This is a genomic window from Chitinimonas sp. BJB300 (assembly GCF_002735695.1).
In the GTDB taxonomy this organism is placed as follows: domain Bacteria; phylum Pseudomonadota; class Gammaproteobacteria; order Burkholderiales; family Chitinimonadaceae; genus Chitinimonas.
This window is the reverse complement of record NZ_PDZH01000031.1, coordinates 1-41150: the sequence shown is the minus strand read 5'-3', so window position 1 is coordinate 41150 and position 41150 is coordinate 1. Positions and strand designations below refer to the sequence as shown.

Below are 41150 nucleotides of genomic sequence, written 5' to 3'. Positions count from 1 at the left end.
CAAGAAAGCGCTGGAGAAATACAAACAGCGCGTTCGGGAAATGACGCGACGTAGTGGTGGCCGCAGCCTGGAGCAGGTAATCGACAAACTGAAAGCGTATATGCCTGGCTGGAAGGGTTATTTCCAAGTGGCGCAGACGCCGACGGTGTTTCGAGAGCTGGACAAATGGCTGCGTCACCGATTGCGCACCCTGCATCTGAAACACTGGAGGCGGGGCACGACGATGTATCGGGAACTGAAGAAGCTGGGTGCGAGCGAAGCAGACGCGAAGCGGATCGCCGGCAATTCTAGACGCTGGTGGCGTAACGGCTGCGGTGTTCTGAACCGGGTGTTGCCGATTGCCTACTTCGACCGCCTTGGTGTACCAAGACTCGCCTAACCTCAACTTCTCGAACCGCCCGGTGCGGACCCGCATGCCGGGTGGTGTGGCAGGGGTCGGCCAGGTAATCTAGCCGCCCCTATGCCGATTCTGTTACTTGGATGTATTGCGTGCGTGCGCTTCAAATCCGCGGTCGACTGACACTTTGACGACCTCATACAGAGGGCGGAGCATGGGTTTGAGGTTTTGCTGAATGAGAATGGGACTAAGGTGTGAGGGTACGCGAGTACCACGATGTTCTATTTCACCACCGATTTGGCGTATATCAAATCCGATCTTGGAAAAATGCTTTGCCAGCCGGGGTTCCGTCAGGACGAACAAGTGGTCTATACCAATGCGTAGCGAAATTGCCACGCAGGCAAGGTAGAGGCCGACAGGTATAAATGGGAAGCGTGATGCGCCGCCGACCTGGTCGAAGTCCTGATCGCTGATGGAAACGGGTCGATCTTGTTCTTCTTTCCGTCGTCGGAAGTCTGAGACGACGGCCAGCCTCGAAACCTCAGCGATTCGGTGCCGGTCCAGGCTGGCAGGGTCCATCAAACTGCGGTCCAGCACGGCGGCACAGTGATGCTCGAAGGGCAATTCCGCTGCAGGGTGCTTGGGGTCGGTCAGGATCATGCGACAGCAACCCACTGGTTTTGGCTGGCTGCCCCGGGTGCGTAGCAAGCATAAGACGGAGTGTGCATCATGCTCATCGCACTCTTCTCCATCGCTGCGCTCCGCTTCAAAATGCAAGTCGCTGCAGTACACAGAATGACGAACACGGAACACTTCTTTGCGTGTTGTGTCGTCCAGGGCGGGTACGATTTCAAAGTAGCTATTGAAGCTAGCGCCAAGATTGTCTACAGAGGGAGAGCCACTCATAGAAACCACCGCATCTAGTTAGTAACGAGTTAGACGGGGCAGCTGCCCCTTGCCGGATAACCAGGAGAAAAAGGCATGAGTTCAATAACCGAGGGCGCATTCCCTTACGACAACGCGTTTTCCCGCAATTTGGGGTGGGTAACCGAAGCAGAACAGCAGAAATTGCGCAAAGCAAAGGTTGCAGTCGCGGGTTTAGGTGGCGTAGGCGGTTTTCATGTCACGACACTTGCCCGCTTTGGTATCGGTGCTTTCTCTATAGCTGACTTTGATAATTTTGATGTCCCAAACTTTAATCGTCAGGCTGGGGCAATGGTCAGTACCTTGGGGCGCCCCAAGGCAGAGGTTATCGGGGCCATGGTCAAAGATATCAACCCCAGCGCCGACCTCCAGGTCTATCCCAAAGGGGTGGATGAATCCAACATCGATGAGTTTTTGAAGGGTGCCACGGTGTATGTCGATGGGCTGGATTTTTTTGCATTCAAGGCGCGCCAGTTGGCCTTTGCAGCTTGCCATCGTTTGGGGATTCCCGCAGTGACGGCGGCACCGCTGGGTATGGGGACATCAGTGTTGGTATTTTTGCCAGGGCAAATGAGCTTTGAAGAGTACTTCGGCTTTGAGGGCTGCAACGATACCGAGAAAGCGTTGCGCTTCTTGCTGGGCCTTACCCCCAAGCGTCTACACAATAGTTATCTGGTGGAACCGGACCGGATCAATCTGCAGGAAAAGCGCGGACCATCGACCGTTGCGGGTTGCATGTTATGCGCTGGGGTGGCGGCGACCGAGACGGTGAAATTGATATTGGGCCGTGGCGAGATCAGAGCTGCGCCGTGGAGTTACCACGTGGATGCTTACACCCATCATGCAGCATGGAGCTGGCGTCCAATGGGCTACCGGAACCCCTTGCAACGCTTGGGATTCAAGCTGGGTATGGCGATGCTGTCGCAGTCAGCTACCAAATAGAAAGGTCGCTTGGCGGCTGTCGGAATACTTTACGGCAGAGCGGGTTGCTAGTGTTGAATTCGAACAAAATGTGTTTAAAAACAGTGGGTTGAATTTGTGGCATGCGCGTTGCTTTATATAGCCTGCAACAGATTTTTAGGGCTCGGGGCAACGCCAAGTGCGGCATACCGACAGAACACATTGCAAGTTCAAAGGAGATTAGCGATGCAACTCAAAAAGCTTATCACGGCGCTCGCTCTAGCTGGTGTTGCAGCCATGGGTTCGGCCGCGCATGCCATGGTAGTTGAAGATGCCTGGACCATGACTGCCGGTGGCACGACCACCAGCAATATAGGCCACGTTGGCCTTAACGGTGGTGTTGCAACGGTAACGCAACAAATTGGACCTGGTGGCACCCCCTTCGTAGGCGCTCAATTCCAAGAATTCGGTAATATCTTTTCGCTCAATTATGTAACTGAAAACGTCCCAGGTTTTGGTGATTTCGGGTTTCCTCAAAGCTATGCCCAACCGCTTGATGGGCTTCGTTTTGTGTTTACCGGGTTATCAGGAGTGGTGACTGCTTACAATGCGCTCACTGGCGGCATCAATTATGCCTTTACCCCTGGCATTGGCAGCATCAAGTTGCAAGCAACTACCGATGGTGCGGCTACTTGGGTAGACATGGCGAATTTATCCATGCGCAGCCCATCTGGCGGTGATTTGGCTGACTTCAACGGCCGGAATCAAACTCTCGGCCAATCGACACTGTTACTGCAGTTTGATTCGTTTATGAATGGCTTCCAGCTTGATCTGGATGGTGCCGGATTAGGTTATGACTCGGCATCTGACTTGTTCTTGCAGGTTCAGACCACCAACAAGATTTCCAATCCCTTTACCTTTTCCGGTGTTTGTTCTTTCAACCAGGCTGCGTTCTGTGCAACTGGTAAAGTAACCAGCGATGGTAGTGGGGATCTCTTGAAGATTCCTGAACCCGGTTCGGTTGCTTTGATCGCCCTTGGTTTACTTGGGATGGGTGCAATTAGCCGTCGTCGGATTAGCCGTGCTGTTTAAGTGCTCAGTAGTGTCAAATGAAAAAGGAGGGAATTCCCTCCTTTTTCATTTGACACTACTGAGAACCTGTCTAAAGTCTCGCGAGCTAGCGCAGGATAAGGCGAAAACAGCCGAGGAAACAGAGTTTTCAGGCGGTAAATGAGCATTCCGAGGGCGTTTTCAACGCCATATTGCCGACGCGTAGCAGTCTTTAGACAGGTTCTAAGGATTAACACAATGCATTTCAAGGCGTGTACATCAGGTCTTTCAAATCCCTACGAATTGATCGTGAAGTCGGTGGGGCAGAATATCCAACCCGGCAAAAGAAACTGAAGGGTTGGCTTGCATTTACCCCAGCCAGTTTCTCAAATTCCGTTGTACCCTTGGCTGCCTCGGCATTCAATGTAGGAGGATCCTGAACGATGGATTTACCGGCATTGGTATACCAACGGAAAATGACGGGTATCATTTCCGGTTGAAGGTACAGGCCAAGCGAACTGACAGTTAACCATAACCGTTGCATTGCGATACCCGCTTCCACATAGTCCTGTAAATCGACCAGAGGATTTTTGGGTTTAATCAAAATATGGCTGGAACAGAATATTGCCGGCAGGAAATATAATTCCAGCTTCGGTACAAGTGTGCCAAACATATATCGATTGAAGAAACTGACCCGCTTCCAGCTTTTCATTACCCATGTCATCAGCACTGCCGAGAGTGGGTCCATGGCTATAGCATCCTGTGGAATACGTGTCTTACTGAATTGGGTACCCCACTCAACTGCTGCGTAATGGATCTTATAAGTTGTTTCGCAGGTCAGACAAACTTCGGCGTTGTCCCAAAGCAGCTTGGCGATATTTCGTTTATCCTGGCTGGATTCAAAGAATTGAAGGGTATATTGGTCCCCCACTGATTCAATCAAGGATTTTTTCTGCTCTTCGCTTAAGGGCTTACGGGCCATTAATTTTCGTTGGACGCAGCGTGACTCAATGAAATTAGCCAAGGGACTCGGTTTGATATTGGCATCATCGAAGAACACATCATAAATGGGCGCGTCTTCTGCACAATTATCCCGAATCTGCCATGCCATTGCGACATTAAAGCGGCTAGCCGCAATACGCATTGTTTCCAATAAAGCGCCATGTGCGATATGACTCGAATGGCCATCATAGTCATAAATTACAGGTACTTGGCTAGCCGAGTCTTTACCGCTGATATCGGTGTGCTTGCGCGTATCAAACCCATGTATTGCTACATGTATGGGAGAGATGATTTCAAGACGATAGGGTTGATGGTTATCCCCGCTGGGTGCCCAACGAGCAAGGTCTAGAATTTGCATCAGCGTTTCATGTTGCATTTTACCTACTCCAGTCTCGCTCGGACGTAAAGAAGTATAGGCGTCCTTGGTGGTCGATTCCACCGCCAAGCAATCCCTGGGAGACATTCAATAATTCATACCTCACGATTGGTGATGCTTTCTTTTTTCAGCGTGACAACGGTATAGGAAGGGGAAAGGTCAAATAGGACGCAGTAAAGTACGTTCGATTACTTTACTTTCAGCCAACGAGAAACAGTAAGGAAAGACCGAAATTCGACCATAGCGGCTTCCGCCTTGTTCGGTTATTTGGTCTTGTACTATTTTCAGGTCCAACTGCATGAGTATGGCGGGTGCATCGACACGCAGACAGTGTCGCTGCTCGCCAATAACCGTAAAGCCAAAGGCGCGTCGGTAAAAAGCGACGTGTCGCGGATTAACCTCAATTAATGCATGCGTGGCGGCATTTTTCTTGTGCGCGAACATGACCGTCAAATGAAAAAGCGGCCCCATGGCTTCAAGCGGTTTGTTGGTAGTGTTAATCGCCAGTTGGCCGAATTCGGCAAGCCGATGCCCCTGTGCGCGCTTGGCTGCAGTGATATCGGGATACAGCGCGTCACAGTTCAAGGGGGAGCCGCCATCAAGCCGGGTCGACACAGTGCCAACAACCTGGCCACGTTGCGTTGCGATGAATGTCATCTGAGCGGGCTGCGAAGACTCCAGCAATGCCTGCCCACATTCTTCACCATATCCGCGCCATTGATAGCGTTGCGAGACGAGTTCTGCTGCACGGGCTTTACTGGCAGTTTCGTGAGCGCAGAAGAATCGATAGGGGCGCTCATCAAAGGCGGCAGGTGGGATATCTAGTGCAATTTCATCCGTAAAAGTGTGGTCAGCCGAGGGCGGTAACCACGGTAGCGTAGTGGGCGCTCTTTTTGAGGGAGTGTCCCGAACCAGCCGCCCTAGTTGAAAATGTGCTGCGTGCTGTTGCCCTGCATTGTAATGTTCTGGGCAAAGATTGAGAGTTGAATCCAAGATTGAAAAGTCCCTGTAGCACTACCCCGATTAAGGACGGACTGCTGTGCTTGGTGGCACCTCTACGCAGGAACAAGGCAATCCGAACAAATGACTCGATGGTCGGTAATTCAATAAGCATGGGGCATGCCAAAGGCGACATTCTTTTGTCATTGCTGGAATTGCAAATAATTAGACATAAATAATTTAATTAAGTACGACATTTAATTGTCGTAAATTGGCGACTGAAAAACTGATTCAATAAGATCACCGCTGTAAATATTTACGTTAAGTGTGTGATTTAAAATGCTTTGTTATAAGTTTTCTTAAATGTCGTGCAAGGGCGACTTGCTGCGCGAGTTAGTAAGCAAATTTCCACGCGCGGTCATATGTCTTAGAATGTCACCCTGCGCTACGATGTTTGAATTACTCTACTAAGAACACACATCTGAGTATATTGGAGGAAACTTATGAATATCGACCAGTATCGAGTCTTCGGCATTGGCTTTCGTTGGGTTGTAACTAGTTTTCTCGCTGTGTTTCTAGTGGGGTGCGCTTCACATTATCCGCCGGCACCCGTTAAAGCTGCTTCATCTGAATATAATTATTTAATTGGACCTGGCGACACGGTAAATATCGTTGTGTGGCGAAATCCTGAGTTGTCGATGTCGGTTCCAGTGCGTCCGGATGGAAAAATTTCAGCACCGTTGGTCGAAGATTTACCAGCGCTGGGTAAGGATTCTTCGTTGCTAGCGCGTGACATTGAAAAGGCATTGGGTAAATTCATTCGCGATCCAGTCGTGACGGTGGTTGTGACTAGCTTTGTTGGCCCTTACAGTGAACAGATTCGCGTTATCGGCGAAGCTGCAAGACCACAAACCTTACCGTACAAGCAAAAAATGACCCTGCTCGATGTCATGATCGCCGTGAATGGCATTACTGACTTTGCTGATGGTAATGGCGCGACACTCATGCGTACCGCAGAAGGTTCCAAGCAGTATCGTGTGCGACTGAAGGATTTAATGAAAAATGGGGATGTTTCTGCTGATGTCGAAATGAAACCGGGCGATGTGCTGATTATTCCGCGTAGCTGGTTTTGAGCGTCTTTAATTATTTATATGGTGCCGGAATATAATTCCGGCACTTGCGGTGGAATATAAAAACTTATGGATGATTTACTTCGACAGGTAACAAGAGTATTGCGTGAAATGTGGACGCGCCGCTGGTTAGGTCTGGCCGTCGCATGGATTGCGGGAATTATCAGCGTGGGTGTGTTGCTTAAAATGCCGGATAAATATGAGGCGAGTGCCAGAATATTTGTCGATACCCAGTCTATTTTAAAGCCGTTGATGTCGGGGCTGGCTGTTGAGCCGGATGTAGACCAGCAGATATCTATTTTAAGCAGAACCCTTATCAGCCGGCCAAATGTCGAAAAGCTGGTACGTATGGCTGACTTGGATTTGAAAATAAAAACCAAGAATGCCCAAGAGGATTTGATCGATGACTTGATGAAGTCATTGGTGATTAAAAGTACCTCGCGTGACAATCTCTATACCTTGTCTTATCGGGACACCAAACCTGACCAAGCCAAGCGGGTGGTGCAATCGTTGGTGTCCATATTTGTGGAGTCCAGCCTCGGTGGCAAGCGCGAGGATTCGGATTCAGCCAAGAAGTTTATTGATGACCAGATTCGTGTCTATGAAAAGAAGCTTGAAGATGCAGAAAACCGCCTCAAAGAATTCAAGCTGCGTAATTTTGGTATGCAGTCATCCGATGGCAAGGACTATTTCGGCCGGGTGAGTGAAGTGGGGTCGGCCTTGGAGCTGGCGAGACTCGAGTTACGCGCAGCTGAAAATTCGCGTGACGCGTTGAAGCGCCAATTATTGGGCGAAGACACCGTGCTATTGCCCGATGCGCCACCCTCGACCGCGGGGGTTTCCATTCCTGAGATCGACGGACGTATCGAGGCTATGCAGCGTAACCTCGATGCTTTACTGCAACGCTTTACCGAGCAGCACCCGGATGTACTGAGTGCCCGTCGCCTGTTAAAGGATCTGGAAGAGCAAAAGCGCCAGGAAGTCGCCACGCGGCGCAAGGCGGCGCAGGCTAATCCAGTGACGTCGGTAAACAGTAACCCAGTCTACCAACAGCTAAAGATTTCCCTGGCGGAAAGCGAAGCCAATGTCGCTTCTCTGCAAGCCAAGGCGGCGGAATATCAGTCCCGCTTCAACACCTTGCAGGCTTCTGCACGGTTGATTCCACAGGTGGAGGCTGAATTCACCCAGTTGAACCGTGACTACGATATCAACAAAAAGAACTATGAAAGCCTGGTTGCACGACGTGAGTCGGCCACCATTTCCGGTGAAATGGAAGCCAGTGCGAGCGGATTGGACTTTCGGTTGATTGATCCGCCGCGGGTGTCTTCTCAACCTGTGGCCCCCAACCGGCTCTTATTGCTACCCCTTACTTTATTGGCCGCCTTGCTGGCGGGCGTGGTGGCGAGCTTTGTCGCCAGCCAGATTCGCCCTGTTATTTTGGATTCGCGTACTTTGCGAGAGCTGAGTGGGCTTCCCCTGCTGGGTACGGTGACTTTGGTCGCCAGTGACGCGGCTAAGCGGCGGGAAAAAAGAGGCTTATATCGGTTTATTGCAGGGTTTGTGTCACTAATCGGGGTATATGGCGCAGGTATCGCGCTGTTGTTTGTTATTTCCTCCCGAACGGTTTGAGGACTACTGATGAACCTCATTGAACAAGCAGCTAAACGGCTGGAAGAGTTACGGCTGGCAGGGGTGGAGGTGCCGGACTCTGCGCCTGCGCGGCATATCGAGCCAAAGCTCGCCCCCATACCCACACCTGTTCCGACCCCCGCTCCGGTACCCGTGCCGGCTGTTGCCGAAAAGGCGCCGGCCCCCCGACCTGCCGTCGTGCCTTCTCCGCCGGTGCTGAATGACGCGGTGTTGGTCAAGTCGCGTCTGGTGACGCTTCAAATGGAGCAATTGGCGGCTGCGGGTTTGATTTACCCGAATGCGCCACGTTCGCAGTTGGCGGACGAATTTCGAGTGATCAAACGTCCTTTGATTGCCAATGCAATGGGCAAGGGGGCGGCGCCTGTCAAAAACGGCAATTTGATCATGGTCACCAGCGCCCTGCCGCATGAGGGCAAGAGCTTCACTGCCGCCAATCTTGCAATCAGCATCGCCATGGAGTTGGACAAGACGGTGATGCTGGTGGATGCCGATGTTGCAAGGCCATCCTTGCTCAAGATGCTGGGCCTGCCGCCTGCACCTGGATTGCTGGATGTGCTGGTCAACGAGACGAATGATCTTTCTGGCGTTCTACTACGGACCAATATCGAGACGCTGACCATTTTGCCTAGCGGCACACCGCATGTCAGGGCTACTGAGCTGCTGGCCAGTGATGCGATGAATAACTTGTTGGAAGAGATGGCCACGCGCTATCCAGACCGGATCATTATTTTTGATTCCCCGCCTTTGTTGGTGACGACGGAATCACGGGTGCTGGCAGCGCATATGGGGCAGATCGTTATGGTGGTGCGTGCCGAAGGCACTTTGCAAAGCGAGGTCCGACATGCGCTGGGTACCATTGAAGCGTGTCCTGTGAAGATGATGCTCTTGAATCAGGTTAAATCTTCGAAGCATAGCGAATACGGCTACGGCTATGGTTATGGCTATGGTGGTTAGTAGACGTGCATTACCCCATGCTGCCGAGGTAGTGGTGCGTACGGTGTCCAAGTCGTTGGTTGCAGCCATTGCCGTGGGGTCTGTTTCAACGCAGGCGGGTAATTGGGCGCTGGAACCGAGTGTTTCAGTCACCGAGACGGTCACCAACAATGCAGAGTTGAAGCAGACCAACCAGAAGCGGGAATCCATTACCGAACTCAGTCCGGGTATACGGCTACGAGGGGAGGGCGATAGGGTGAAGCTTAATTTCGACTTCCGCTTGCAGAAATACCTGTATGCCCAGGATTCATCGCGTAATAAAGGGACCAAATCGTTGGGAACCAATGGTTTGGTCGAGTTGCTCGATAACTGGTTGTTTGTCGACTTCGACGCGATTATTGCGCAGCAGGATATTTCAGCTTTTGGTGGTTCGCCCACCAGCGATGCCAATGTCAACGCCAACCGCACCGAAACCGCGAATTACCGGGTTTCGCCGTATATGCGTGGCCAATTGGGTGGCTGGGCAGCCTATCAGCTTCGCTATCGCGAATCGCTGGCGCGGGCGGATTCGCCTCAGGTTGCCGATGTGAATACCGGTGAGTGGTCTGCGGGCCTCTCCAGCATCAGTGGCGGCAGCTTTAGTTGGTCGCTCGATGGTGGCGGGCAACAGGTCAAGTATAAAAATGGCCGTAGTACTCAGTCGGAATACATCCGGGCGCTGTTGGGTTACCAGCCGATTTCTCAATTGAAGCTTTCCGTATTCGGTGGCGTAGAGCGTAATGACTACGCCAGCCAAGAAAAGGAGCGCACCAGTACACCGGGTGTCGGGTTCGAATGGAACCCGACAGAGCGGACCCGCTTGGCGTCGAGCCGGCAGAAGCGCTTTTTCGGCAATAGCACGAATGTGAGTTTCAGCCATCGCACACCGTTGAGCGTCTGGCAGATCAGCAATAGTAAGGACATATCCGTGGTGCCCAATCAGTTCACGATTGGTAAGGTCAGCTCTACCTACGATATGTATTTCCAGCTCTTTGCGTCGATTGAGCCGGACCCCATCAAACGGGCAGTGCTGGTCAATCGCTTCCTGGTGGCAAGTGGTATTTCGCCCACCGGAGTCGTCAACGGTGGATTCCTGACGTCACGTATCACGGTGCAGCACCGGCGCGATGTCAGCGTCGGCTTGCTGGGGGCGAGCAACAGCATCACGTTTTCCGCCAGCCAGACAGAATCCCGGGGTTTGTTGGCAGGGGCGAATCTGCCGGATGACCTTTCCAACAATGAGCTGATCAAGCAGCAAAGCTACGCCATGCAGTGGTCACATCAGCTTTCGCCACTATCGTCTTTGTCCGCCATGCTCATGCATCAACAGAGCAAAGGCATTGGCGCAACCCCCATTGAGACCACTACCGACGGACTGAGCCTGCTGTTCTCCACTCAGCTTTCCCCTTTGACGCGTGCCTTGCTCAGCATGCGCCGGACTCTGGTCGATGGCGCCAGCAATTATGCCGAGAGTGCGCTTACCGGCACGCTGTCGCACCAATTCTAGTCAAATCCCATGTATGAATCCTTCTATGGCTTGTCCAGCAAGCCTTTCCAACTGAACCCCGATCCTTCCTTTTACTTTGGAAGCACCCAGCACAAGCGCGCTACTGCTTTTCTGGAGTACGGCCTGCATCAGAACGAAGGGTTTATCGTCGTCACCGGCGAGGTGGGGGCCGGCAAAACGACGATTGTGCGGGGCCTCTTGAACAAGTTGGACCCTAATAAAGTCGTGGCGGCCCAACTGGTCAGCACGCAAATGGATGCAGAAGACACCCTGCGCATGGTGGCGGCAGCCTTTGGTGTACGCACCAAGGGCCTGGGGAAGTCCGAAGTACTGCTGTCACTGGAAGCTTTTTTGGTGGATATCGCCCGTCAGGGCAAGCGTTGCCTGCTGATTGTCGACGAAGCGCAGAACCTGACGCCACGGGCAGTGGAAGAGCTGCGGATGTTGTCCAACTTCCAGTTCGAAACCCATGCCTTGTTGCAGAGCTTCCTGATCGGCCAGCCCGAGTTCCGCAGCATCATGCAAAGCCCGCACATGCAGCAGCTGCGCCAGCGTGTCATTGCTGCATGCCATATCGGGCCGATGGACCAGGAAGAAACTCAGGGCTATATCGAACACCGGCTTAAATGCGCCGGCGCACAACAGACGGCGCTATTCGATGCGGGCGCGTTGGAGGCGGTATTTGAAGCCAGTGGCGGCGTGCCACGGCGCATCAACACCCTGTGTGACCGGATATTGCTGTCGGGTTTTCTATCAGGTAAGCCGCATTTCACTCGCTTGGAGGTAGAAGAGGTGGCGTTGGAAATCAATGAGGAGTTGCTTTCACCGGCAGGTCGGGGCAAAAAACCGATGTCCGGCGAGGATATGCATGCATCGCTGATCGACAGTTATCTGCACGATCTGGATGTTTCCCGCGGGGTGCTGGATGGCACCCTGACTGAAGAAGCCAATCGCATGCTGACCGAGCTGCGCGGCGGGCAGAGCGAGCAGCGGTTGATCCGGCTGGAACGCTCGATGCTGCGCCTGGAGCGTAATACGGCGTCATTGCTATCTTTGTTGCAGCATCTGGTTGGGGCTATCCGTACGCCCGCGGACAACCTGGCGGATAAAGAAAAGCATATCGACAAGGAGAAGCAAACTTGAGCTCTCAACCCTGCCTGCAAGATATTGGGCCTGTCATCTGCGTCGTGGGTGCCCGTCCCAACTTCATGAAGATGGCACCCCTGCTGCGTGCGTTTGCCGCCCACCAGCCGAGGATTCCGACCTTGTTGGTGCATACGGGACAGCATTACGACAAGGATATGAATGACCGGCTGTTCGAGGACCTGCAACTGCCCAAGCCAGATATCAATCTCGGTGTGGGTTCGGGCTCGCATACCTTGCAGACAGCCGAAGTCATGCGTCATTTCGAGCCTGTGGTAGATGAATACAAGCCGTCCTGTGTGCTGGTGGTGGGCGATGTGAACTCCACACTGGCCTGTAGCCTGGTAGCGGCGAAAAAGGGCATACGGGTGGTGCATATCGAGGCCGGCCTGCGGAGCTACGATCGCGCGATGCCGGAGGAAATCAATCGGGTGCTGACCGACCAGATGGCGGACCGGCTCTATACCACCGAGCGCAGCGCGCTGGGCAATCTGGTGCGCGAGGGTATCGCGGCTGATCGGGTCAGTTTTGTCGGCAATGTGATGATCGACTCGCTGCTGCATAACCGCAGTATGGCGCGCCCGGTAGCCCAAACCCTGGCAGAGGCGGGATTGCCGACTGACCTGCTGGCCAACGCAGACGGCTATGCCGTTGTGACCCTGCATCGCCCGTCGAATGTCGACCAGCTGGCGACCTTGCAACCGTTGTTGAAAGTCTTGCGGGATGTGTCGGAACGCTTGCCGCTGGCCTTCGCCATGCATCCGCGCACCCGTGCCAATATCGAGCGTTTCCATCTGATGGAATTGGTGCGCAGCCCGCGTATTGCACTGTTACCACCTCAGGGTTACCTGGAAATGTTGGGCTTGATGGCGGGTGCCAAATTGGTACTGACCGATTCCGGTGGCTTGCAGGAAGAAACCACCGCGCTGGGTGTGCCGTGCCTGACGCTGCGTGAAAATACCGAGCGCCCGATTACGATCGAGCAAGGCAGCAATACCTTGGTCGGGGTGGATACGAAAGTGATAGTGCAGCATGTGGAAGAGGTGCTGCTTAGTGGTGGCAAGTCGGGCCGTGTGCCGGAGTTGTGGGATGGCAAGGCGGCGGAACGTATCGCTGACGATTTGGCGCGCTGGCTGTTGGCCCCCGCGCAGTCCTAGGATAGAGGCCGCCTATGCGCAGCAACGCGATCACCAATGCTTTGACGATTGACGTCGAGGACTATTTCCAGGTCTCGGCCTTTGCGCCGTATATCCCGCGTGAAGAATGGGACCAGCGCCCATGCCGGGTCGAGCGTAATGTTGAGTGCATCTTGCGAATGTTGGATGACGCCGGTGTCAAGGCGACCTTTTTCACGCTGGGATGGATTGCCGAGCGCTATCCACAACTGGTGCGTCAGATTGTTGCCGGCGGGCATGAACTGGCGAGCCATGGTTACGGCCATCAACGGGTCAGTGATTTGAGCGAAGCCGCGTTCTTTGCCGATATTTCGAGCGCCAAGCAAATCCTGGAGTCGATATCGGGGCAGGAAGTGAAAGGTTACCGAGCCCCGAGCTTCTCAATCGGGCAGGGAAATCTGTGGGCTTTCGATTGCCTGCGCCGGGCAGGTTATCGCTACAGCTCCAGCATCTACCCGATTGTGCACGACCATTACGGCATGCCCGATGCGCCGCGTTTTGCCCATGCTGTGCGCGAAGGCTTGCTGGAGGTGCCGGTCAGTACGGTCCGTTGGCAGGGGAAGAACTGGCCTTCCAGCGGTGGCGGGTATTTCCGTCTGATGCCTTATCCGCTGTCACGCTGGCTGTTGCAACGTATCAACCAGACAGACTGCCAAGCCGCGATTTTCTATTTCCACCCGTGGGAAATTGACCCAGATCAGCCGCGCATCAAAGGCATCAACGCCAAGACGCGCTTCCGGCACTACTTGAATCTGCACCATATGGAGGCGCGTTTGCGCCGCCTGTTGGGCGATTTTCGCTGGGGACGGATGGATGAGGTGTTCCTGAACTCCACCGCTGCAAAGGTTATTTCGCCATCCAGCCAGGATATGGCCGCCCATGCATGAATCGAATCTCTTGATGAAGCAGTCCACCTACCCCGCCGCTACCGATGTGCCCGATAGCGATGCCCAGCCATTGCAGGTGAAGTGGCTGCAACCTGAAGATGCGGCGGTGTGTGCCCGGTGGGATGCGTTTGTGCGGGCTTGCCCGCAAGCGACCTTTTTCCATCGCGCGGGCTGGCAGAGGATCATTCGCGATGTGTTCAATCACACCACACATTTTCTGTATGCCGAGCGGGCAGGTGGGATTGAAGCGGTGCTGCCACTGGCGCAGGTTAAAAGCTGGCTGTTTGGCAATTCACTGGTGTCGCTGCCGTTTGCGGTGTATGGCGGGGTGGCGGCCAGTAATGCCGCGGCGGCAGAGCGCTTGGAGATTGAAGCCCAGGTTCTGGCCCGCCGACTGGGGGTCGAGCATCTGGAACTGCGCAATGTGCAGCAGCGCCATCCCGATTGGCCCATGCAAGACCTGTACGTCAGCTTCCGTAAGGAAATCGTTCCCGAGGTGGAAGCCAATATGCTGGCGATTCCGCGCAAGCAGCGCGCCATGGTGCGTAAGGGCATCAAGAACGGCCTGAGCAGCCATATCGACAGCACGGTGGATCGTTTCTTCGCCCTCTATGCCGACAATGTGCACCGTCATGGCACGCCGGCGATGCCAAAACGCTACTTTGCCGAATTACAGAAAGTCTTCGGGGCCGACTGCGAAGTCATGAGCGTGCAGGATGAGTCTGGCCGCGTGCTCAGCAGTGTTCTCAGCTTCTATTTCCGTGACGAGGTGTTGCCGTACTACGCCGGAGACGATGTATTGGCGCGCGATATGGCGGCCAATGACTTCAAATATTGGGAATTGATGCGGCGCGCCTGCGAGCGAGGCGTGCGTGTGTTTGACTATGGCCGAAGCAAGCAAGGGACGGGCTCTTATTCCTTCAAGAAAAACTGGGGGTTCGAGCCACAACCTTTGTTCTACGAATACTGCCTTTACAAGCGGGATGCGATTCCACAGAACAATCCTTCCAACGCCAAATACCGCTTTTTCATCGAAGCATGGCGGCGGATGCCGATAGGCTTGGCGAACCGCATCGGACCCTTGTTGGTACGGAATCTGGGATGAGTGCTGTAGGGGATGTGCAGTGATTTGGGGTGGTGGGGCGTTGCGATGAATGAGGTGAATCCTCCAGCTGCATTGTCGGTTCAAGCGCGTCGCCCTTTGACGGCGTCTGGCTGGCAGCATGCCTTGTCAATGCTGTTGCTCGCCCAGCTTTGGCTCCTGTTCTGCTATCGCGATACCTTGGTCGGCATGGTGGGAATTTGGACGCGTTCTGAAACCTTTACCCATGGTTTCCTGGTGTTGCCTATCAGCTTGTGGTTGATCTGGCGCAGCCGGGATCAGCTTCGCCCCTTGACGCCCAGGCCGGGCTGGCTGGCGTTGCCACTTCTGGCGGGGGCGGGTTTTGTCTGGCTGCTGGGGGCGCTCGCCTCGACAAATGTTCTGGCGCAGTTCGGGCTGGTTTTCAGTTTGATTTTGACCGTGCCGGCGCTATTGGGCTGGCAGATTGCGCGGCAAATTACTTTTCCGTTGTTTTTCCTTTTGTTTGCGGTGCCCTTTGGAGAATTCGTCATCCCCACCTTGATGACCTGGACTGCGGATGTCGCGGTGCTGGGCATCCGTTTCAGCGGCGTGCCGGTGTACCGCGAGGGCCTGGAGTTTGTCATTCCGTCGGGTAATTGGTCGGTGGTGGAGGCCTGTAGCGGTGTGCGTTATCTGATTGCATCGCTGATGGTGGGCACGCTCTTCGCCTACCTGAACTACTACTCGCTCAAGCGGCGATTGATTTTTATTCTGGTCGCCAGCCTGGTGCCAATCGCCGCCAACTGGGTACGCGCGTATTCGATCGTGATGATCGGTCACCTGTCGGGTAACACGCTGGCAGTCGGTGTGGATCATTTGATTTATGGCTGGGTCTTTTTTGGGGTGGTGATTCTGGCGATGTTCTCGATTGGCGCACGTTGGCAGGAGCACACTGCGCCAGCCGGGTTGACGCCGCCCAACCCTGCAGCCTCAAGCCATCGTGGGCGGCCGCCGTTATGGCCGGTAGCGGTGGTGTTGTTGGGGCTCATCACTGTATGGCCTGTTTGGCAGTGGTCGATTGAACATAAGCAACCACCCCCACTAGGTGACTTGGCTGTGCTGGATGGCACCGGCCCCTGGCAGGCGTCGGGGCAGCTGTTTACCGGGTGGCAGCCGAGCATGGAAACGCCATCGGTGCAGCGCACCGTGGTGTATGAACATGGCAAGCAGATGGTCGGGCTGTATGTGGCCTATTACCGCCAGCAGGATGACAACCACAAGGCCATCAGTTCACGCAATGTGTTGGTAAGGCTGGACGAGCTGAACTGGAAGCAGCTTAACCATCGTGCGCATAGCGTTGACTTGCCTGATCAGGTTCTGTCTGTGCAGCAAGCTGAGTTGCGTAACCGGTATGGTGACCGACTGTTGGTGTGGCAGTGGTATTGGGTGAATGGCCGTTGGACAGACAGCCCACGTTGGGCCCGGGCCTACACTGCCCTGGCGCAACTTGCTGGCCAGGGCGATGACACCGCGGTCGTTATGCTTTATGGCCGTGAGGACAAAGACTATCCCGCTCCGCCAGCCATGCAGTCGTTCCTAGCGGCATCCATGCCGGCATTGGCGTCGCGTTTGCAGCAGGTGCGGGGTATGCCATGAATGCGCCAGTCGATCTGCGCCCGCTGGTCGCGCATGTGGTTTACCGCTTTGATGTGGGCGGGTTGGAAAACGGCGTGGTGAATCTCATCAACCGGATGCCTGCCGATAGCTATCGCCATGTGGTCATCGCCCTGACTGAAGTCACCGACTTCCGGCAGCGGCTTACCCGCGACGATGTGGAATGCATTGCCTTGGTCAAGCCGCCTGGGCATGCCTTGCGCATCTACCCGCAGTTGTATCGCCTTTTTCGCCGCTTGCGGCCTGCTATCGTACACAGCCGTAACCTCGCAGCGCTGGAAGCGCAGGTACCCGCGTGGCTGGCTGGCGTGAAGGTGAGAATCCATGGCGAGCACGGGCGCGATGTGGACGACCTTGATGGTAGCAGCCGTAAATACCAATGGTTACGGCGGTTGTACCGGCCATTTGTCACCCATTACATCGCCTTGTCGCGCGATTTGGCAGACTACCTCACTCAACGGGTCGGGGTGCCGACGGCGCGGGTGACGCAAATCTATAACGGCGTGGATGCCGGCAAGTTCAGGCCGGTGGCAAGTCGCCACGCGATTGCAGGCTGCCCGTTCAACGACCCGACGCAGTACCTGATCGGCACGGTCGGCCGTATGCAGACCGTGAAAGACCAAACCAATCTGGCTCAGGCGTTTATCCGCGCAGTGCAACAGGCACCCGCGCTGAAGTCTCGGCTACGATTGCTACTGGTGGGGGACGGACCTTTGCGCGAGCAGGTAATCGCTATGCTGACGGCAGCGGGCCTGGCCGAACTGGCTTGGCTACCGGGTGCGCGCAGCGATGTGGCCGATATCCTGCAGGGCTTGGATTGCTTTGTGCTGCCTTCGCTCGCCGAAGGGGTGTCCAACACGATATTGGAAGCCATGGCTTGTGGCTTACCGGTGATAGCTACCGAGGTGGGCGGCAATGCCGAACTCTTGGAACCTGGCGAAAGCGGCTATCTGGTGCCTGCCGCCAATCCACAAGCGCTTGCCAACGCAATCATGCATTACGCCCGTTCGCCCTCCGAGGGGCAAGCAGCAGGCCTGCATGGCCGCCAGCTGATTGAGCGCCGTTTCAGTCTGGACGCCATGGTGGCGCATTACCAGCAGCTCTACGACCACCTTCAGCGCACGGCCTCCGGCGCAGCCAGCGCCTTGCCGGTGCACAGCCCCCAACCCCCCATTAACGATTAGAAGCGGACAAGACCATGTGTGGCATAACCGGTATTTTTGATACCCGCAGCCAGCGCGATATTGACCGTGCCGTGCTGCACCGCATGAACGAATCGCAGCATCACCGTGGGCCGGACGAGGGTGGGGTGCATATTGAGCCGGGTGTTGGCTTGGGGCATCGGCGACTGTCCATCATCGACCTTTCTACCGGCCAGCAGCCCCTGTACAACGCCGATGGCAGCATCTGCGTGGTGTTCAATGGCGAGATCTACAACTACCATCCGTTGATTGCCGAGTTGCAGGCATTGGGTTTCCTGTTTCGTACCCGCAGCGACACGGAAGTGATTGTGCATGCCTGGGCTGCCTGGGGGACGGATTGCGTCAAACGTTTTCGCGGCATGTTTGCCTTTGCGCTATGGGATAGAAACCAGGAAACACTGTTCCTTGCGCGCGACCGGTTGGCGGTAAAGCCGCTCTATTACGCTTACTTGCCCGATGGGACGTTCCTGTTTGGTTCGGAACTCAAGTCCTTGTTGGCGCATGGCGGCTTGGCACGGGATATCGACCCCTTGGCTGTGGAAGAATACTTTGCCCTCGGTTACGTGGCCGAACCGCGCACCATTTTCAAGCAGGCGCGCAAGCTATCGCCCGCCCACACCCTCACCCTGCGCCGTGGCCAGCCGATACCGGAAGAGCAGCCCTATTGGGACGTGCGTTTCAGCACCGACCAATCATTGTCCGCTGAAGACGCGTGTGCGCAGATGACCGACAAGCTGCGCGAGTCGGTGAAGCTACGCATGATTGCCGAGGTGCCACTGGGGGCGTTCTTGTCCGGCGGGGTGGATTCAAGTGCCGTGGTGGCGATGATGGCAGGGCTGTCGCAAGAGCCGGTCAATACCTGCTCGATTGCATTTGACGACCCGGTCTTCAATGAGTCAGCCTTTGCGGACATGGTGGCCAAGCGTTATCAGACCAACCATCACGTCGAAACCGTCAAGAGCGATGACTTCGATCTGATCGACACGCTGGCACGTTTATACGACGAACCCTACGCTGACAGCTCGGCGATTCCCACCTACCGGGTGTGCGAGTTGGCGCGCAAGTATGTGACAGTGGCGTTGTCGGGTGATGGTGGTGATGAAAGTTTTGGCGGCTATCGGCGCTATCGCATGCACTTGATGGAAGAGCGTCTGCGCGCCGCCTTGCCGCAGGGGGTGCGCCGGCCCTTGTTTGGCCTGTTGGGGAGGGTGTACCCGAAAGCCGACTGGGCCCCGCGCATCTTCCGCGCCAAGACGACCTTTGAAGGCATGGCGCGCAGTTCGGTCGAGGCGTATTTCCACTCGGTTTCCATTTTGCGCGGGCCGATGCGTGACCAACTATTCAGCCCGCGTTTCAAACAGGAAATTGCGGGCTACAACGCGCGCACCGTATTCGAGCAGCATGCCGCCAAAGCGGAGACTGACGACCCATTGGCACTGATTCAATACCTTGACCTGAAAACCTATCTGGTAGGCGACATCAATACCAAAGTCGACCGTGCCAGCATGGCGCACTCGCTGGAAGTGCGTGAACCCTTGATGGACCATGAACTGGTGGAATGGCTGGCCACCTTGCCGTCCTCGCTGAAAATCCGCGGGCAAGAAGGCAAATTCCTGCTCAAGAAGGGCATGGAGCCCTATCTACCTGACGATGTGCTGTATCGGCCCAAGATGGGTTTTGCCGTGCCCCTGGCGCGGTGGTTCCGCGGGCCGTTGAAGCAGCGGGTGCGAGAGGCGGTACTAGGCCCGCGCCTGGCCGCCACTGGTTGGTTCAATGCCGACTACCTGCGCCATCTGGTTGACGCGCATCAGTCGGGCGTGCGCGACTACAGTGCCCCGTTATGGACATTGCTGATGTTCGAGGCTTTCTTGCGCAATGTGTTGGATGTGAGCGTGGCCGCACCGCAGCAACAATCCGAGGCGGTGGCATTGTCATGAGTCTGCGTGTGTTGCACGTGCTCGATCATTCGGCACCCCTGCATAGCGGATATACCTTCCGTACCTTGTCCATTCTGCGTGAACAACGCGAATTGGGCTGGGAGACGGTGCACTTGACCACCCCCAAGCAAGGGCCCGGTTCGGCTGCGAGCGAAGAGGTCGATGGACTGGTGTTTTACCGCACACCCAGCGCCGAGGGCACGGGCCTTTTAGCGCAGATGCGGCTGACCGCCAAGCGCCTGGCTGAAGTAGTGCGCGCTACCAAGCCCGACCTGATCCACGCGCATTCGCCGGTGCTCAATGCGCTGCCCAGCTTGTGGGTGGGCCGCAAACTGAAGTTGCCGGTGGTCTACGAAATGCGCGCCTCGTGGGAGGACGCCGCGGTGGACCATGGCACTACTCAGGAAGGTAGCTTGCGTTATCGGGCCTCGCGCGCGCTGGAAAGCTTTGCGCTGCGCTGGGCCGATGAGGTCACCACCATTTGCGAGGGGTTACGGGGCGATATCGCTATCCGCGGCATACCTGAATCGCGCATTACGGTGATTCCCAATGCCGTGGATGTGGCGGTCTTTCGCTTTGGTGCGGAGCCGGACGCGGCATTGCGTAGCCAGTTAGGTCTCGATGGGGCGACGGTGCTTGGGTTCGCCGGCTCATTCTATGGCTATGAGGGGTTGAGTTTATTGCTGGCCGCAGCGCAACGTATGCTGCCGCGCCATCCAGACCTGCGAGTGCTGTTGGTGGGTGGCGGCCCGCAGGAGGCCGCGCTGCGCAGTCAGGTAGAGGCCGCCGGTATGCAGCAGCAAGTTATTTTCACTGGTCGCGTGCCGCATGCTGATGTGCAGCGGTATTACGAAATGATCGACGTATTGGCCTACCCGCGCCTGCCGATTCGGTTGACCGAGCTGGTTACACCACTTAAGCCGCTAGAGGCCATGGCGCAGGGGCGTATGTTCGTGGCCTCGGACGTGGGTGGGCACCGCGAGCTGATTCGCCATGGCGAGACCGGGTTTCTGTTCAAGGCCGGTGATGTGGCTTCGTTAGAGGATGCGTTGGAGTCAGTGTTGGCCCAGCGTGAACGCTGGCCGCAGATCAAGGCGCAAGCACGACAGTTTGTCGAGCAGGAACGTACGTGGCGCAGTTCTGTGGCCCGTTATCAGGAAGTCTACGGCCGTGCATTGGCAGGCCGTGGTGTTGCACAACCCCTTAGCCTCTGAGTTGACGCCATGTGTGGCATACACGGACTTTACCGGTTTGATGGCCAGCGCGTTACCCCCGACCTGCTCTCGGCCATGGGCAATATCACCCGGCACCGCGGCCCGGACGACGAAGGCATGCATATCGACGGGGCATGCGGCTTTGCGATGCGACGGTTGTCGATCATCGACCTTGCCGGTGGGCACCAGCCTTTGTCCAATCAAGACGAAACGCTTTGGTTGGTGTGCAACGGCGAGATCTACAACTATCGCGAGTTGCGCAACGAACTGTTGGCCAAGGGCCATGTCTTCAAGACGGGTTCCGATTCTGAAGTGATGCTGCATTTATATGCCGAAGAGGGCGATGCCTTTGTGCAACGCCTCAACGGCATGTTTGACTTCGCCTTGTGGGATGCACGCCGCCGCCGACTATTGATAGGCCGCGACCGCATCGGGGTGAAGCCGCTTTATGTGATGCAGGATAGCCAACGCCTGGCCTTCGCCACCGAAGCCAAGGCGCTGTTGGCGTTGCCCGGTGTAACGGCAGAGCTCGACCGCAGCGTGCTCGCATCCTACTTGCAGCTTGGTTATGTGGCCGCACCTGGCTGCATCTTCAAAGGCATGCGCAAGCTACCGCCGGCCACCTTGCTGGCCATTGAAGATGGCCAGATACGCGAATGGCGCTACTGGCAATTGCCCGACCGTATCGACACCACATTGACTGAAGCAGAGTGGGTGAGCAGCGTTCGCACCCAGCTGGAAAAGTCGGTCAGCATGCAGATGGTCAGTGATGTGCCGATTGGTGCGTTCCTGTCGGGCGGGGTGGATTCGAGTGCTGTCGTAGGCATGATGGCCAAGCATGCCGACCAGCCTATCCGCACCTATGCCATTGGTTTTGAAGGTGGCGAGGCTGAGGCGCTGTACAACGAACTGCCCTATGCACGCCAGGTGTCCGAGCTGTTTGGCACGCAGCATCGTGAAATTATGGTCAAGCCCGATGTGGTGGGTTTGTTGCCCAAGCTGATCTGGCATATGGATGAGCCGATTGCCGATACCGCTTTTATCACGACCTTCCTGGTATCGGAATTTGCCCGTCAGGATGTGAAGGTGATTCTCTCCGGCGCGGGTGGGGATGAAATCGCCGCGGGTTACCGGCGTTATCTAGGCGGCCACTATGCCGAGCGCTTTCAGGCATTGCCGGTTTGGGTGCGCCGCTCGGCCAGCTATGCAGCCAAGCATTTGCCGGCAGATCGTCATTCCGGTTTACTCAATACCCTGCGGTTGGCCAAGAGCTTCCTCGCCTCGACCGAATTCGGGCCAGACGAGCGCTATCGCAGCTACCTGCAGGTATTGGGCCGCGAAGCCGTTGCGGCGATGTTGTTGCACGACACGGCGGGGCCCGACCCATTGCAAGCGGCGTTTGACCGCGTAGGCAAATGCGACGAGCTGCACCGGATGTGTGCGGTGGACCTTGAAACCCAACTGCCAGACGACATCCTGCTGCTGACCGACAAGATGAGCATGGCCGTGTCGCTCGAATGCCGGGTGCCCTTGCTGGACCATGAATTGGTTGAGTTGATGGCGGCGATCCCCTCTGCTATCAAGATTCGCGATGGTCGTCTCAAGCACATTCTGAAGCTATCGGTATCCGACATGCTGCCGGCAGAAATTCTGGATCGCAAAAAGCGCGGTTTCGGCACCCCGATGGGGGCATGGCTCAAGCGTGAATTGGCCCCACTGTTGCAGCGCTTGCTGTCCCCCGAGGTGATCCGTACCCGTGGGTTGTTCCGCAGCGATGCCATTCAGCAACTGATGGCGGATCATGCTTCGAATCGCGTGGATGGCACCGAAGCGTTGATTGCGCTGCTTAATCTGGAAGTGTGGAGCCGTATCTACCTCGACCGGCGTGAACCCGCGGATGTCGCCGATGAACTGAAAAGTTACCTTGCATGAATATCCTTTACGTCTGCCATCGTTTCCCCTTTCCGCCCAAGCGTGGCGGCAAGATCCGGCCATTCAACATGATTCGGCACCTGAGCAGCCAGGGGCATAAGGTCACCGTGTGTTCGCTGGCACGTAGCCCCGAAGAAGCCGTGGAAGGGCAGGGCATTGCTCCGCATTGCGACCAGTTTGAAGTCGGCCAGGTGTGGAACCCCGTCCAGGCACTGCGTATGGTGGCCCGCCTGCCTATCACCACACCCTCATCGATGGGGTTTTTTTACTCGCCCGAGCTGGCGGGCAAGGTGCGCAAGTTGCTGGCCGAGAAACAGTGGGATTTGATTTTCGTGCATTGCTCCTCGGTTGCGCAGTATGTCGAGCATGTGCAGGACATCCCCAAGATTCTCGATTTTGGCGATATGGATTCGCAAAAGTGGTTCGAGTACGCCAATTACAAGCCGTTTCCGATTTCGCTCGGTTACCGCTTGGAAGGCAGCAAGATGCTGGCGGCGGAAAAGCGGCTCGCCAAGCGTTTCGACCTTTGTACTGCTACAACGCGGGCAGAGTGGGAAACCCTGAACGACTATGGCACAGGCGCGGCGACAGACTGGTTTCCCAATGGTGTCGACGCGGTTTTTTTCTGCCCGGTTGACGAACCCTACGATGTCGAAACCATCAGCTTTATCGGCCGCATGGACTATTACCCCAATCAGGAGTGTATGAGCCGCTTCTGCGAGCAGGTTTGGCCTTTGCTGCGTACCAAAAAGCCCACGATGAAACTGCTGATCGTGGGGGCAGACCCAACGCCCGCGATGCGCAAGCTGGGCGAGCTGCCCGGTGTAACGGTAACGGGCTCGGTGCCCGATGTGCGGCCCTATATACGCAAGTCCGCGCTGATGGTGGCCCCACTCAATATTGCGCGCGGCACTCAAAACAAGATTCTGGAGGCCATGGCCATGGGTGTGCCCGTGGTGACCAGCACGATCGCTGCCGGTGGCGTCGATGCCGATGCCGAATCCCATTTACTGGTGGCCGATACACCCGAACAGCTGGCGCAGGCGATTCTGCGTGTCGTGGATGATCCGGCGGAAAGGCAGCGGCTGGCCGAGGCTGGACGCGAGCGCATGCTTAGTCACCATGCGTGGCCCCATTCCATGGCGCGGCTGGACACCATCATCGCGCGCGGCGTAAAGAATTTCAGCGAAAAACGAGGGGAGAAACAATGAAAATAAGCATCTTTGGTTTGGGTTATGTGGGGGCCGTGTCGCTGGCTTGCTTGTCGCGCGATGGGCATGAGGTGATCGGCGTCGATATTGAAAAAACCAAGCTGGACCTGATCCGCGCCGGTAAGACGCCGGTGGTGGAAGAGGGCATGGTTGAATTGATGGAGCGGGTAGCCAAAAGCGGCAAGGTGTCGGTCACCACCGATGCGCAGGAGGCCGTATTGGGCAGCGACATCTCGCTGGTGTGCGTAGGTACCCCCTCCGCTGCTAATGGCAGCCAGGACCAAGGTGCTGTGCTGCGGCTGGCCGAGCAGATCGGCGTCGCCATTGGCAGCAAGGCCGAGCCCCATGTGGTGGTGTTTCGTTCCACCCTGGTGCCGGGCACGGTGGAAGATGTCTTGCGCCCCATTATCGAACGCACTTCGGGCAAGAAGGACAGTGAAGGTTTCTATCTTTGCTTCCAGCCCGAATTCCTGCGCGAGGGCTCGTCGATTCGCGACTACGACAAGCCGCCCTTTACCATTGTTGGCGCGAACCATGCCTACCCGGTAGAACGCCTACGTGCCTTGTTCGGCCACCTGCCATGTAATTTCCTGCAAACCTCGGTGCGTTCAGCCGAGATGATGAAGTACTGCTGCAACAATTTCCATGCGCTGAAAATCACCTTCGCCAATGAAACCGCCCGGTTGTGCGAAGCGCTGGGGGTGGACGCCTTCGAAGTGATGGACCTCGTCTGCCAGGATACGCAACTCAATATCTCACGGGCCTACCTTAAGCCGGGCTTTGCCTTTGGCGGTTCCTGCCTGCCCAAGGACCTGCGTGCCACGACGTATCTGGCCAAGAAGCATGATGTGGAAATCCCGATGCTGGCCGGCATCATGCCGTCGAATCGCGCCCATCTCGACGTAGCGTTGCAAAAGATTCTTGATAGCGGGAAGCGCAAGATTGGCTTTGTCGGCCTTTCATTTAAGACCGGCACCGACGACCTGCGCGAAAGCCCTTTGGTGACGCTGGCCGAGCAGTTGATCGGCAAAGGCATGCAACTGTCGATTTATGACCCGGAAGTGCATCTGTCACGCCTCTTGGGGGCCAACCGGCGTTACATCGAAACTACCTTGCCACACATCGGCCAATTGCTACGGCCCGAGCTGGCGGATGTGATTGCGGAGTCGGAGGTGCTCGTCGTGGGCTTGTCGGGCCAGGCTGTTGCCGAAACCTTGGCTAGCATATGCAAGCCCGGACAATTGCTGCTCGATCTGGTCCGCCTGCCTAATGTAGGGGCCATCCATGCCGAGGTGGAGGGCTTGTGTTGGTAACCACGGCAGAGCAACTAATGATGCCGGAGGCGGTGCAACCGGGGCGTAATTGGCGAAGAGGCGCTTGGGTTTGCGCCGGTATCCTACTGATGTGTGCAGCATTCCTAATGCCCTATGTGCTGGGTGGCGGCACGGAATTGGTCCGCCTACGCAATGCCTGGGTGATGGAGGACATCCGCAGCGTGGACTTCAATTGGACGCCTGACGCACCACCGGCAGACTTTAAGCTGGAGCCGGGTCCGCCCATGCCATTCTTTGTGGAAAAGGCAAATACGCTGGGCTTGGCTGCATTGCCGGACGATTGGCAACGTGTGGTTGTCATCAGCAAGGACTTGCTGAGCAGCGCGCCGGCGTTGCGTGGTGGTGCGGTTCAGGACGACTTGCTGTCGACCTATCGTGACATTACTGAGCGTGGTAATGGTTATTGCGGTGATTTTGTGCGTACCTTCTCGGCCCTGGCGTTGGCTGCGGACATACCTGTGCGGCAATGGGCGTTTTCCTTCGATGGGTTTGGCGGATACGGCCATATCTGGCCGGAGATATGGAACCGGCAGCAACGTAAGTGGCAACTGGTTGATATCTTCAACAATGCCTATTTCACAGGGCCGGACGGGCAAATATTGTCCGCATTGGCGTTTCGCCAAGCCATGTTGACCAAGCCGGACAGCATCCAGATGCACCGCGTCGTGCCCACGGCCCGGCCCGGCTATGTCGAAGAAGCCAAGGCGTGGGATTACTATCGGCGTGGCTTGAACGAGTGGTACCTGTGGTGGGGTAACAATGTATTTGAATACGACCAGGCTTGGCTGGTGCAGGCGCTGGGCGACATGCACCGGTCCCTGGAGCAAGTCGGTGGCATCGTGCAAGGGGTGCAACCGCATGTCCAGGTACTGGCCGAGCCGGCCAATATGCGTCAGCTGGAAGCGATGTGGGCATTGCACATCCGCTTACGTGTACTGTTTGTGGTCAGCGTACTGGCGACGCTTGGCCTGGTTTTTTGCTGGGCAGCCGCTAGGCGCGCGAAAAAGAATCGTGGCGAGGCAACGCCATGAAGCGATGGGAGGCGGGCATGGCGACACAAAACCAGCAGGGTGTGGTCTTGCCGCGTGTCGGGATCGTCGGCCCGTTGCCGCCGCCATCGGGCGGCATGGCCAATCAATGTGAGCAATTGGTGCGTTTGCTGCGCGCCGAGGGCTTGCCGATTGAGCATGTACGCACCAATTCGCCTTATCAGCCCGCTTGGGTTGGTCGTTTACCGGTTATCCGCGCGGGTTTCCGCCTGCTGCCTTATCTATGGCAGCTTTGGGGGGCGCTGGGGCGGGTGGAGGTGTTGCATATCCTGGCGAATTCCGGTTGGGCGTGGCACCTCTTTACCGCGCCGGCCGTGTGGCTGGCACGGTTGCGTGGATGTGCAGTGGTCATCAACTACCGGGGGGGTAATGCCGCCCCGTTCTTTGAATCGGCCCCTCGTTATGTATTGCGCATGCTGGGCAAGGTGGCGTTGCGGGTAACACCGTCCAATTTTCTGCTGCGGGTATTTGCTAATTACGGCTTGGGTGCCGAAGTTATTCCCAACATCATCGACCTGTCACGTTTTTCCGCCGGGCCGCTACGTCATTTCGGCAATGCACCCCACATTGTCGTGACGCGCAATCTGGAGCCGATCTACGATATTCCTACCGCCATCCTGGCCTTTGCGCAATTACGGACACATTTCCCAGCTGCCAGAATGACCGTAGCGGGCAGTGGGCCAGATTTGCCGAAGCTGCAAGTATTGGTGGCCGAACAAGGCTTGGGCAAGGCCGTACATTTTTCCGGGCGCATCGAAAACGCCGATATCCCCAGGCTCTATGCCGAGGCCGACTGCATGCTCAACCCGAGCACCGTCGATAACATGCCGATTTCCATCCTCGAATCCTTCGCAAGTGGTGTGCCGGTGGTGAGCACTTGCGCTGGTGGCATCCCCGATATGCTCAGCGACGGGGTATCAGGCTTGTTGGTGCCGATAGGCGACCCGGCGGCGATGTGTGCTGCTGTACTGCGAGTGCTGCAAGACCGCCAGTTGGCGGGGCGTCTGCGCCAAGCCGGGCGGGATGAAGCCGAGCGCTATGCCTGGCCGCAAGTGCGTGAACAGTGGCTGGATGCCTATCGCCGTGCTGCGGCAACAAGGAGTATGTCGTGAGTGTCTATACCACGCTTTGTTCCGGCGTATTTTTCCCGCTGCACGAGCGCTTGAAGGGTCACGATTCAGTCGCCCTGCGCCGCCGCTTGGAAGCGAGCCAATGGTGGACGGCCGAGCAATTGGAGGCTTATCGTGCCGAACGCCTGCGGGCGTTTCTGACTGAAATTGGCCAGCGCGTGCCGTACTACCGCGATCTTTTCCATCAACTTGGGTTTGATCCAACCCAGGTACGTAGTACCGCAGACTTGCGCCAGTTGCCTCGTCTGGGTAAGCCGGAAATTCGCGCGCATGTTGAGCAGCTCAAGGCCGAGGGGCATGGCCCCCTAACCCGCTACAACACCGGTGGGTCGTCGGGTGAACCGTTGATTTTCTACATGGGCAAAGGCCGCAAGAGCCACGATGTGGCAGCCAAATGGCGTGCCACGCGTTGGTGGGGTGTGGATATCGGCGATAGGGAACTCGTTGTGTGGGGCAGCCCGATTGAGTTGGGCGCACAAGATAGAGTGCGGCGCATGCGTGATGGCTTGATGCGTAGCTTTCTTCTGCCCGCATTTGAAATGTCGGCAGTCAATCTCGACCGCTTCGTGAATACCATCTGCACCCAGCGGCCAGCCATGTTGTTCGGTTACCCGTCCAGCCTGTCGCTGATTGCACGGCACGCCCGGCAGCAAGGCACCGCCATGGACAAGCTGGGCATCAAGGTAGTCTTTGTCACGTCCGAAAAACTGTATGACGAGCAACGCGAACTGATCAGCAGCGTGTTTGGTTGCCCGGTGGCCAATGGCTATGGGGCGCGGGATGCGGGCTTCATTGCCCACCAGTGCCCGGCTGGCAGCCTGCATATCAGCGCCGAGGACATCATTGTCGAAACCCTGCTGCCCGATGGCAGCCCCGCCCCGGCGGGTGAAGCGGGCGAAATTGTCGTCACGCATCTGGGCACGCGGGATTTTCCGTTTGTACGCTACCGCACCGGTGACATGGGGGTGCTGAGCCAGACGCCGTGCAGCTGTGAGCGTGGCTTGCCGGTGTTACAGGAAGTGCAGGGCCGTACAACGGACTTTGTCGTGGCGCAGGATGGCACGGTGATGCATGGCCTGGCGCTGATCTACACCGTGCGGGACCTCCCAGGGGTGGAGCGCTTCCGTATCGAACAGCGATCGCTGGCGCAGACGGTGGTGAAGGTGGTGGCCGGTGCAGGTTTTGATGAGGCTGCCGAGGCGCGCATTGTGCGCGACTTCAAAGCGCGGCTGGGTGCGGACGTGGATATCCAGGTTGAAAAGGTGACCGAAATTGCGGCTGAAGCCTCGGGCAAGTTCCGCTACGTGGTAAGCGCCGTACCGGCATTCTCGGCAGAGAGGGAGGTGGGCCGTGCGTGATCTGGCGCTGGTTGCTGTCCTGCTTGTGGCGTCATTCTATGCTTTGCGCCGGCCTTGGGTCGGCGTGCTGATCTGGACCTGGGTCAGCATCATGAACCCGCACAAGCTGGCATTCGGGTTTGCCAATAATGCCCCGTTTGCTGCGATAGCTGCGGCCGTCACCTTTGTCGCCATGGTGTTCACCAAGGACAAGATCAAGGTGCCGTGGAGCCCGCCGGTCGTGGTCTTGCTGCTGTTCGTGTTGTGGATGTGTTTGACGACCATGTTCGCCATGCATACCGAAGCCTCCTGGATGCAGCTGAACAAGGTGTTGAAGATCCAGCTGATGACACTGGTGGCCTTGGCGGTGTTGTATGAGCGCAAGCATATTGAACTGTTTGTCTGGATCAATATCCTGTCGATTGGCTTTTATGGCTTCAAGGGCGGTATTTTCACGATTACCAGTGGGGGTGGCGCCCGGGTATGGGGTCCGCCAGGTGGGTTTATTGAGGGAAATAACGAGTTGGCCGTCGCGTTGATCATGACGATTCCGCTGATGTATTACCTGAGGGTGGTGGCCACCCGCATCTGGGTCCGGCAAAGCTTGCTGGTGTTGATGGTGCTGACGACCATCGCCGCGCTCGGTACCCAGTCACGCGGCGCATTACTGGCGATTTGTGCGATGGGTGCGGTGCTGTGGTTGCGGTCGGAAAGCAAGGTGCTGACCGGCGTGATGGTGGCGGTGGTGGCTGCCGGCCTGCTCGCGTTCATGCCCGATAGCTGGAGCAACCGGATGGGCACGATCCAGACTTACGAAACCGACGGGTCGGCCATGGGCCGCATCAATGCGTGGCATATGACCTACAACCTTGCCAACGATCGCTTCCTGGGTGGTGGTTTCGCCATCTACCAGCCCGACCTATACGCCATCTACGCCCCGAATCCCAATCTGATTCTGGGTGCACACAGCATTTATTTCTCGGTGTTGGGCGAACATGGCTGGGGCGGGCTGGCGCTGTTCCTCCTGGTATGGATATTGGCGTTGCGCACCGCCGCCCGTGTGCGCAAGCAAGCCAAGCAGCGGCCCGACACCATGTGGCTGTTTCATCTGGCGGGGATGTGCCAAGTTTCCATCATCGGCTATGCGGTGGGCGGCGCTTTCCTTGCACTTTCGTATTTCGACTTACCCTACAACATCCTGGTGGTGTTGCTGGTGTCGGAACGGTGGTTGAAGGAAAAACGCTGGGAGACGGAAACAAGCGGCGCATTTGGTTCTGCTGCGCCGGTGCAGCGGCTCAATAAACCGCAGGGTAAAGCAGGGTGGGCTGGCACATGATTTTACGCAGCATTGCAGGGCTGCTGTCGCCAGCCGGCCCGAGAGCCCGGCTCTCCATCCTGACCTTCCATCGCGTGCTAAGCCAGCCGGATGTGCTGTTGCCCGACGAGCCGGATATACAGCGCTTTGACGAAGAGCTGCGCTGGCTGGCGCGATGGTTTCAGGTCCTACCGTTGGATGAAGCCGCAAGCCGCTTGAAAGCGGGCACCTTGCCTGGGCGCGCAGCGGTGATCACCTTTGATGATGGCTATGCCAACAACGCGGTGAATGCGTTGCCTATCTTGCAGCGGCACGGTATGAGCGCGACTTTTTTTGTTGCGACGTCGTTTCTGGATGGCGGGCGGATGTGGAACGATGCAATCATCGAAACCGTGCGGGCCTGTACCCAGGCACAGCTGGACCTTGCCGACCTGAACCTCGGCCGCCACCCGCTGGCGAGCATGGAAGACCGCCGCACGGCGATCAATGCATTGATCGGCAAGATCAAATACCTGGAGCCCATCATCCGCGCAAAGATCGTGGACGCGGTGCGTGAGCGTGCCGCAGTGACCTTACCCACCGATTTGATGATGCGGTCTGATCAAGTAGTGCAACTCCACCGGGCGGGCATGCAGATTGGGGCACACACCTGTACCCATCCTATTCTGAGCAGTATTACGGATGCGGAGGCGGACGACGAAATCATGCGCAGCAAGCAGCAGCTGGAAGGTTTGCTGGATGCGCCGGTTACGTTGTTCGCCTATCCCAATGGCCGTCCGGGGCGTGACTACCATGCCAAGCATGTCGATATGCTGGGCCATGCAGGCTTCAAAGCGGCTGTCTCCACCGCAGTAGGTGCTGCCACACAGGCCAGCGACCCGCTGCAACTGCCGCGCTTCAAGCCTTGGGACCGTACTGCCCTGCGTTATGGCGTGCGCATGTTGAACAATCTGCGTGCTCCAGCGGCGCAACTGGCGTGAGCATGCTGCTTTTTTCTGCCTACCCAGACAGCCTGCCCAGGGTGTTGCCTACTTTTACCCCTTCCTCTTCCTTTCTCCATGCTTAAACGACTCCAAGCCGCCCGCCAAACATTGGCGGAACTAACGCGCACCAATTACGGCACTTTCCGGGGCTGGGTTCGCCACCTATTGGGGCAGGTCGAGTTGGTGACGGGGAGGGTAGACCCCTGGGTAGCGCTTGAGCCGGCCACCGTGCACCGACTGGTCTTCGTGTGCCTGGGTAATATCAATCGCAGCGCATTTGCCGAAGGCGTGGCGCGGGCGCAGGGGGGCAAGGTTTGCTCTTTGGGCCTTGCCACCACGACCGGTGCACCGGCGTTTGAGTTGGCGTTGCAAACCGCCCCACGGTTTGGTATCGACCTGGGCAGGCATGCTGCTACCGATATCGGTGACTATCAGTACCGTGAAGGGGATTTATTGTTGGTGATGGAGATTCGCCATGCCAGACAACTGCTGGCGCGCGGCATTCCGATGCGTGCTATCGCCCTGCTGGGTGCCTGGGCCACGCCCAAGCGTATCCACCTGCATGACCCCCATACCTTGTCAGAACGCTATTTCTATACCTGCTTCACGCTGATCCACGTCGCCGTCATCAACCTGCTGGCAGAGTTGCGCCAAGCAGGCAGCCCGTGTGTGCAGCCATGAAGGTGCTGCTGACATTCGACGTGGAGGTTTGGTGCAATGGCTGGAATGCCTTGGATCAGGTATTCCCCAGCAGTTTCGAGCGCTATGTGTATGGCAGGTCTGCCCAGGGAGACTATGCCCTGCCCAAGACGCTGGAGATATTGAACCAGCATGGTCTGCACGGTGTGTTCTTTGTCGAGCCGTTGTTTGCTGCTCGCTTTGGCCAGCAATACCTCGACACCATTGTGCAGATGATTCTGGCGGCTGGGCAAGAAGTGCAATTGCATCTGCACCCGGAATGGACCGATGAAATCACGACGGCGCTAATCCCCAATAATCAGGTCAAGCGCCAACACCTGAGTTACTACGACCTGGATGAGCAGACCGCACTAATTGCCCATGGGAAAAAAATGCTGCTGGAGGCGGGCGCCGAGCCGATTACGACTTTTCGCGCCGGTAGCTTTGCCGCCAACCGCGATACCTTCCTGGCGTTGCAACGCAACGGTATCCATCTTGACAGCAGTCTGAACCGTTTCTACCCCATTAGCGGCATGGATATGCGCGATACGCATAATTTGCTGTCCCCTTTGTTCATCTCGGGTGTTCACAGCTACCCGGTTACCGTGTTCCGCGATGGGTTTGGGCGTGAGAAGCCGGCCCAGGTTTCGGGTTGCAGTTTTACTGAACTACGTAGTGCCATGCTCAATGGGTGGCATGGTGGGCAGGAGATGTTTGTGATTGTTTCGCACAATTTTGAGTTGCTGAAGCCCGATAGTGCGTTGCCCGATGCGATTGTGGTGCGTCGTTTCGAGCAGCTATGTGCCTTTCTGGGCGCGCAGCAGCAACGTTTGCCGACGGTGAGCTACCGCGACTGCAAGCCGGTTTTGACCGAGCCACCCCGGTTGGCAATGCCAAGGGCCAGCACCTTGGCTACCACGCGGCGTTATGCCGAACAACTGTTGCGCCGCCTTTGAGTCGATACCATGAACCGCGCCTTTTCGATTTATCTCGATGCTGTCCGTTTTATCGCAGCCTGCCTGGTGTACCTCTACCACTCCAACCAGCGCTTGTTGGTAGCCGATATCCTGCCGGCCAGCACCTATGGGCATAGCTCGGTCATTGTGTTCTTCGTGCTGTCGGGCTTTGTGATTGCCTACATTACCGATACCAAGGAAAAGCATTGGGCGACATACACCGCCAGCCGACTGTCGCGCGTGTACTCGGTGGCGGTGCCGGCGCTAGTATTGACCTTGCTGCTCGATGGCATTGGAAGGCAGCTTTACCCTGCAATCTATGCCTATCCATTCGACCAGTTCCTGGTGCGTTCGGTCAGCAGCCTTTTAATGTTGAACGAAATCTGGTTTGTTTCCATCACCAGTTTTTCCAATGTGCCGTATTGGTCGATTTGTTACGAGCTTTGGTATTACGTGGGCTTTGGTCTATTGATGTTTTTGCCGCGGCGGCTGGCGTATTGGGCGGTAGCGGGCTTGCTGCTGCTCTTGGGCCCCAAAGTTTTACTGTTGGCCCCCATCTGGGCGGCGGGCGTGCTGCTATACCGTTGGCAGCGTCTACATACCCTGCCAATGGCGGTAGCGGTGGTGCTGGTGGTGCTGTCCAGCGTCGGCATCGTGGCATTTCATGCTTACGAGGTCGAGGCGCAGGTGACGGCGGTTTTCAAAGGCATCATTGGCCCGCAATGGCATACCCAGCTGACCTTCTCGAAGTTCTTCCTTAGCGACTATTTGCTGGCACTCTTGGTGTTTGCAAACTTTGTAGGCATGCGGCAGCTTGCCCCGGTGCTGGGCCCCTTGCTGCTGAGGGTCGAGCGGCCCGTACGCTTTTTGGCTGCGCATACCTTCACCCTCTATTTGCTGCATCAGCCGCTTTTCCTATTCTGGGCGGCGGTATTGCGCGGCGACCCCTCCGGTTATGGCTATTGGCTGGCGACGACAGGGCTGCTGATTGTGTCGGTATTGGTTGTGGGCCACTTCACTGAAAACAAGCGCCATGCCCTACGGCATTGGCTGGAAGCGCAGTTGCGTGGCCTAGGGCGTTTTTTCCCGGCAGAGCAGCATGAACTCGGTAAATAGAGTGCAGCCCCCCTGCATTGTGCTGGGCCTGGAAACCCAGATCGGCTTGAGTCTGGTACGGGAATTAGGTCGGGCAGGCGTGCGCGTGATCGGTATTACCCAAGACCCGCATGCTATCGGCTTGCATTCCCGATTCCTCAGCGAGGGCGTGGTGGTCAAGACGGCCCGCAGCCCTGAGTTGATGGAGACCATCCGCAGCCTGGGGGAACGCTATGGGCCATGCTGTTTGATGGCGGTAGCGGAAGTCAACTTGAACTGGCTGAGCGAGCATCGGGGCCAATTCGGCAAGGTCGAGCCCATCCTGCCCGACCCGGTGGCGTTGGCCACGGTGCTGGACAAGCAGGCTACCTTGCAGGCTGCCCAGCAAGTAGGTATCGCTATTCCTACCTCGGTAGAGCCGCATTCGCACGCCGAATTGGCGGCATTGGCCCAACAGATAACCTTGCCTGCTGTATTGAAGTGGAAAGACCCCAACCTGATTGCACCTCTTTTGGCCCAGCATGGGTTAAGTCTGATCAAGGCGGAATATGTGTATTCGGCCGAGGCGCTGCTGGCAGCGCTGAACCGCTATAGCGTTATCGATGCGTGGCCCTTGGTGCAGGCATATTGCGGCGGATATGGGTTAGGGCAGTTTTTCTTCATGCACCAAGGGCAGGCGTTGCGGCGCTTTCAGCATCGGCGTATCGCCGAGTGGCCACCGGAAGGTGGCTTTTCCAGCGTATGCGACGCCTTACCGCTACATGAGCATGCGGATTTACAGGAAAAATCCATCGCCTTGCTGCGTGCCATCGGGTGGGAAGGGGTCGCCATGGTTGAATACCGTTACGACCCTGTCAGTCAACGCGCCGTGTTGATGGAAATAAACGGCCGCTTCTGGGGCAGCTACCCGCTGGCGCTGTATGCCCAGGCTGACTTCGCTTTACTAAGCTATCAGGTCGGCAGTGGTTTGCCCATCAGCGCCCTGCCTGCACCGCGTAGCGATGTACGTTGTCGTATGGTGGCAACCGAGCTGAAACGGTTGGTGCGGATTTGCCTGCAACCGGACAAAATTGCCGACCGGTCTTTTTCGATACGACCTATGGCTGAAATTACCCGTTTTGTCATCGATTTCTTCCGCCCTGGTGTGCGCTATTACGTGTGGTGCTGGAACGACCCCAAACCTTTCTGGGCAGACTTGACCAACTTACTGCGCGGGGCATTACGTTTCAGATAGCAGTTTCCGCGAAGTTCGCGAGACTTTGAATAGCTTCTAAGCCCGACTGCTTGAACTGCCCTGGCGTCTTCCCCGTCACCTTGCGAAACATGGCGATAAAGGCGCTTTCCTGCGCATAACCCAAGGCCACGGCGGTTGCCGTGATGCTCATTCCTTCGGCCAGATATCGCCTTGCAGCCATGATTTTCAGCTGCTGTCGCCACGCGGAAAAACTCAGACCGGTCTGGTTTTGGAACAACCGGTTGATGGTGCGGCTACTGGCCCCGGCCTGGGTGGCGAGTTGGTCCAGTGTCGCGGGGTTGCCCGGTTCATTCATCAGCAGCGCTGTAATGCGTAGTAGCCGTCGGTCTTCAGGCAAGGGTAGGCTTAGCGGTGCTACCGGCGCATTTTGAATTTCGTCCAGCAATACTTCGATTAGCCGCTGTTGGCATGGGTCTGCCGGTGCTAGCGGCCATTCGGCAATGCGTACGATCAACTCCCGTAAGAGAGGGTCAACAGCCAGGATTTGCGCTTTGGCTGGCAGCCTTGTGAAAGCAGCTGGGTCGAAATACAGGCTGCGGTAGGCAAAGGGTTTGGTGGCCTGTGCTTGGTGCGACGCACCTGCGGGTATCCACGCCGCCATATGTGGCGGGAGCACACAACATAGGTTGTTCACCTGGATTTGCAGCACCCCGCTTACCGCATAGAGCAACTGGGCGCGCTGGTGGCAATGCAGGCCCGAATCATGCGGGGCGGGCGTATCGATGGCGAAACCGGCCAGTGGCACCGGCAGTGTGTCGGGGTTGGGGGCGGTAGTCGAAAGGTAGCGAGGCATATTGTCTTATTTGCAATGCTTTTTGACATAACATCGATAATGCGCCGTATATGAATTCCCTACAATCTCCCACAGCTTATTGTTGGGAGTAGTTATGGATACGCGTAAAACAGCGGGCCCGCCGCTGATGTTGTTAATGTTGCTGTTGGGGTTCCCACAGCTGAGCGAAACGATTTATGCCCCGGTATTGCCGGATATTGCCCGGGTGTTCAATGTCACAGCCGGGCAGGCACAGTGGACGATGAGCATCTATTTCATCGCATTTGCTGCCGGCGTCGTCTACTGGGGCCGGTTGGCCGACCATTGGGGGCGCCGCCCAGCCTTGTGGGCAGCATTGTGCTGTTATGGCGGTGGCGCATTGCTTGCCTTGTATGCCCCTGATTTCACGGTATTACTGTTGGCAAGAATGCTGCTGGCTTTCGGTGCGAGTGCCGGGTCTATCGTGGTGCAGACGATCTTGCGTGATACCTACCAAGGTGCTGCGCTGGGTGTGGTGTTCTCAACCGCAGCGGCTGTACTGTCGTTATCGCCAGCGCTTGGCCCGCCAGCTGGTGCATTGTTGGCGGCAGCCTATGGCCATACCGGGGTGTTTGCCGCCCTCTGCATATTGGCCCTGTTGCTGCTGGCGTCCAGCAGCCGTTTGGTTGAAACGAAACCGGTTGACCAACCACCGCCACCGCCTTTTATACAGGTGGCGAGGCGTGTACTGGCAGATCGGCACATCCTTGCTTCGGCTGTGCTGGTAGCGGGGTTTAATCTGCTGCTGTTTGGTTATTACACCTTGGCGCCGTTCACCCTAGCGCAACTGGGTATGCCGCATTGGCTATTCGGTGCGAGTGGACTGATGGTAGCGGCGGCCAGTGGGGGCGGTGCCTGGCTTAATCGCCATGCTTTGCAGCGCCATACGCCTGCCAGGCTGGTCCGGTACGCGGTGTTCGCAAGCATTACTGGTTCGGTGCTGCAGTGGGTGTGCGTCTACTTATTGGGAGATATGCCTGTGGCAACGGCAGCGGGTTTGTTGCTGACGCAGGCTGTGCTGCTGGTCGCATATGGCTGTGCGATACCCAATGTGCTGTCGACAGCGCTGCTTACCTACCGGTCGGTACAAGGAAGTGCGGGCGCGTTGTTCAGCCTGTTGTATTACCTGGCGATCGCAGGTGGTTTGGGCTTGGTGGGTACTTTGTATCAGCCAGGGCTTTGGTTTCAGCCCATGGTCATGCTGATGGTCAGCTTGGCTATGTGGCCGGCATTGCGCCGCTTGTCAAAACCTCTTTAATCATGCCCAGGCGTCGGCGATTCAGTGTTGCAAACGCCTCTGGGGGTTCGGCATTTACAAATGGTAAATGCGTATTCTGAGGGTATTCTCAACGCCGTATTGCTGATGTGCCGCAGACTTTAGACAGTTTTTTATAAGTAGGAAGAATTGTTCTGGGTAAACAGCCGCTCAAAGCTCGTCGCATTCATCGGTTGTGAGAAATAAAATCCTTGGGCATAGTCACATCCAGCCGTGGTGAGCAAGGCGGCCTGTTCTTTTGTTTCTACACCTTCTGCGACTACCTTCAGCCCCAATTTATGCGCCATGGCGACCATGGTTTCGCATAACGTGAAGTTTCGGCTTCTCTCAACTAGGTTCTTTACTAGGGATTGATCAATTTTTAGGTAATCCATCTCAAATTTATTCAGGGCGGCAAGCGATGCATAGCCTGTTCCGAAGTCATCCAACGAAACCTGGATACCACTCTTACGATAACTGGCGAGGCAATCCGCAACCGCAGCATTGGCGTCAAGCAGCAAGTGTTCAGTTACTTCAATCACCAATGCATTCCCGTCAAGCGCCATATCGTCTAATACCTTGACCAAATCCAGCTTGCCGGACCGATTACGGATTTGAAGTGGGGAAATATTAATACTGATTTGCAGGTCATGTACCGTTTTGCGCCATGTCTGCAATTTACTTAATACTTCAACAAGAATCCATTCGCCAATAACAGAAATAAACCCGGTTTCCTCGGCAATCTTTACAAAGGTCATGGGGTCGATGACGCCATATTGCGGGTGGTCCCACCGGATCAAGGCTTCTGCTTTATGTAGGCGTCGGTCTTTCAAACTGAAAATGGGTTGATAAGCAAGCCAGAACTGGTTTCTCTTTATAGCGTTATGTAGGTTGTTGGAAATAAGTAGCCGGCTTTCTGCGGCTTTTTGCATAAAGGGTTCGAAAAACCGATAGCAATTTCGGCCATTCTTTTTGGCTTCATACATGGCCTGGTCGGCATTTTTGACCAGCAATGACGTTTCACAACCATCTGCCGGGGCGACGGCGACACCTATACTGCCGCTGATATAACAGATTTCATCACCCAACCGAAATGGTTGGGCGAGTTTTTCCAATATGTTTTGCGCAATTTTATCGACAATGCCTAGATTTTCAAGGTCGCTGATGACAATGGTAAATTCATCACCACCCAATCGGGCTACGGTATCAGTTTCCCGTGTGCAGGACGTTAATCTTACCGCTACCTCCTTTGGGAGTAAATCTCCTGCGGCATGGCCAAGCGTATCATTGACCATTTTGAAATGGTCCAGATCGATCAACATTACCGCCAGTGATTTGGCATTGCGCAGGCACCGACCGATATCAACACCTAATCGGTCGATAAACATCCGCCGGTTACTGAGATTGGTGAGTGAATCATGCTTTGCCAGATATTCCAGTCGCTCCTGAATTGATAAAATGGCGCCAATGTCGGAAAATACCAAGACATAATTGATGAGGCCCTCATCACCCTCAATCACATTCACCGTTTCCCACACCGATAATGCCGTACCGTCTTTCTTTTGATAGCGGATATGCCCTTGCCACTGCTGGCCTTTTATATCAATAAGCTGTTGGAAAAAGGATTCGCTATGAGCTTGGGAATATAAAGTCTCCGCGCTGTCCCAGTCCTGTGCTTCTGTTGCACTGTACCCAGTCAGTTGAGAAAAGGCCGGATTGACAGAGATGACTTTTAATTCTTTATCAATAATGATGATGCCATCGGCGGTGGATTCAAAAACCGCCGCTGCTTGACGCAGGCATTCCTCATTTTTACGGCGTTCCGTTATATCCTGTTCAACGCCGACAATGCGGGCGGCATTAGGCGATTCACTTTCCAGCTTCTTTGCATGTACTTCGATCCACCGAGGCTGGTTGTCAGCGCTGTTTTCCCGAAAAATCGCATTGACACTACCCCCTTCCCGCCGAACCCGTTCAATGGTGGATTTGATATTTTCAACATCACGTTCGTCGATTCGTTTATAAAAACGGGAAAGTGGCTCATTAATGGGTGTACAGGTGGCGGAGTAATTAGAGCCAGTCAGGTTGTATATCTGGAAATTCTCAGAAGCTGTATTCCATTCCCATATATTGATAAGAGAGGCGGCGGATAAAGCCTGATTAACTTGCGTGGAACTACTTTCCATCCTTTTATTTTCTGTATAGCGTGCAGTGGCCATCTTCAGTGTGGCATTCAATTCCCGAGGTGAAACGGGTTTGATTAAATAGCCATAAGGTAGCGCAGCAACCGCCCGTTGCAAGGTGGCGTCTTCCGCGTAAGCGGTCAGAAATACGATGGGCGTTCTGATTTCCTGATGGATTTGTCGTGCGGCTTCAATGCCATCCATTTCTCCTTCCAGGTTGATGTCCATCAGGATGATGTCGGGTTTCAATTCCATGGCGTACTGAATTGCCAACAAGCCGGTTGCTACGGTTTGGCAGACGTCATAACCCATTGTTTGTAATTGCTGCTTCAAGTCGAAGGCAATGATGCGCTCATCCTCAACAACCAGCACGCGAATGGGATTCATAGTTCGTTCTTTTCATCAATTAATGGGATACATACTTCAAATCGCACACCTGGTTGGTTGTCATGACAGTTTATCGAGCCGCCTATCTGTTCGGCCAATATGGGCACCAGTTGTAAACCCAATGATTTATTTGTGACGGGTGCTGTTTTTTCCTTAAGCCCTACGCCATGGTCTTCAACCACCAATAAAGCCAGTTTCTCGTCAATCTTATTCAGCTTAACCCAGATGGTGCCTTCACCATGAGGGTAGGCATGCTTAATGGCATTGGTGACCAGTTCATTGATTAATAACCCGCAAGGCGTGGCACGTTGCAGTTCGATATGAATGGGTTCGGGGCTGGTAATAATCTTCAGCTGGCTGTTCTTAAGTGTTGAACCAAACGTGCTTAATAATAACTGGCCAAATTTTTGTATATATTCGCCTAATTCCACGCGAGAAAAATCGCGTCTCTCATAGAGTAGTTGATGAATCAGCGCCATGGACCGCACCCTGATCTGGCTATCCATCAGCGCATTTCGGGCACCGCCGTCCTCCATGGTATTCACTTGCATATTCAACAGGCTGATGATGATTTGAAGGTTGTTTTTTACCCGGTGGTGTATCTCATTCAAAAGAACAGTTTTTTCTTGCAGCGCATTTTCTATTTGCAATAAGACGGCTTTACGGGCCGTAATATCAACAATGGCCGCCAATACCATTCGGCCTTCATTGGCATCGATGGGCGTAAGGCCAATTTCCACCGGGAATTCCGTGCCATCCTGCCGTAGCCCATATAGTTCGCGGCCCAATCCCATTGGGCGTGCTTCTGGATGGGCGATATAGCCACTACGCAATGCCTGGTGAGCGGGTCGATAGCGTTCCGGCACCAGGGTTTCCATTGATTTCCCTAATACCTCATGTGCACGGTAGAGGAAGGTATTTTCAGCTTGGCGGTTGAATAGAACAATCTCCCCATTTGTATTGATTAGGATCATCGCATTGGGGGCTTCTTGAATCGCCTGGCGGAAGTGATCTTCCAATTGCTTACGTTCTGATGTTACGCAGTGCATACGATAACCTGTCGCCATGAAGAACAAAGAACTCGATTTGTACACCGACTATTTGCTGAGCACGTTTGGTGCGGCGACAGCAACGGGCTTGTCGGCGATGGTAGGTGG

34 protein-coding genes are annotated in these 41150 nt (G+C 55.9%); 28 read left to right on the top strand and 6 right to left on the bottom strand.

The genetic code is table 11. From position 1 onward, the window contains the following. On the top strand, nt 1–379 hold a 379-nt coding region (locus tag CSQ89_RS07490), incomplete at its 5' end, for a group II intron maturase-specific domain-containing protein (RefSeq protein WP_304441793.1). A gap of 93 nt (nt 380–472) precedes the next feature. On the opposite strand, the gene CSQ89_RS07485 is transcribed toward CSQ89_RS07490, so the two are convergent. Further along, complete coding sequence (locus tag CSQ89_RS07485; RefSeq protein ID WP_099405548.1) at nt 473–1243, bottom strand: PEP-CTERM/exosortase system-associated acyltransferase; 771 nt, start codon at nt 1241–1243, stop codon at nt 473–475. Nucleotides 1244–1318: 75 nt separating this feature from the next. Here CSQ89_RS07485 and CSQ89_RS07480 point away from each other — a divergent pair, with 75 nt between their 5' ends. Continuing rightward, nucleotides 1319–2203: a ThiF family adenylyltransferase gene (locus tag CSQ89_RS07480; protein ID WP_099405547.1), complete on the top strand. Its 885-nt coding sequence runs from the start codon at nt 1319–1321 to the stop codon at nt 2201–2203. 108 nt (nt 2204–2311) lie between these two features. After that, nucleotides 2312–3253, top strand: a complete 942-nt coding sequence (locus CSQ89_RS07475) for a PEP-CTERM sorting domain-containing protein (RefSeq protein WP_158228935.1) — start codon at nt 2312–2314, stop codon at nt 3251–3253. A gap of 223 nt (nt 3254–3476) precedes the next feature. Here the strand turns inward: CSQ89_RS07475 and CSQ89_RS07470 are convergent, their stop codons facing one another. Then, on the bottom strand, nt 3477–4589 hold the full coding sequence (locus tag CSQ89_RS07470) for a molybdopterin biosynthesis protein MoeY (RefSeq protein WP_099405545.1): 1113 nt from the start codon (nt 4587–4589) through the stop codon (nt 3477–3479). A 159-nt stretch (nt 4590–4748) separates the two neighbouring features. Continuing rightward, nucleotides 4749–5582 carry an N-acyl amino acid synthase FeeM domain-containing protein gene (locus tag CSQ89_RS22005; protein ID WP_143747054.1) on the bottom strand — a complete coding sequence of 278 codons (834 nt, stop codon included), beginning with the start codon at nt 5580–5582 and terminating at the stop codon, nt 4749–4751. Nucleotides 5583–6031: 449 nt separating this feature from the next. Here CSQ89_RS22005 and CSQ89_RS07460 point away from each other — a divergent pair, with 449 nt between their 5' ends. The 24 genes from CSQ89_RS07460 (at nt 6032) to CSQ89_RS07345 (ending at nt 35336) form a co-directional block, all read left to right on the top strand. Continuing rightward, nucleotides 6032–6661, top strand: a complete 630-nt coding sequence (locus CSQ89_RS07460) for an XrtA/PEP-CTERM system exopolysaccharide export protein (protein ID WP_099405543.1) — start codon at nt 6032–6034, stop codon at nt 6659–6661. Between the two features lie 66 nt (nt 6662–6727). Next, nucleotides 6728–8287, top strand: a complete 1560-nt coding sequence (locus CSQ89_RS07455; protein WP_099405542.1) for an XrtA system polysaccharide chain length determinant — start codon at nt 6728–6730, stop codon at nt 8285–8287. Between the two features lie 9 nt (nt 8288–8296). After that, on the top strand, nt 8297–9262 hold the full coding sequence (locus CSQ89_RS07450) for an XrtA-associated tyrosine autokinase (protein ID WP_099405541.1): 966 nt from the start codon (nt 8297–8299) through the stop codon (nt 9260–9262). After that, the gene (locus tag CSQ89_RS07445; protein WP_158228934.1) at nt 9252–10787 is read left to right on the top strand and encodes a TIGR03016 family PEP-CTERM system-associated outer membrane protein; all 1536 of its coding nucleotides are present in this window, start codon (nt 9252–9254) and stop codon (nt 10785–10787) included. The genes CSQ89_RS07450 and CSQ89_RS07445 overlap by 11 nt, the downstream gene beginning before the upstream one ends. A gap of 9 nt (nt 10788–10796) precedes the next feature. Further along, nucleotides 10797–11930 carry an XrtA/PEP-CTERM system-associated ATPase gene (locus CSQ89_RS07440; RefSeq protein WP_099405539.1) on the top strand — a complete coding sequence of 378 codons (1134 nt, stop codon included), beginning with the start codon at nt 10797–10799 and terminating at the stop codon, nt 11928–11930. Beyond that, on the top strand, nt 11927–13087 hold the full coding sequence (wecB, locus tag CSQ89_RS07435) for a non-hydrolyzing UDP-N-acetylglucosamine 2-epimerase (protein ID WP_099405538.1): 1161 nt from the start codon (nt 11927–11929) through the stop codon (nt 13085–13087). Before CSQ89_RS07440 ends, wecB begins: the two co-directional genes overlap by 4 nt. Nucleotides 13088–13101: 14 nt before the next feature. Continuing rightward, nucleotides 13102–13992 (top strand): XrtA system polysaccharide deacetylase, encoded by an 891-nt coding sequence (locus CSQ89_RS07430; RefSeq protein WP_099405537.1) that lies wholly within the window; start codon nt 13102–13104, stop codon nt 13990–13992. Further along, nucleotides 13985–15097 carry a FemAB family XrtA/PEP-CTERM system-associated protein gene (locus CSQ89_RS07425; protein ID WP_233202987.1) on the top strand — a complete coding sequence of 371 codons (1113 nt, stop codon included), beginning with the start codon at nt 13985–13987 and terminating at the stop codon, nt 15095–15097. Before CSQ89_RS07430 ends, CSQ89_RS07425 begins: the two co-directional genes overlap by 8 nt. 45 nt (nt 15098–15142) lie before the next feature. Beyond that, nucleotides 15143–16711 carry an exosortase A gene (gene xrtA / locus CSQ89_RS07420; RefSeq protein WP_099405536.1) on the top strand — a complete coding sequence of 523 codons (1569 nt, stop codon included), beginning with the start codon at nt 15143–15145 and terminating at the stop codon, nt 16709–16711. Then, nucleotides 16708–17913 (top strand): TIGR03088 family PEP-CTERM/XrtA system glycosyltransferase, encoded by a 1206-nt coding sequence (locus CSQ89_RS07415; RefSeq protein WP_099405535.1) that lies wholly within the window; start codon nt 16708–16710, stop codon nt 17911–17913. The genes xrtA and CSQ89_RS07415 overlap by 4 nt, the downstream gene beginning before the upstream one ends. A 14-nt stretch (nt 17914–17927) precedes the next feature. Further along, the gene (locus CSQ89_RS07410) at nt 17928–19868 is read left to right on the top strand and encodes an XrtA/PEP-CTERM system amidotransferase (RefSeq protein WP_099405534.1); all 1941 of its coding nucleotides are present in this window, start codon (nt 17928–17930) and stop codon (nt 19866–19868) included. Continuing rightward, complete coding sequence (locus CSQ89_RS07405) at nt 19865–21082, top strand: TIGR04063 family PEP-CTERM/XrtA system glycosyltransferase (protein ID WP_186293358.1); 1218 nt, start codon at nt 19865–19867, stop codon at nt 21080–21082. Before CSQ89_RS07410 ends, CSQ89_RS07405 begins: the two co-directional genes overlap by 4 nt. Before the next feature lie 9 nt (nt 21083–21091). Continuing rightward, a complete protein-coding gene (gene asnB / locus CSQ89_RS07400) occupies nt 21092–23014 on the top strand; it encodes an asparagine synthase (glutamine-hydrolyzing) (protein WP_099405533.1) in 1923 nt (640 codons plus the stop codon). Beyond that, nucleotides 23011–24225: a TIGR03087 family PEP-CTERM/XrtA system glycosyltransferase gene (locus tag CSQ89_RS07395; RefSeq protein WP_099405532.1), complete on the top strand. Its 1215-nt coding sequence runs from the start codon at nt 23011–23013 to the stop codon at nt 24223–24225. Before asnB ends, CSQ89_RS07395 begins: the two co-directional genes overlap by 4 nt. Continuing rightward, the gene (locus CSQ89_RS07390; RefSeq protein ID WP_099405531.1) at nt 24222–25538 is read left to right on the top strand and encodes a nucleotide sugar dehydrogenase; all 1317 of its coding nucleotides are present in this window, start codon (nt 24222–24224) and stop codon (nt 25536–25538) included. The genes CSQ89_RS07395 and CSQ89_RS07390 overlap by 4 nt, the downstream gene beginning before the upstream one ends. 107 nt (nt 25539–25645) lie before the next feature. Next, nucleotides 25646–26590 (top strand): transglutaminase-like domain-containing protein, encoded by a 945-nt coding sequence (locus tag CSQ89_RS07385; RefSeq protein WP_233202985.1) that lies wholly within the window; start codon nt 25646–25648, stop codon nt 26588–26590. Then, complete coding sequence (locus CSQ89_RS23110; protein WP_233202983.1) at nt 26587–27720, top strand: glycosyltransferase family 4 protein; 1134 nt, start codon at nt 26587–26589, stop codon at nt 27718–27720. Before CSQ89_RS07385 ends, CSQ89_RS23110 begins: the two co-directional genes overlap by 4 nt. Further along, complete coding sequence (locus CSQ89_RS23105) at nt 27717–29096, top strand: phenylacetate--CoA ligase family protein (protein ID WP_099405530.1); 1380 nt, start codon at nt 27717–27719, stop codon at nt 29094–29096. The genes CSQ89_RS23110 and CSQ89_RS23105 overlap by 4 nt, the downstream gene beginning before the upstream one ends. Further along, on the top strand, nt 29089–30411 hold the full coding sequence (locus tag CSQ89_RS07370; protein ID WP_099405529.1) for a putative O-glycosylation ligase, exosortase A system-associated: 1323 nt from the start codon (nt 29089–29091) through the stop codon (nt 30409–30411). The genes CSQ89_RS23105 and CSQ89_RS07370 overlap by 8 nt, the downstream gene beginning before the upstream one ends. Continuing rightward, a complete protein-coding gene (locus CSQ89_RS07365) occupies nt 30408–31370 on the top strand; it encodes a polysaccharide deacetylase family protein (protein ID WP_099405528.1) in 963 nt (320 codons plus the stop codon). The genes CSQ89_RS07370 and CSQ89_RS07365 overlap by 4 nt, the downstream gene beginning before the upstream one ends. 78 nt (nt 31371–31448) lie before the next feature. Further along, entirely contained in the window at nt 31449–32054 is a 606-nt protein-coding gene (locus CSQ89_RS07360; protein ID WP_099405527.1) for an arsenate reductase/protein-tyrosine-phosphatase family protein, read from the top strand. Continuing rightward, nucleotides 32051–33007: a polysaccharide deacetylase family protein gene (locus CSQ89_RS07355; RefSeq protein WP_099405526.1), complete on the top strand. Its 957-nt coding sequence runs from the start codon at nt 32051–32053 to the stop codon at nt 33005–33007. Before CSQ89_RS07360 ends, CSQ89_RS07355 begins: the two co-directional genes overlap by 4 nt. Nucleotides 33008–33016: 9 nt before the next feature. Continuing rightward, a complete protein-coding gene (locus CSQ89_RS07350) occupies nt 33017–34123 on the top strand; it encodes an acyltransferase family protein (protein ID WP_099405525.1) in 1107 nt (368 codons plus the stop codon). A gap of 1 nt (nt 34124) precedes the next feature. Then, nucleotides 34125–35336, top strand: a complete 1212-nt coding sequence (locus CSQ89_RS07345) for a carboxylate--amine ligase (protein WP_099405524.1) — start codon at nt 34125–34127, stop codon at nt 35334–35336. On the opposite strand, the gene CSQ89_RS07340 is transcribed toward CSQ89_RS07345, so the two are convergent. Beyond that, nucleotides 35329–36150 (bottom strand): AraC family transcriptional regulator, encoded by an 822-nt coding sequence (locus CSQ89_RS07340; RefSeq protein ID WP_099405523.1) that lies wholly within the window; start codon nt 36148–36150, stop codon nt 35329–35331. The genes CSQ89_RS07345 and CSQ89_RS07340 overlap by 8 nt on opposite strands. Nucleotides 36151–36244: 94 nt before the next feature. On the opposite strand from CSQ89_RS07340, the gene CSQ89_RS07335 reads away from it, so the two are divergent. After that, the gene (locus CSQ89_RS07335) at nt 36245–37426 is read left to right on the top strand and encodes an MFS transporter (RefSeq protein ID WP_099405522.1); all 1182 of its coding nucleotides are present in this window, start codon (nt 36245–36247) and stop codon (nt 37424–37426) included. A 131-nt stretch (nt 37427–37557) separates the two neighbouring features. On the opposite strand, the gene CSQ89_RS07330 is transcribed toward CSQ89_RS07335, so the two are convergent. Together CSQ89_RS07330 and CSQ89_RS07325 are read right to left on the bottom strand one after the other, a co-directional pair. Then, nucleotides 37558–39993 carry a two-component system response regulator gene (locus tag CSQ89_RS07330; RefSeq protein ID WP_099405521.1) on the bottom strand — a complete coding sequence of 812 codons (2436 nt, stop codon included), beginning with the start codon at nt 39991–39993 and terminating at the stop codon, nt 37558–37560. Continuing rightward, a complete protein-coding gene (locus CSQ89_RS07325) occupies nt 39990–41012 on the bottom strand; it encodes a sensor histidine kinase (protein ID WP_158228933.1) in 1023 nt (340 codons plus the stop codon). The genes CSQ89_RS07330 and CSQ89_RS07325 overlap by 4 nt, the downstream gene beginning before the upstream one ends. Between the last annotated feature and the right edge of the window lie 138 nt (nt 41013–41150).

Coding starts and splice junctions, on each gene's coding strand:
- CSQ89_RS07485 (WP_099405548.1), bottom strand. CDS start 1,243: ATGAGTGGCTCTCCCTCTGTAGACAATCTTGGCGCTAGCTTCAATAGC.
- CSQ89_RS07480 (WP_099405547.1), top strand. CDS start 1,319: ATGAGTTCAATAACCGAGGGCGCATTCCCTTACGACAACGCGTTTTCC.
- CSQ89_RS07470 (WP_099405545.1), bottom strand. CDS start 4,589: ATGCAACATGAAACGCTGATGCAAATTCTAGACCTTGCTCGTTGGGCA.
- CSQ89_RS07460 (WP_099405543.1), top strand. CDS start 6,032: ATGAATATCGACCAGTATCGAGTCTTCGGCATTGGCTTTCGTTGGGTT.
- CSQ89_RS07455 (WP_099405542.1), top strand. CDS start 6,728: ATGGATGATTTACTTCGACAGGTAACAAGAGTATTGCGTGAAATGTGG.
- CSQ89_RS07450 (WP_099405541.1), top strand. CDS start 8,297: ATGAACCTCATTGAACAAGCAGCTAAACGGCTGGAAGAGTTACGGCTG.
- CSQ89_RS07445 (WP_158228934.1), top strand. CDS start 9,252: ATGGTGGTTAGTAGACGTGCATTACCCCATGCTGCCGAGGTAGTGGTG.
- CSQ89_RS07440 (WP_099405539.1), top strand. CDS start 10,797: ATGTATGAATCCTTCTATGGCTTGTCCAGCAAGCCTTTCCAACTGAAC.
- CSQ89_RS07430 (WP_099405537.1), top strand. CDS start 13,102: ATGCGCAGCAACGCGATCACCAATGCTTTGACGATTGACGTCGAGGAC.
- CSQ89_RS07425 (WP_233202987.1), top strand. CDS start 13,985: ATGCATGAATCGAATCTCTTGATGAAGCAGTCCACCTACCCCGCCGCT.
- xrtA (WP_099405536.1), top strand. CDS start 15,143: ATGAATGAGGTGAATCCTCCAGCTGCATTGTCGGTTCAAGCGCGTCGC.
- CSQ89_RS07415 (WP_099405535.1), top strand. CDS start 16,708: ATGAATGCGCCAGTCGATCTGCGCCCGCTGGTCGCGCATGTGGTTTAC.
- CSQ89_RS07410 (WP_099405534.1), top strand. CDS start 17,928: ATGTGTGGCATAACCGGTATTTTTGATACCCGCAGCCAGCGCGATATT.
- CSQ89_RS07405 (WP_186293358.1), top strand. CDS start 19,865: ATGAGTCTGCGTGTGTTGCACGTGCTCGATCATTCGGCACCCCTGCAT.
- asnB (WP_099405533.1), top strand. CDS start 21,092: ATGTGTGGCATACACGGACTTTACCGGTTTGATGGCCAGCGCGTTACC.
- CSQ89_RS07395 (WP_099405532.1), top strand. CDS start 23,011: ATGAATATCCTTTACGTCTGCCATCGTTTCCCCTTTCCGCCCAAGCGT.
- CSQ89_RS07390 (WP_099405531.1), top strand. CDS start 24,222: ATGAAAATAAGCATCTTTGGTTTGGGTTATGTGGGGGCCGTGTCGCTG.
- CSQ89_RS07385 (WP_233202985.1), top strand. CDS start 25,646: ATGCCCTATGTGCTGGGTGGCGGCACGGAATTGGTCCGCCTACGCAAT.
- CSQ89_RS23110 (WP_233202983.1), top strand. CDS start 26,587: ATGAAGCGATGGGAGGCGGGCATGGCGACACAAAACCAGCAGGGTGTG.
- CSQ89_RS07365 (WP_099405528.1), top strand. CDS start 30,408: ATGATTTTACGCAGCATTGCAGGGCTGCTGTCGCCAGCCGGCCCGAGA.
- CSQ89_RS07360 (WP_099405527.1), top strand. CDS start 31,449: ATGCTTAAACGACTCCAAGCCGCCCGCCAAACATTGGCGGAACTAACG.
- CSQ89_RS07355 (WP_099405526.1), top strand. CDS start 32,051: ATGAAGGTGCTGCTGACATTCGACGTGGAGGTTTGGTGCAATGGCTGG.
- CSQ89_RS07350 (WP_099405525.1), top strand. CDS start 33,017: ATGAACCGCGCCTTTTCGATTTATCTCGATGCTGTCCGTTTTATCGCA.
- CSQ89_RS07340 (WP_099405523.1), bottom strand. CDS start 36,150: ATGCCTCGCTACCTTTCGACTACCGCCCCCAACCCCGACACACTGCCG.
- CSQ89_RS07335 (WP_099405522.1), top strand. CDS start 36,245: ATGGATACGCGTAAAACAGCGGGCCCGCCGCTGATGTTGTTAATGTTG.
- CSQ89_RS07330 (WP_099405521.1), bottom strand. CDS start 39,993: ATGAATCCCATTCGCGTGCTGGTTGTTGAGGATGAGCGCATCATTGCC.